General features: G+C 44.0%; 38 protein-coding genes and 1 pseudogene (1 of these 39 running past the window's edge). 23 read left to right on the plus strand and 16 right to left on the minus strand.

The features are described from left to right. Positions 1-239: 239 nt before the first annotated feature. Positions 240-2027 carry an alpha-glucosidase gene (locus BLR42_RS01045; RefSeq protein ID WP_091865875.1) on the plus strand — a complete coding sequence of 596 codons (1788 nt, stop codon included), beginning with the start codon at positions 240-242 and terminating at the stop codon, positions 2025-2027. A gap of 162 nt (positions 2028-2189) precedes the next feature. Next, positions 2190-3719 carry a diguanylate cyclase domain-containing protein gene (locus BLR42_RS01050; protein WP_170832584.1) on the plus strand — a complete coding sequence of 510 codons (1530 nt, stop codon included), beginning with the start codon at positions 2190-2192 and terminating at the stop codon, positions 3717-3719. On the opposite strand, the gene BLR42_RS01055 is transcribed toward BLR42_RS01050, so the two are convergent. Both BLR42_RS01055 and BLR42_RS01060 read right to left on the minus strand, forming a co-directional pair. Then, positions 3693-4877, minus strand: a complete 1185-nt coding sequence (locus BLR42_RS01055) for a substrate-binding domain-containing protein (protein WP_091865879.1) — start codon at positions 4875-4877, stop codon at positions 3693-3695. The two genes, BLR42_RS01050 and BLR42_RS01055, sit on opposite strands and share 27 nt — an antisense overlap. A 199-nt stretch (positions 4878-5076) precedes the next feature. Then, a complete protein-coding gene (locus BLR42_RS01060) occupies positions 5077-7302 on the minus strand; it encodes a leucine-rich repeat domain-containing protein (protein WP_091865881.1) in 2226 nt (741 codons plus the stop codon). Between the two features lie 244 nt (positions 7303-7546). On the opposite strand from BLR42_RS01060, the gene cysS reads away from it, so the two are divergent. Together cysS and BLR42_RS01070 are read left to right on the plus strand one after the other, a co-directional pair. Beyond that, a complete protein-coding gene (gene cysS, locus BLR42_RS01065) occupies positions 7547-9031 on the plus strand; it encodes a cysteine--tRNA ligase (protein WP_091865883.1) in 1485 nt (494 codons plus the stop codon). Between the two features lie 500 nt (positions 9032-9531). Then, positions 9532-11031: a TolB-like translocation protein gene (locus tag BLR42_RS01070; RefSeq protein ID WP_091865885.1), complete on the plus strand. Its 1500-nt coding sequence runs from the start codon at positions 9532-9534 to the stop codon at positions 11029-11031. Positions 11032-11044: 13 nt separating this feature from the next. Here BLR42_RS01070 and BLR42_RS01075 read toward each other — a convergent pair whose 3' ends face one another. The 4 genes from BLR42_RS01075 to BLR42_RS01090 form a co-directional block, all read right to left on the minus strand. Beyond that, positions 11045-14449: a ligand-binding sensor domain-containing protein gene (locus BLR42_RS01075; RefSeq protein ID WP_091865887.1), complete on the minus strand. Its 3405-nt coding sequence runs from the start codon at positions 14447-14449 to the stop codon at positions 11045-11047. A gap of 245 nt (positions 14450-14694) precedes the next feature. Next, the gene (locus BLR42_RS01080; protein ID WP_091865889.1) at positions 14695-16557 is read right to left on the minus strand and encodes a CotH kinase family protein; all 1863 of its coding nucleotides are present in this window, start codon (positions 16555-16557) and stop codon (positions 14695-14697) included. A gap of 13 nt (positions 16558-16570) precedes the next feature. Further along, on the minus strand, positions 16571-17242 hold the full coding sequence (locus BLR42_RS01085; RefSeq protein ID WP_091865891.1) for a DUF4956 domain-containing protein: 672 nt from the start codon (positions 17240-17242) through the stop codon (positions 16571-16573). A 64-nt stretch (positions 17243-17306) separates the two neighbouring features. Continuing rightward, positions 17307-18002: a polyphosphate polymerase domain-containing protein gene (locus tag BLR42_RS01090; protein ID WP_091865893.1), complete on the minus strand. Its 696-nt coding sequence runs from the start codon at positions 18000-18002 to the stop codon at positions 17307-17309. A gap of 243 nt (positions 18003-18245) precedes the next feature. Between BLR42_RS01090 and BLR42_RS01095 the strand changes: the two genes are divergently transcribed. Next, complete coding sequence (locus tag BLR42_RS01095; protein WP_170832585.1) at positions 18246-20504, plus strand: glycoside hydrolase family 3 protein; 2259 nt, start codon at positions 18246-18248, stop codon at positions 20502-20504. Positions 20505-20560: 56 nt separating this feature from the next. Continuing rightward, positions 20561-21955, plus strand: coding sequence for a hypothetical protein (locus BLR42_RS01100; RefSeq protein WP_091865897.1), 1395 nt, complete (start codon positions 20561-20563; stop codon positions 21953-21955). A gap of 36 nt (positions 21956-21991) precedes the next feature. Here the strand turns inward: BLR42_RS01100 and BLR42_RS01105 are convergent, their stop codons facing one another. Further along, a complete protein-coding gene (locus BLR42_RS01105; protein WP_022761544.1) occupies positions 21992-22654 on the minus strand; it encodes a methionine ABC transporter permease in 663 nt (220 codons plus the stop codon). After that, complete coding sequence (locus BLR42_RS01110) at positions 22654-23625, minus strand: methionine ABC transporter ATP-binding protein (RefSeq protein ID WP_091865899.1); 972 nt, start codon at positions 23623-23625, stop codon at positions 22654-22656. The genes BLR42_RS01105 and BLR42_RS01110 overlap by 1 nt, the downstream gene beginning before the upstream one ends. Before the next feature lie 123 nt (positions 23626-23748). Between BLR42_RS01110 and BLR42_RS01115 the strand changes: the two genes are divergently transcribed. The 8 genes from BLR42_RS01115 (at position 23749) to BLR42_RS01150 (ending at position 31548) form a co-directional block, all read left to right on the plus strand. Further along, entirely contained in the window at positions 23749-24270 is a 522-nt protein-coding gene (locus BLR42_RS01115) for a CinA family protein (RefSeq protein WP_242879152.1), read from the plus strand. Between the two features lie 95 nt (positions 24271-24365). Continuing rightward, positions 24366-24971, plus strand: coding sequence for a hypothetical protein (locus BLR42_RS01120; protein ID WP_091865903.1), 606 nt, complete (start codon positions 24366-24368; stop codon positions 24969-24971). A 176-nt stretch (positions 24972-25147) separates the two neighbouring features. Further along, entirely contained in the window at positions 25148-26119 is a 972-nt protein-coding gene (locus BLR42_RS01125) for a MetQ/NlpA family ABC transporter substrate-binding protein (protein ID WP_091865905.1), read from the plus strand. A gap of 262 nt (positions 26120-26381) precedes the next feature. Then, a complete protein-coding gene (locus tag BLR42_RS01130; protein WP_091865907.1) occupies positions 26382-27056 on the plus strand; it encodes a sensor histidine kinase in 675 nt (224 codons plus the stop codon). Further along, positions 26974-29046: an ATP-binding protein gene (locus BLR42_RS01135; RefSeq protein ID WP_091865909.1), complete on the plus strand. Its 2073-nt coding sequence runs from the start codon at positions 26974-26976 to the stop codon at positions 29044-29046. Before BLR42_RS01130 ends, BLR42_RS01135 begins: the two co-directional genes overlap by 83 nt. Positions 29047-29183: 137 nt before the next feature. After that, entirely contained in the window at positions 29184-30032 is an 849-nt protein-coding gene (locus BLR42_RS01140; RefSeq protein WP_091865912.1) for a transporter substrate-binding domain-containing protein, read from the plus strand. 79 nt (positions 30033-30111) lie between these two features. Further along, positions 30112-30768 carry an amino acid ABC transporter permease gene (locus BLR42_RS01145; RefSeq protein WP_022761552.1) on the plus strand — a complete coding sequence of 219 codons (657 nt, stop codon included), beginning with the start codon at positions 30112-30114 and terminating at the stop codon, positions 30766-30768. Positions 30769-30789: 21 nt separating this feature from the next. Next, the gene (locus BLR42_RS01150; RefSeq protein WP_091865914.1) at positions 30790-31548 is read left to right on the plus strand and encodes an amino acid ABC transporter ATP-binding protein; all 759 of its coding nucleotides are present in this window, start codon (positions 30790-30792) and stop codon (positions 31546-31548) included. Positions 31549-31641: 93 nt separating this feature from the next. Here the strand turns inward: BLR42_RS01150 and BLR42_RS01155 are convergent, their stop codons facing one another. From BLR42_RS01155 to BLR42_RS01170, 4 genes are all read right to left on the minus strand, one after another. Then, on the minus strand, positions 31642-32820 hold the full coding sequence (locus tag BLR42_RS01155; protein ID WP_091865916.1) for a PAS domain-containing sensor histidine kinase: 1179 nt from the start codon (positions 32818-32820) through the stop codon (positions 31642-31644). Between the two features lie 89 nt (positions 32821-32909). Further along, positions 32910-34967, minus strand: a complete 2058-nt coding sequence (locus BLR42_RS01160; protein WP_091865918.1) for a TaqI-like C-terminal specificity domain-containing protein — start codon at positions 34965-34967, stop codon at positions 32910-32912. Next, positions 34967-37633 carry a YfhO family protein gene (locus tag BLR42_RS01165; RefSeq protein ID WP_091865921.1) on the minus strand — a complete coding sequence of 889 codons (2667 nt, stop codon included), beginning with the start codon at positions 37631-37633 and terminating at the stop codon, positions 34967-34969. The genes BLR42_RS01160 and BLR42_RS01165 overlap by 1 nt, the downstream gene beginning before the upstream one ends. 15 nt (positions 37634-37648) lie before the next feature. Beyond that, complete coding sequence (locus BLR42_RS01170; protein WP_091865923.1) at positions 37649-40534, minus strand: transglycosylase domain-containing protein; 2886 nt, start codon at positions 40532-40534, stop codon at positions 37649-37651. A gap of 129 nt (positions 40535-40663) precedes the next feature. Between BLR42_RS01170 and BLR42_RS01175 the strand changes: the two genes are divergently transcribed. Both BLR42_RS01175 and BLR42_RS01180 read left to right on the plus strand, forming a co-directional pair. Beyond that, positions 40664-41296, plus strand: a complete 633-nt coding sequence (locus BLR42_RS01175) for a YigZ family protein (protein ID WP_170832586.1) — start codon at positions 40664-40666, stop codon at positions 41294-41296. A gap of 143 nt (positions 41297-41439) precedes the next feature. Continuing rightward, a complete protein-coding gene (locus BLR42_RS01180; protein WP_091865927.1) occupies positions 41440-42567 on the plus strand; it encodes an aldo/keto reductase in 1128 nt (375 codons plus the stop codon). 43 nt (positions 42568-42610) lie between these two features. Here the strand turns inward: BLR42_RS01180 and typA are convergent, their stop codons facing one another. Then, positions 42611-44452 carry a translational GTPase TypA gene (typA, locus tag BLR42_RS01185; RefSeq protein ID WP_022761560.1) on the minus strand — a complete coding sequence of 614 codons (1842 nt, stop codon included), beginning with the start codon at positions 44450-44452 and terminating at the stop codon, positions 42611-42613. Positions 44453-44617: 165 nt separating this feature from the next. Between typA and BLR42_RS01190 the strand changes: the two genes are divergently transcribed. From BLR42_RS01190 to ybaK, 3 genes are read left to right on the plus strand one after another with little or no spacing between them, the layout of a single operon-like run. Further along, positions 44618-45094 carry a hypothetical protein gene (locus BLR42_RS01190; protein WP_091865929.1) on the plus strand — a complete coding sequence of 159 codons (477 nt, stop codon included), beginning with the start codon at positions 44618-44620 and terminating at the stop codon, positions 45092-45094. 32 nt (positions 45095-45126) lie between these two features. Next, positions 45127-47421, plus strand: a complete 2295-nt coding sequence (locus BLR42_RS01195) for a response regulator (RefSeq protein WP_091865932.1) — start codon at positions 45127-45129, stop codon at positions 47419-47421. Between the two features lie 9 nt (positions 47422-47430). Then, a complete protein-coding gene (ybaK, locus tag BLR42_RS01200) occupies positions 47431-47904 on the plus strand; it encodes a Cys-tRNA(Pro) deacylase (protein ID WP_091865934.1) in 474 nt (157 codons plus the stop codon). Between the two features lie 26 nt (positions 47905-47930). Here the strand turns inward: ybaK and BLR42_RS01205 are convergent, their stop codons facing one another. Beyond that, on the minus strand, positions 47931-49118 hold the full coding sequence (locus BLR42_RS01205) for a response regulator (RefSeq protein WP_170832587.1): 1188 nt from the start codon (positions 49116-49118) through the stop codon (positions 47931-47933). 128 nt (positions 49119-49246) lie between these two features. Here BLR42_RS01205 and BLR42_RS01210 point away from each other — a divergent pair, with 128 nt between their 5' ends. Together BLR42_RS01210 and BLR42_RS01215 are read left to right on the plus strand one after the other, a co-directional pair. Then, positions 49247-52996, plus strand: coding sequence for a chemotaxis protein CheB (locus tag BLR42_RS01210; protein WP_091865939.1), 3750 nt, complete (start codon positions 49247-49249; stop codon positions 52994-52996). Positions 52997-53040: 44 nt separating this feature from the next. Further along, positions 53041-53391: a hypothetical protein gene (locus BLR42_RS01215; protein ID WP_091865941.1), complete on the plus strand. Its 351-nt coding sequence runs from the start codon at positions 53041-53043 to the stop codon at positions 53389-53391. Between the two features lie 247 nt (positions 53392-53638). On the opposite strand, the pseudogene BLR42_RS24050 reads toward BLR42_RS01215, so the two are convergent. Together BLR42_RS24050 and BLR42_RS01225 are read right to left on the minus strand one after the other, a co-directional pair. Further along, positions 53639-54885, minus strand: a pseudogene (locus BLR42_RS24050) (dicarboxylate/amino acid:cation symporter). Between the two features lie 9 nt (positions 54886-54894). Further along, complete coding sequence (locus BLR42_RS01225) at positions 54895-55611, minus strand: lysophospholipid acyltransferase family protein (RefSeq protein WP_091865943.1); 717 nt, start codon at positions 55609-55611, stop codon at positions 54895-54897. Positions 55612-55864: 253 nt separating this feature from the next. Between BLR42_RS01225 and BLR42_RS01230 the strand changes: the two genes are divergently transcribed. Together BLR42_RS01230 and BLR42_RS01235 are read left to right on the plus strand one after the other, a co-directional pair. Next, entirely contained in the window at positions 55865-57031 is a 1167-nt protein-coding gene (locus tag BLR42_RS01230; protein WP_207648501.1) for a carbohydrate-binding protein, read from the plus strand. Between the two features lie 252 nt (positions 57032-57283). Further along, on the plus strand, positions 57284-57671 hold the 5' portion of the coding sequence (locus BLR42_RS01235) for a threonine aldolase family protein (RefSeq protein WP_091865947.1). The gene runs 707 nt beyond the window's last position; the window shows 388 of its 1095 coding nt (coding positions 1-388); the start codon lies at positions 57284-57286; its stop codon lies off the right edge, out of view.

Below are 57671 nucleotides of genomic sequence, written 5' to 3' on the forward strand. Positions count from 1 at the left end.
AAATAATCATACTGAAACTTAATAGCGAATCAGCGTGCTGATTAAGTACGCTGATTTGTCATGTCCAAAAGTATTTAGACCGTGAATAGTAACAATAATAGACAGCAATTCTCAATTTGATTCAGCTCCAATTGAATGGGAACTCCCAAGGGAATATACTATATTTATAGGATTATGGCACTAATAAATGAAAAGGTGTTACTGTGGAAAAGCCTGTTAAAAATTCACCGAGGTGCATTATGTCAGACACAAATACAAGAGAAAAAGACTGGTACAAGCGGATGGCGTTTTACCAGATATGGGTTAGGAGCTTTGCGGACGGAAACGGAGACGGAATAGGTGATCTCTATGGCGTCTACGATAAGCTCGAATATGTAAAATCGCTCGGAGTAGACGGCATCTGGTTTTCACCGCTTTATCCATCTCCGAATGCGGACTTTGGCTACGATATCTCGGATTATAAGGACATTCATCCCGATTACGGAACGCTGGAGCAGTTCAAGAAGGTGCTGGATAAAGCCCACAAACTGGGGCTTAAGATAATCATGGACCTTGTAGTAAACCACACCTCAGACGAGCATCCCTGGTTCAAAGAGAGCAGGAAGGGGAAGGACAACCCCTACAGCGACTATTACATCTGGCGGGATAAGCCCAACAACTGGGACAGCCTATTTGAGGGAAAAGCGTGGGAGTACGACGAAGAAAGAGGCCAGTACTATCTCCATATTTTTGCAAAGAAACAGCCCGACCTCAACATGGATAACCCCAAGGTAAGAGAAGAAGTTAAGTCCATCATGCGCTTCTGGCTTGATATGGGAGTTGACGGCTTCAGGGAGGATGTCATCAATTTCATTTCCAAGAAGGAAGGACTTCCGAACGGATTGCCGTTTCTGCCTGCCGTAAACGGAATGCCCTACTACAAGGACGGACCGCATATCCATGAATATCTCGGAGAATTCAGAAAGGTCTGTCAGGAGTATGACTGCTTCCAGATCGGCGAAGGACCGATGACTACGGTGAATTCTGCGCTTAAATACCTGACGGGAGAGAATAAGTCCCTTGACATGATGATCTCCTTTGATCACATGATGGCAGACTGCGTCTATACGGAGTACATTCACAGGCCGTTTTCACTTGTAAAACTGAAGAAGGCCTTTACCAAGTGGCAGACGGCGCTTGCGGGAAAAGCGTGGAACAGCCTGTATCTTGAAAATCACGATCATCCCAGGATTGTCAGCCGCTATGGAAGTGAACACTATCACAGGGAGAGCGGGACGATGCTTGCAGCATGCTACCTGTTTTTGCAGGGGACACCTTTCATCTACCAGGGGCAGGAGATTGGAATGACCAACATACGCCTTCACTCGATCGACCAGTATGTGGACATCTCCAGCAAGACCAACTACCACACCTATCACACCAAGGATGATGAGAAAAAGCGTATGCGAAGGATTCACATCTCCAGCAGGGATTCCGCGAGAACTCCCGTACAGTGGGATGACTCAAAGTACGCAGGCTTTTCTAAGGCGAAGCCGTGGTTTTATGTGAATCCGAACTATAAAAAGATCAACGTGAAAGCGCAGGAGAAGGATGAGTTCAGTATCCTCAATTTTTACAGAAAATGCCTGTCTCTCAGAAAGAGCTCCAAGGCGCTTCTCTACGGCGATTATAAGGAATATTATCCGAAGGATGGCAACATCTATATGTATGAGAGGAGCCTCGGGTCAGTGAGTTATCTGATAATCTGCTCTTTTTCAAGACTACCTGTGAAGGTCAGCATTCCTGAAAAATTCATAGGCAAGAAGGGGCAGCTGATGCTCTGTAATTACCCGGACAGAAAGCAGTACATGGGCAGCGAGAGTGTGGGCGAGAAGCTGAAGGAAGAGTTCAGGAACCTTAAGGAAACCGGCGGGGATTCCGAGGCTATAGGCGACATGATGCGAAAAGAACTCAGCACCTATGCGGTTCACCATGGCATGTACAGGCCTTATGAGGTGAGAATTTACCGCTTCCGAAATAGATTATAAAAATTTTAGGATTGCTAAATTGTTGCCCCTATTTTATAGCGGTAAAATTAAAGCATGAAACGCATAAAATCATGCTTACTAATTACATATTGTATTCTCATGGCGCTCTTTTCCTTCGCACAAAAGGTCAATGCGAAGGATAGTTTAGAGCGCCAATTTCGTGTGCTTTTCATTTCGTCTTATGGCTTTTCAAATGCTGCGGTTCCCGAGCAGCTAAAGGGCTTCGAAGCGGGAATTGACGGCATAAATGTGGATATCTGCTATGAGTTTATGGATGCAGACAAGTATTACGGCGGAATGGATATCCAGAACTTCGATAAATACTTGAAATATAAGATTTATTCGGTGAGATCCTATGATCTGATTGTGGCTTCGGATGATTCTGCACTGCGATATGTCATTAACAACAGAAACGAGCTGTTCCCTGATACCCCGCTTGTTTTCATGGGTGTGAGCAACAAGACAGAAGCGATGACCGCTGCTGCGATGAAAAATGCGACGGGTATTACGGAGATCCCTGACTTTGAGGGTAACTATGCCCTTATGAAGAAACTGTTCCCCGGTAGGGAGCACCTTAATGTCGTTGTGGATGCGACAATAGCCGGGCAGGGTGATTATGTCGAGTACATGAAGTTCAAGGATGAAAATCCCGACATAAAAAGCACGGTGATCAATACCTCGTATTATACCGCCAATGGACTAAAAGAGCTTTTGGGGTCTCTCGGCGATGACGATATCATTCTTTTCCTTGATTTTGCAAGGGACGGAGACGGGAATTCCTACTCTCTTGCGAATGCGTCCGACTTTATGTCGACCTATGCGCCGGATGTGCCTATCATGAGGCTTGCTTCTTCTGACATAGAACACGGAGTTCTGGGAGGAATTTCCTACTCATTCTACGATGCCGGTTGGATTGCGGGAGATGCTGCAAAGAGAATTATTCTCGGGGAAAATGCGGACGATATGCCGCTTATGACTTCCACGGTCACTACTCCTTACTTTGAACAGGGAAGCATGGATCATTTCGGTATTAAGTATTCAATGCTGCCCGATGGTTCGCAGGTTTTGAATGAACACAAAAATCTTGCGAAGTTTTACCGCGAAAATACTATGCTCAGTAACCTTGTTATAGTTATTGTTCTGTTGATGATTGCTATTATTTTCATCCTGAATATAACCAATGCCAAGAGAAAAAGGCTGATGCGTACGGACTTCCTTACCCAGATGCCAAACAGAATGAAGCTTATAGAAGATATGAACCAGACGATTGGGCTGCAGATGCCCTATGGTCTGATTATGCTTGACGTCGATCATTTTAAGGATATAAATGACACCTACGGACATAAGGTCGGAGATGAGATTATTGCCGGAGTGGGTGAGAGACTGAAAAAACTCTCGAAAAATCAGCTGCATTTTGCAAGGCTTGGAGGAGATGAATTTTCCGGACTTTTCACATCACCTTCCAATGAAAAAGCCAAGAAGATATGCGAGAGCATAATAAAGAGTACAAAGGCTCCGTTCAAGACTTCTGCGGGAGAATTGAAGCTCACCGTCAGTATCGGATGCGCAATGTACCCTCTTGATGTGGAAGATCCAAACAAGGTCATGGAGAGCGCTGACAGCGCACTGTACGTGACCAAGGAAAATGGGCGAAATGGTTATACTTTATTTGACAGCATAGATAAGACCTGATGCATTGCGGGCGTAGTAGCCGGTGTCAAACAGCTCTTTTTCGATATTATCAATTGTTATGGTGTACGGCTGAAGGAGATAGGAATTGACTACCTTAATGCCGTTGTTATAATCCTTCGTATTATAGGCACATTCAAAATCCCACGAGGAATTATCTATAAGGTCATAGTCCGGAGTTTCTCCGGATAAAAGAGCTGTTCCAAGCGATACGGTCACAATGGATTCCTGTTGAAGCGCCTTGTATACGGTCATACTCTGGGTTCCCTCGAAAATATTGTAAATATTCGCGATGTCGCCATCCTGTCCTGTCACAAGGACTGTGTTTGTACCGGGGTAGTCGGATTCGAGAGCGCGAACTGCGCCGAGGGCGGTGGAGTCGTTGGCACAAAGAACCGCGTCAAGTCTTGTTCCGGGCGGGTAGTAGGAATTAAGAATAATCTGAAGGCGCTGCTGCGCAATATCCGTGGACCACTGCGCTGTGGAAGTCTCATAAAAACCGGTCTGGGTGGACAGAACCTTAAGCTTCCCGGAATCGATATAGGGCTGCAGGTTATCCATTGCTCCCTGATAGAAAAAGCGGGCATTATTATCAACGGGATCACCCGTTACAAATTCTATGTTTTTCTCGGCGCCTTCCTCTTCAAGACCAAGCTTGTCTATAATGAAATCTGCCTGAAGTACCCCGACTTTATAATTGTCAAAGGATACATAATAATCAACGGAATCGGTGTTCATGAGGAGTCTGTCATAGGCGATTATTTTGACATTCGCCTGTTTGGCTTCGTCCAGAATGGAAGTCAGCGCTGCGCCGTCAACTGCCGCGATGACAAGAAGATCTGCGCCATCCTCTATCATCTCCCTAAGGTCATTTATCTGGGTATCAATGAGATTGTTTGCATATTTAAGCTCAACATCGCAGCCGGCTTTCTTAAATTCATCTTTCAGGAAAAGTCCGTCGCGATTCCATCTCTCTAGGAGATTATCGGGCATGGAAATACCAACCACCGTGCGCCCGTCATCCGAGTGGGCGTCAATGATTGTAGGCTCTGCCTCTGTCTGCGCAGTGTCCCCTGAAACGGCCTTGGTCGGGACGCATCCTGCAAGAGACAACGATGCCAATGAAGTTATAAGAAAAGCTGATAGCAATCTCTTAATCATAGTAATTTACTCTCTGCAAGCAGATTAATGATTACTACATAATTATATCATTTGGCGGGTATGATAAAGATTTTGCAGATGGGAAAATGATATTAAAATTTTATAAAGGAGAATGGTCTCTTGGTAATAAAAAGAATCCCGGGGGATATATATAATTCCCCTGAGATTCTTTTTGATTGAGTTTATTACGAATGAAAAATTACTTTATCTTGATACTCTTTGCTAAGCCCTTTTTGACGAAAAGTTTTGAATATGTCTTCTTCAGTTTCTTTGGAACCTTAACGGTTACGCGGCTTCCGACTCCCTTGAAGGCTTTCTTTGCAACCGAAGAATTTGTGAGCTTGCTTGATTTTGCGTTTATTGTCTTGAGGTTCTTTGCACCTTTGAAGGCATTTGCTCTGATGAATTCTATATTATTGCCAAAGGCTATGGTTGTAAGTTTACTGCAGCCATTAAATGCCTTTGATGCAATACCGGTTACGTTGTAAGTTACGCCGTCCAGAGTTATTGTCTTAGGTACTGTGATTTTCTTAACCTTCTTGTTAGTCGTCCGCTTATAATCGACGGTAGGATTTTCCTTAGCGGCGGAGGTTACGACAAATTCCGCTTGCTGACTTTCATCAGTAAGTGCTGTGCCCTCAGGTTTCGGATCGGGAGTAGCATTTTCAACTTTTGCAGCCTCATTGGATACTTCGTTGGATGATGCTTTAGATTCGTCTTCTCCTGATGATGGTACAGGTGTTTTCTCTTCTTTACCGGGAGTTTCATCCTCCTCTGTGGGTTTTATTTCAGGCTTCGGCTTAGGTTTTTCCGGATCAGGCTTTACCGGATCAGGCTTTACCGGATCAGGTTTCTCTGGGTCAGGTTTTTCCGGATCAGGTTTTTCCGGAACGGTTCCTTTAGGGATTATTACTGAACTGTGATCGGTTATCAGTTTCTCACCGGCATCATCTTCAAACCAGTTATGGCATTCGGAACAGATATAATATTCTATATTTCCATCAGCAGTTTCTGTTGCAGGATTTGCCGGAACTCTTGTCAAAGTATGATGCTTAAGAGGAATGTCCCTGGTATATGTATGACCACATCTGCAGGTGACGGTTTCCTTTCCCTTTTGCGTGCAGGTTGATTCTTTTGTTACTTCGGTTTTTGAAACAGTATGTTCGTTTGATACCCAAGTTATTTTGTTTTCCTCTGCATAATCAAAAGCTTTGGAGCTGCATGCGCCTGTAATCTTGAAGCCCGTGATTACTTCGTATACCATCGTTCCACCTGAGGCATAAGATATATATCCTATGCTATGTTTTCCAAATGTAGTAACATTTGCCGGGATGGTCATGCTTGTTAATTTATACATACCTGTTCCGGAAGAGCATTCGAAGCAACGAGGTCCAATTTCTTTTAAGCCTGTTCCCAGTTTCACTTCAGACAATTCGGAACAGTATGAAAATGCGCCTTCACCAATTTTGCTTACACTATCAGGTATGGTAATGCTACTTATTTTTGTTCCATAAAATGCATGATTAGAAATATTTGTAACACCGTTTCCTATTATAATTGTTTTGATTTCGGATCTCATTGTATACCAGGGAACTTTGTTGTAATTGTAGTAAGTTCCCATGGCTCCGTTTCCGGATATGGTAAGAGTTGACTTCTCCGCGTTATACACCCATCTGCAGCTTCCTGTTGTACCGCTTTCACAATCGACCTCACTGCCGTTTATGGTATAGCTGGTTGCACCATCACTGTCCCTGGAGACACCGGATTCTCCATACGCAAATACTTTGAAATAGTAATTGCTGTTTTCATCATATACTAATGGTTTATCCTGAAAATATGGACTGGTTTTGCCGGTATCAATAGTTGTAACAGTTGGGTCAAATATACGTGCTCGCCACACATAATTACCGGTTTTTTCATCACAGACAGCAACAAAATAATCGTCTGCTCCCCGAACTTCATCCCAACTGAGAATACGTTTATTCCATTTAAGATTCTTCGGGGTTTCGAGTTTGGGAATTGCCGATTTATAAGAATATTTAACCGTGTTCGCATAGTTAAGCGAATTTCCGTTACGCATAGCTGTTACGGTAACAGTATATGTTTTTTCAGTGATGGAGGTGTTGTTCTGATCAAAGTACTTGCGTAAATCGAAAGACACACCGTTTGCTTTCCAGGTTGCGCATCCATTAAAAGAATACTTTTCAGATGTTTTCATATTTATATAAAAACCCAATTCCGAAAAAGTAATCCGATATGCATCAGCATCCTTAACAAACTCCCAGGAAAATACTCCATCAGAAGTATAAGTAAATGCAGGAAGAGAAGAGGCAGCATGCACCGTTTCTCCATGCATAAATGGGAATCCAAGCAGAATAGCAAGGGTTAGAATACTAATAGACAGTTTCTTTCTTAAATACCTCATAAAAATACCCCCTAGAATAGAACAAAAGCTTATCGCTTACATAATTATTATATGTGATATTTTGTATAGATTTTTTACGGAATATGAAGAATGTAATGCATAATTCGTACTTGACAACGTGACATAGCTATGATTGCAATAATTCGGAATGGAATGCGATTACTAATTGTGCTAAAATCGTAAGTAGTTTTTTCCAAGATATATGGGAAGAGTAGTGAAAAGAGCAATTTGAGGAGTAAGAAAAATGCCACACAGTTTTAGTTTTTATAACACGCTTTCAAGAAAAATCGATGATTTTGTGCCGAGGGAAGAGGGCAAGGTTTCAATGTATACCTGCGGCCCCACCGTTTACCATTTCGCACATATCGGAAATATCCGTACATATATAATGCAGGATGCGCTCATCAAGGCGCTTGAATATTGCGGCTACGATGTGAAAAGAGTTATGAATATCACTGATGTCGGCCACCTTTCATCAGATGCCGATACAGGTGAGGATAAGATGCTTGCAGGTGCAAAGCGCGAGCACAAGACAGTTATGGAAATCGCTGATTTTTATACCAAGGCTTTCTTCAAGGACTTTGATGCTGTGGGCAATAAGAGACCTGACGTTATTGAGCCTGCTACAAACTGCATTCCTGAGTTCATACACATGGTTGAGACACTTCTCGAGAAGGGCTATGCCTATGTCGCAGGTGGTAATGTATATTTTGATACCAGCAAGCTTGAGGACTACTACGTGTTCTCATCTGCTATAGAAAAAGAGGAGCTTCAGGTTGGTGTCCGCGACGATGTTGAAGAGGATACCGCTAAGAAGAATAAGACAGATTTCGTGCTTTGGTTCACAAAGTCTAAGTTTGAGGATCAGGCACTTAAGTGGGACAGCCCGTGGGGCGTTGGATATCCCGGTTGGCACATCGAGTGCTCATGCATTTCCATGAAGCATCTTGGTGAGTACATCGACATCCACTGCGGCGGTGTTGATAACATTTTCCCTCACCACACCAATGAGATTGCGCAGTCTGAGAGCTATCTCGGACATGAGTGGTGCAAATACTGGTTCCACTCCAATCACCTTAATGACAGAGCGGGAAAAATGAGTAAGTCAAAGGGTGCGGTTCTCACCGTTTCCGTACTTCAGGAGAAGGGCTACGATCCGCTTGTTTACAGATTCTTCTGCCTGCAGTCACACTACAGAAAGCCTCTTGAGTTTTCATTTGATGTTCTTGATAACACAGTGACAGCTTATAACAACCTGGTTAAAAAGGTTGAGGGACTGATTGCTTCAGATGATGCTCTTAAGGCAGCAGATAAGAATTTGGAGAGCTTCCTTAATACTGTAAGAAGCAGTGCTGACGTTGATAAGGCTGTACTTAAGGAATTTGAGGACAAGTTTGCTGATGCGATTTCAAACGACCTCAACACTTCCATGGCAGTAACACTTCTCTATGATGTATTTAAGGCTGATACCAATGCATCAACCAAGCTTGCTATCATCGACAGCTTCGATAAGGTTCTCTCGCTCGACCTTATCGGACACGCACTTGCAGATGATTCTGCAGACATTGATCCCGAGCTTGAAGCTTACATCAAGGATGCGATCGAGCGCAGGGCAGCAGCCAAGAAGGCTAAGGACTTCGCAACAGCTGATGCTATCCGCGATGAACTCCTCACCAAGGGTGTTGAGATTAAGGATACACGCGAAGGCGTGAAGTGGACACTTGTCTAAATATATGGATTGTAAATTGAAAGGTCTTGAGAGCGGCGCTCTCAAGACCTTTTTCTGAAGGGTGTTTGTTGGGAGATTAGGTGGGGAGTTTATTAGGCTAGGTTCATTAGGCCGGCAAAAGTAAATAATTGCCGCTTTTGGGCATTTTGGTATACATTTTGGGCACTTTTCAGTGGCTTTCGGCAAGCATTTGTAAATGAGAAGCCGTTTTCAGCAATTTGGTATCCATTATTTTTCAAATCATGGGTACCAAAGTTAAGAAAATGCTCTCTTATTTACAAATGCCTTCCATAATAGCTAAAAATCCGCCCTAAATGGGTACCAAAATGCTTAAAACGCGCGCTCATTTACTGGGATGAATTGAAGCGATATTTTTCTTTGCATTTGCTTTATCGAAATTGATAGTTCTGATAACCGGCTGATAAAATATGCTTATGAGAAGAATAACTGCTAAAATAAAATCATGTAATCTGAAAAAATAGTCGAGGGGGAATAAGCTTATGAAGAAAATCACCAGAATAGTAGCAGCGGTAATGGCCGGATGTCTCATGCTGTCGTCACCTTCCGGGGTATATGCGGCAAAAAATGCAAAAGAGTTCAACACAAACATAAACCATAAGGTGTATGCGAGCGGTAGCTACATCAACTGGGAAGGGGTGTCCAACGCCTCCGAATTTACGGATGAAAACGGGGATTACTGCTTCGCATATTGCAAAGGAAAGACCGTAACTGTAGTAAGGAATAAAAACGGAAAAGTAAAATCGAAGATAAAAATTAAGATGCAGTACCCGATTTTCGGAGCTGTCTCCTGCGATCAGGAAGGGAATCTATACGTGGTCAGCGGCAGGAAGAATAACTCATCCGATCAGACAAAGAATACGGTTTTTATCACAAAATATTCTAAAAACGGGCAGTTCCTCGCAGCTGTCGGTGATAATGGCAGCGGCTGTTTTCAGAAATACTCTGAAAGGTATGGCTATAGTAGTTCCACCAGAGATACAGATTCCAATACGAAGATCCCGTTTGAAGCCGGGAACTGTGATGTGGCGATAAACGGAAATTATCTTGCGGTCAATTACGGAAGAGGAATGTATAACGGACATCAGAGTAACACCGCGCTGATAATCAATAGAAATACCATGCAGCTGGTGCAGCTTGACAGGTACTATAATTCGCATTCTTTTGCGCAAAGGGCGATTCCGTATCAGGATGGCTTTATCCTTGCAAGCGAGGGAGATGCCTACAACAGATCATTTTCGGTTGGATTCACAACACCCTCTGAGACAGTGCTTCCTCCTGATGAAAAAGCGGCAGAAGAAAGTGCCTGGTCAAATTATGATGCATATGCTCCCGCATATAAGGATGCAGATAAAGCTGCCCGTGAATATACTACATCGGGATATTCCAGTGTGAGAAATTACGATATATTTCATTTCTGGATAAAAAAGAATTCCGCCTATAACATGTATGTTGTCAACAACAATTATGCCCATATGGGAGGCGTTGCCGTAGCTGATAACAATCATGTCGCACTCGTCGGAACTTCGGTGAAAAACCTGGATAAGAAGGCGGCAAAGCAGAAAGAATGTCTTTTCATACAGATATTTGATCCTACCCAGAGCCTTAAGTCAGAAAGTGCTTTTACGATGAAGACCACAAGGTCCGGAAAATCAGGTATAGCCGGGACACAGGACGTAACTGATTATGGCATTAAGTGGCTTACGAACGGATCATTTACCGTAAGTAACCCGCAGGTAACAGCTGATGCCAAGGGACGCTTTGTGATCCTGTTTGAAAAATATGTTGGCGGAAGTTACAAAGGCGTATATTACATGGTCATAAATAGTGATGGAAAAGTGGCAAAGAAGGCTAAGCTCTTTTCGGCAGCTGCCTACCTCAACCCCTGCGAGACGCCCAAGACTTGCGGCAATTATATCTACTGGACATCCAACAGAGGAGGTTCTTCAAATCTGCATACGTACAGACTTAAAGTAAAATAGTAGGCGATGTTTTTTACATCGCCTCTAATTCGTAACTGACAGAGAAGCCTTCGTGGCCCGGTGCGTCGTCCCAGGTCTTGACTACACGATCAATCGGAACGAGCTGGTCTTCACCCTCGATGTTTGTTAAAAGGGCTACTGCCTGGTTTTTACCTGTGGGAGCAACTACGTCGTTAGAACGAAGTGTCCCTGACAGAATACTGAAAAACTGATCCATTATCTCATCGGACAACTCTTTTCCTTCTTCAGCATTTAACGTGAACTGCACAATCGTTACCTTAGCGTTCGTACGGCGGGACAGGCGGTCGAAGGTGCGATAGATTGCCTGTAGCTTGTTAAAGTCAACCTTGAAAGCACCCTTGCCTTCATTTCTTTCGCCCAGAATTTTCCTGGTTCCGGCGATGCCCTTGGCGATGCTGTCTTCCTCGGTGGTGAGCTTGGGATTGGACTTGCGATACATAGCATAGCCATGTTTGCCGTTTTGTTTTACATTGTATAGAGCCTTGTCTGCAAGTCCGAAGAGCTCCTCGAAATCGGTACCTTCATTGGGAGCACAAACCGCACCGATAGAAGCTCCGAGAGGAATAGTCATATCTTCGCCCATGAATTCCTTGGCCGATTTTACTATCTCTTCGTTGATGTGCTCAGCTTTAGAAGCTACTACACTCTCGTCGTTGGTTCCCATGATATAAGCAATGAATTCATCACCGCCCATTCTGCCTGCAATATCGGTTTCTCGGATGCAGGAGCGAATGATGTCTGCAAACCTGATCAGAATCTTATCACCCATATCATGACCGTAAAGATCATTTACCAACTTAAAGCTGTCAAGGTCGATCATCATGAGAATTCCCTGTTTAGTCTTACATAGTTCGGTGAGCTCACGCTTGGAAGCTGCTTTGTTGAGGAGTCCGGTCATAGGATCGGTTGTTGCTTCAAGCTTCCAGGTTCTGGCATTTTTGATAGCCTGGATAATTCTGCGGATAACCCATCCGATAAACGCAACAAGCAGAACTCCCAGAATGAAAAGGATTACCTTAAAGTAGGTTCTTTCGTAGAGCTGGGAATCTTTTACTACATCATATACTTCATCTCTTATGATGCTTCTGTCACCTGAATCCAGAACCTGCACGTGGAGCTTATAATTTCCGTAAGGCAGATTGGTGTAAACAAGACTGCTCATCTCATTCTGCAGACAGGTAATACCTTCATCCTTGGCACCCTCCAAGAATATCTTCAGAAGAGGGTTGGAAAGTGTGAAGTTAAGGACAGCTACATCAAATTCAATACGTCCCTGGATAGCCGGGATTCTGTAGGTTCCACTTTCTTCATGTATAATTTCATCGTCCGCGAGAACTCTTGATACGCGGATTTCGTAATCATTATCAAAGGAATTGTAGTCAGTCAGGGATATTTTCCTTACGCCGTCGGTACAGCAAAGATAGAGGTCATCTCCTTTGACCGCATTTTTTGCATTGGCTGTAAGCGTTGTGTAGAAACCGCGGCTTCTGTTGAGCAGTGTATAACTGTAGTTTTCATTTTTGAGAAGCGCATCCTCATCTACTACGAAAATACCGGCACTGGAAGTGACCCATGCCTCACCGGTTTTTGAGATATATACGTCATAGTTGTTGCTGTAAGGAAAAGCGTTCAACTTGGTGACAGCTCTTCCGGTATAGTAGTAGAGAGAATTACTTGTTACGAGGATGTATCCGCCCTTGCAGGGAACGACCTTCAGGACGACAAGGGAACCAAGGCCGTCATCTTCGTCTATGGTATCAATAATCTTTCCATCTTCTATAATATATACGCCATTTCCGTCAGAGCCCGCGATGATTTTTCCATCATCAGCCTGAACCATGGAGAGGATCTGAGTTCCGAGTCCATCGTCTTCGGAGATGGTTTTCACAACTTTTCCATTATCAATGTAGTTAAGGCCTGTACTGCTGGCTGCAAGAATCTGTCCGTCTGCAAGTTCAAGGGTGGAGCGGAAGCGGCTGCCGACTATATTTTCGGTGTTCTCATTATATGCTTTGAAGCTTCCGTCTTTTCCAAGCACCATGAGACCATCCTGACCATAGGTGCTGGCCCAGATATTGCCCGCACTATCAAGCATCAGGTGACGAACCCTGACTCCTTCAAATTTCCTCTCGTTCATGTAGGAAATCTGCTCATCGGTGTCAAGGTCAATTGCGATAAGGCCATTATCCATGCCGACATAGAGGAAGTTATTCTTGATGAGAAGGCTGTTAACAACGCTTTCATCAACCTTTGCCCGTGCGAAGATATTCACAAAGGGATTAAGGGAATAGCGCTCTACGCCCTGCTTGTTGGAGGCGAACCACATATTGTCCTGATAATCTATGAAAACATCACTGACTGAGCTGTTGAAACCATCAGCAGACATATCGGTAATCTTATCGTTGTTGCCGATAAATCCGAGACCATTTTCGCAGCAGAAGAAATACCCGTCATTTTCCGGGGAATAAAGAAGCTTGTTAAAGTAAGAAATTCCGTTTGTGTGGATTTGCTTCAAGGTTTTGAGGGAACCATTTTCACTGAGAAGGAACTTCAGGGCGTAGTCTGAGCTTGTTCCCACGAGAACTATGCCCTTATCGTTCATAGCTGCAGCAGCATAGTAAACGTTATTTTCATTCTCCATGGATCTCATAGCGAGAAGCTTTCCGTTTTTGATGAAAAACAGCTCGCCGCCGTTGGTGACACCGACGATGATATCGCCTGAAACACTAAGAGTGCGCACGCTGTATATCTGGTCGCCAAGGAACTCTTTTATTTTCCCGTCAGGTGAAATAATGCAGAGCTGACTGGTGGTGCCGACATAGATGTTTCCCGACTTGTCTTCGCAGATGGCACGGATTGCATTGGAAGGAAGACCTTCAGCAGTTGTATAGAAGGTGATATTGCCGCTTTCCGGCTCATAACAGGCAATTCCGCTATCGTTCGTACCAATCCAGAGATGATTCTTACTGTCGACAAACATCTGCATTACATTGTTGATGCGCTCATCAAGCTGGATTTTCTCAAATCTGTAGCCGTCATATCTGTACATACCGGAATAGGTACCGGCCCAGATATAGCCGTCACTTGTCTGGGCAACAGCATTGATCTCAGCGGATTCAAGACCATCCTCCGTATCGTAGCCGATTGCCGCGTAGTCTGAGGAGAAGTTTGGCAAAGATGCCTTTGGCGCTTCTGTATTGCTGTCGGAGGAAGACTGGGTGTCTCCTTTTGCGGATGCAACCAGCATGTTTGTGCATTTATCCACTTCTAATAAGTTTGTGCCTTTAGCAGCAATGGTTAATGAATATGAAGACACTGTTAGTAAGGCCCCGGCCATGCATATCGCCAGTGCTACTCTTGTAGAAATGCGTGATTTTTGCTTATTAACTCTCTTCATTCATATCCCTCATAAGAAAGCCAATTATTCTATACGGAATAGCAATTAGGCATAATTTGGTAGATTATAAATTCCTACATACACAATTAGTTTATCGTATTGCCAGTGAGGGAGGGTTAAACGGGGATAAAAAGAGTATTAATTTTGTATAACTCATTATTGGGGGATTATTTGGGAATCAAATATTTGATAGAGAATAAAAAAGAGTCCCAACTGCCTAAAATCTCAGTTGGAACTCTTTATATTTATCTTCTGGTCCTATATTTCAGAGCTATAAATATTGCAACAAGTAATGATACACCGCATGCTGCGAGATATATCAGATTAGTGGGTGAGATGGTTGCTGCTGACATTCCTGAGAAGTCAGGAGGACCACCATTAGAGTCTCCACCGGGGAATCCTGAAGAGTTGTCTCCGCCCGGGAATCCGGAAGAACTGTCACTACCAGATCCGCCATTAGAATTGTTACCCGGTCCACCGCCCGGGCCACCTCCCATTCCTCCGCCCATGGAACCCAGGTCGGAGAGTGTGATGGAGGATGCGTCTATCAGTGCATCAGGATTGGATTCCTGTTCGGAATCTGTGGAACCGATAGTTCCGTCAAGCTGTCCCTGGATGCTCTGGCTGCGAAGCTCTACAAAGCTTCTTAAGGTCTCAATACCCTTGTCAAATTCCTCTGTAGTGCAGAACTTGGTAGGATCCTTATCGACATAGTCGCGAATCATCTCGTAGGTTGTATCAATAAGATCTGTCATGTAACCGCTGGTGTAGAACTGCTCGATGAAATCAGCAAAGTATTCATGATACATCTCAAGATATTCATCGCAGGAGGTTATCCATGTGAACATAGGTCTGTCATTACTTCCTTCAGTAACGGAGAGAGGTGTATCGATAGGATCATTCACTGCTCCGCTTGCATCGGAAGCCTGGAAGGTTCCGTAGGCAAGGTTATAATCCCAGGGAATCATTGACAGAATACCGTCTTCCTCGTAGAGGTAGTAGTTGTGGATCATTGAACCTGTGTAGCTGTCGCCGTTAACCACAAAGTTATGAACTATCATGTATCTTAAAACCTTGTCTATATCTACAGCTTCAGCGATTTCTTCAGCATCCTGATTCTCGATTCCTTCATTCAGAGACTTAAGTGAATTAATAAGTCTCTTCTTATCGGACTTCTTAATAGTAGTCTTGGCACTATTGAAAATGGTGGAGTAGCTGTCAGTATCATCATCAATATACTGGAGCTTGGCATCAGAGCTTCCCATTCCGGAGCCGCCAAAACCACCGGGTCCACTTGAACCACCGGGCCCACCTGAACCACCGGGACCAAAACTGTGATCTCCATCAGAGGATTCACCGGATTCACCTGAACCTCCAGACTCATCCGAATCCTTATTCTCAAACGGATTCGGAATTCCCATCTTGTCAAAGTCCATGTTCTTCATATCGAAGTCGCCGCCGTTTCCGCGGCCACCGCCCATGGTCATGGTGTCGGGCTTGTAAAGCTCGCCGTAGTTTGTGCCGTTATTTCTCTCAAGGAAAGAATCTTCAACAGCCTCTACCGCAAGGTACAGACCCCAGTCTTCACCGTTTACCGTGATGTAGGTGTAGCTTACAAGAGGAGCATCAACGCCGAATTCTCCCATGAGTTTGTAGGCCAGATAATCCTTCATCATGGTGTAATCCTGGATCAGATTATTCAGGCAAAGCTTATCAAGACCGTAGTAGTTATTGCTTGATTCATAAGCATCAAATTCTATTTTAAAACTGTATCTTTCACTATTTAACTGTGAAACAGTTGAAAGGGAAGTGTTTCCCTTACATCTGATGCCGACATTTTTCATGGTTTCACCGTCAATCACAACGTCGGCAGCCGAGTACTCCTCAGATGCTGCATTAGCAATCAGACTTTCCCAGTCGTCTTCATCTATCTGAATATCTATTGTATGAACATAGCTGTCATCAAAGATTTTGTCAGTATAATCCATCGTAATCGAATCATCTGCGGCAATTCCGATGGAGGTACCGTTCATAAAAAATACTGTCACAAGAATCGCTAGGATAGTGATAAAGATACAGACTCTGTCTATATTCTTGTGTGTTGACATTGCTGGCTCCTTTTTATCCCATGTACTCGCCGTTGTAGCTTACAAGTACTGCGCTGTTGATGCCTTCCATATCTGCAAGTGCATTGATGAAATCTGTATTATCTTCTTTAAGTCTTACTTCGAGGTTCAGCTCAAGGTTTCCCTTCTGAGCACTCTTACTTTTAACAACCATACGATTTACAGTTCCCTTGATAAAATCGCAGGCTCTCTGCTCTGCCTCGTGACCTGTGCAGTTAAGCACGATTATGTAGGGCATAAGATGTGATTTTCTGTTTGCGAATACGAGAAGAATGAGACCGATGATCACACTTCCAAAAACTGCGAGCGGGATAAAACCGGCTGCAAGGACGATACCTACCGCAATTGACCAGAACAGGAATGCGATGTCCAGGGGCTCTTTGATCGCTGCTCTGAAACGAACGATGGAAAGGGCACCGACCATACCAAGTGAAAGAACTACGTTACTGGTTACTGCCAGGATAACGAGTGTGGTGATCATCGTAAGTGCTACAAGTGTTACGCCAAAACTGGAGGAGTACATTACTCCCTGATAAGTCTTTTTGTAAATCAGAAAAATGAAAAGTCCTATCGCAAAAGCGAGCACCATGGCAAGTGCCATATCCAGGATGCTGATGCTGCTTACATTTTCCAGAAAGCTTGATTTAAAGATGTCATTGAAAGTCATTTTTTTAATTCTCCTTTTTTATGTCTGTTTTCTTATTTTTGAAAAACTGTTTAATGATTGTTGTTTAATACTCACCATATCCATGTTCTATCATGGGGATTCTGCAGGCTTCATATTTTGAGAACGCTCCCCCTCTTGCGTGTGGAAGCTGGACTACGTCCCTTATTATTTCTGGTAAAAATTCGTCCCATTTTACTTCCATGATGCAGATGCCCTTTGCTGCGGGAATCGTGATGCAATCGGTATCAAGAAAATCGGTGTTCCTTAATCCTGTCCGGATATCGTAATCAAGTGTAACCCTGACATTTCCGGGACCGTAGATAAAGGGCTCTCTTGTGTAATCAACGATTGTTTTGGGCTGAAGTCTTTCGGAAACCATTTTTGAGTAAAGCTCTTTTATCAAGGCATCTTCCGACTTCTCCATCCATCCGATGTCGCCGGTTACAATAGCTCTTGCCTGATCCTCTGTGAGGTTTGCGGAAATCTTTGTTCCGAGACCGCCTACCTTGCACTTTTTTTCAAGGTGGATCACTGACTTGTTGCCGTTGTAGTATCTTATTCGGAATTTCTGCCTTCTGCTGACGCCCGCCTGCTTTTCAAGCAGTGCCTTGTCATTCGGGGTGTCAAAATACAAGCTTCTTATAAGATACTTTCCGTCTATAGCATGTTCGTCCGCTCTGGCGACTGCCCGGAGTCTTTGACGAATCGTGATCATATCCGCGGTGGTGATTTCGTGTTTTAATTCATGTCTGTACTTCACGGTGCCTCTCCCTTCTGTTTTAATCACTTTCGCAATTATATTCCGCTAACCTAAATCAAACCTAAAAGAAATTTAAGTTACAAATTTATTAGGATATATCTGAGGCTACGACGAGTACTTTAGAAGATTTTTTATAATGATTTTATGTAGAATTCATATATTTTTTAGCGAATTCTTTTATATGTTGAAACCTGCGTTGTTATAATTAGAAAGGTGGAAAACAGCAAAAAGGGGAGTACAAATATGATTAATTATAGTATTAAGGAAAATCAAAACGGACCAACTATCGGATACGTCAAGGCCGGCGTAATCGAGAAGGATGGTCTTTTTTTCAAGGATTCGGAAGGTACAGGTGAACTCCTTCCTTACGAGGATTGGAGACTATCACCTGAGGAGAGGGCGAAGGATCTGGCATCAAGGCTTTCAGTTGAAGAGATAGCGGGCCTTATGATGTACAGCGCGCACCAGATAGTGCCTGCAGAGGCAGGAGGGTGGTTCGGAGCTACCTATAACGGCGGAAAAGCCTTTGAAGAGAGCGGCGCAGCGCCTTCTGATCTGACAGACCAGCAGAGGAAGTTTTTGACAGAGGATCACGTGAGATATGTTCTTGCGATGATGCTGAAAAACGGCGAGATTGCAGCTAACTGGAACAACGAGATGCAGGCGCTCTGCGAGGAGATGCCACATGCAATTCCGGTTAATATAAGTACGGATCCAAGACACGGTGCCGGAAGTGCCTCCGCAGAATTTAAAACCGAAGCGAAGGACACCAGCAAATGGCCGTTGGGGCTTGGACTTGCCGCAACCTTTTCACCGGAGCTTGTAAAAAGGTTTGCCAGAGTCGCAGCCAATGAGTATCGCGCTCTCGGAATTACAACGGAGCTCGGACCGCAGATAGATCTTGGAACAGAGCCCAGATGGATGAGAGTCCCGGATACTTGGGGACCTTGCTCCAAGCTTGCCACGGATTATGCGAAGGCATATTGCGAGGGACTTCAGACCGATCCTGATGCTGTAAGCGGTGATGGTAAGACCAAAGGCGGCTGGGGCAACAAGAGCGTGGCAGCCATGGTTAAGCATTGGCCGGGTGGCGGTCCCTGCGAGTCCGGAAGAGATGCCCATTATGGCTTTGGAAAATTCGCAGTATATCCGGGTAACAATTTTGAGGAACACTTAAGACCGTTCCTTGAGGGTGCGTTCAAGCTTGACGGCGGCACCAAGGAAGCTTCTTCCGTGATGCCATATTACACAGTGAGCTATGGAGTGGATCCCTCCGGCAAGAATGTCGGAAACAGCTACAGCAAATATATAATCGGAGATCTGCTTCGAGATAAATACGGCTACAAGGGAATTGTCTGCACGGACTGGGGAATCACAGCAGATCCCGATCTGGAGCTGGATTCCTTCGGCTCAAGATGCTACGGAACAGAGGACCTTAGCGAAGCCGAGAGACATCTTCAGATAATTGAAAACGGTGTCGATCAGTTCGGAGGCAATAATAACATAGCTCCGATTCTTGAGGCATATCGCATAGGTTGCGAGCGCCACGGCGAGGAGGCTATGAGAAAACGCTTTGAGGAGAGTGCGCAGAGACTTCTTGTTAACAGCTTCAGGTGCGGACTATTTGAGAACCCTTATCTTGATGCGAATAAGAGCAAGGAAATCCTCGGCTGCGACGAGTATGTGGAAGAGGGCTTCAAGGCGCAGCTTCAGAGCATTGCTATGGTGAAGAATAATGGTGCACTTCCTATAGAAAGTGGCGCTGCTTCCGGTTCTGCTCTGGCAGGTGCGGCTAAGAAGAAGGTTTACATACCCGATCGCCATATCGATGAGCACAAGGGCTTTATGCGTTTTATGGAAAAAGCGCTGGATATACCGGGAGCAAAGCCGGAAGATGTGGAGCCTTTTTATGAAGTAACGAAGGATACGGCAGAGGCAGACTTTGCAATCTGCTTTATTGAGAGCCCCATAAGTGACGGCTACACAAAGGAGACGGGCTACAGACCTGTGACACTGCAGTACAGGGAGTATACTGCAACTGCTTCCAGAGCAGAGAGTATCGGTCAGGGTGACTTCAGGGAAAAAGAGAATCCTAATCGTTCCTACCTTGGAAAATCAAATAAGGCAGCCAACGAGAGCGATCTTAATGCGGTAATCGAAACCAAAAAGAAGATGGGTGATAAGCCCGTAATCGTGGTCATCCGCATGAACAATCCCTGCATGGTTTCCGAGTTTGAGGAGTATGCTGATGCGATTCTTGTAAACTTCGGAGTGGAGACTAAGGCTGCGCTCACTGTTATAAGTGGTGGCTACGAGCCTACCGCAATGCTTCCCGTGCAGATTCCGAAGAATATGGAGACAGTGGAGAAGCACTGTGAGGACAAGCCTTTTGACTATGAACCTTACAAGGATTCTCTTGGGAATGTGTATGACTTCGGCTTCGGTCTTAACTGGAGCGGAGTAATTAAGGATGAACGTTATAATAAGTATGTGAAAGGATGAATGGTCTGAAAAGATGAATTGCCCCAAAGGGTAAGTTTTCCGAAAGGAGGGGGATTATGTTTAAGCTAAGGAAGTACTTCACGGTGATTTTTTTACCGGTATTGTTTCTGTCGTTCATGATGCAGGACAGTGCGTCAGCTGCGACTCCGAAGCAGACGACGGCGACGGTGAACAGACCGGTGCTGACTAAAACGTCAACAGCATCAAAGGGTGTTTCCGATGAAGATTTTATCGGCATTTGGAAGTATGACGATGTTTCGGTCTATATCACCATTGAAAAAGATAAGACCTGGAGTGCAACTAACGTCTACCGCATGAAAGTTGATGGCGGAACCTACGAGATTGATGGAGACAAAATCACCCTCACTTTTGATTCAGACGGAGCAAAAGACAGCTATACGCTTAATAAGAGTGGGAAGCTTGTCGATGTCGGCGGATCGGAGCTCACTAAAGTAGATGAGATGGTACTGCTCCCGGCTCCCGAGGATAAGCTGACGCAGATGACCAGTTTTCCGGACAAATTCGACAGTGTTGATATCTACTATCCTGAACACATGCTTACATCACCAAGAAAAGACATATCCCACGCCCTGAATTTTTATCCTGAACATGGAAAAGGCACAGTGGATTATTACAGCAGCATAGTTGTCATGTTCCAGCCTCTTACCGAGGAGTTCGACAGGGATCTCAAGTATGGCTCAGCCATTGGAAAAAAGGTCATGGGCTATATGCTGGAAGATTTCATCAAGCTTTACTATGAGAAAAAGCTTGTAAAATACATAGGCTCGGATTTTAAGGACTGCGGTAATTACTACAGCATAAAAGGATACCTTTGGCTTGACGGTACTGTCTTTAAGCAGGAACTTGACTATCCGGTGCGCGGTGTTATCGAACTTCGCTATTTTGGCCCTGCAGGATATGCGCTTGCTTCCATAGCAATCGCAACAGAGAAACGTGTTGAGAATTATGCGCAGATAGCAGAGAAAATGCTTGATAGCTGTACCTATAAGAACGACTGGACTACTTCTCCCAAGGCAGTCCCTCCGCAGCCCGCAAAAGCGAAAAGCTCAAAGAAGAGTTCAAGTAAGAGCAGTAAGAAGAGCTCCGGTAAGAGCTCAAAAAATTCAGGTGGAAGCGATCCCGGAGATTATGGCACCGCATATTATTGGACCGATTCCGATGGAGATGTCTGGTACTGGAACGGCTATGAGAATCAGTTTATAAGCTATGGCTCAGACGGCTATGTAGACGATGACGGTTCCTACTATGAATCGAATGACGCTTATGAGGAGCCCACTTACTACTATGATGACTACGATGCGTATACCGAATGGAACAGCTCCAGCTATGATGATTACGATAGCGACTATGGTGACTACAGTGACTACAGCGAAGACTACTATGGCGGTGATGACTATGGCGGCTACGACTACGGCTACACCGACTGGTAAAAAACAGGCCCGTGGGGAATCCCACGGGCCGTCCTATTATGACATTTTTTTATACATGTAGTTGCCGAGCATCTGGATTGCTTGCACGAATGCTATAAGGATAATCGAGCAGACGATCAGGTAGTCGGTCTTGTACTGCTGGTAACCGTAACGGATTGCGATGTCACCGATACCGCCGCCGCCGACTGTGCCGGCCATTGCGGAATAACCGATAAGTGAGATTACCAGAAGAACCACACCGTTGAGCATTCTCGGAATTGATTCCTTTACATAAACCCTCATCAGAATCTGGAAGTTCGAAGCTCCGAATGACCTTGCAGCCTCGATGACTCCGGGATTTGTTTCGCGAAGACTTGTCTCAAATACCCTTGCAATGTAAGGAATCGCGGATACCGTAAGAGGCACGATGGAAGCTGTGGTTCCGATCGATTTTCCCACACACATTCTGGTGAAAGGAATGAGAATAACCAGAAGAATGATGAACGGAAAACTTCTGAATACATTTACGATAAAACTCAAAACCTCATAAACAATCTTGTTGGGCTTAAGGCCGTCCGGCGCTGTAAGCGTTAAGATGATTGCGGGGATGAACCCGATTATTACTGAAAAAAGCGTTGACCAGAACACCATGTAAAGCGTCTGCTTGAATGCATTTAAAATGATACCGGTCATTCCGCTGTTTGATAAAATTCCGGACATTATTTGATTACCTCCCATGTAACATCTTTTTTATCAAGAAAAGCACAGACACTGTCCAGATCTTCTTCCTGAATATTGAGGACAAGACTTCCGTAAACATCCTCTCTGAAATCCTCGAGCTTAGCCCAGCAGATATTGAAATCGCGGTGAAGCTCCTGTGACATCATTGTAACGATGGGACGCTGATTGCCTTCTCCGTAGAAAAAGAGCTTAATGTTGAGACCTGTTGTAGGAAGCTTGTCGCTCTCTTCGCGAAGGAAATCTCTGATCTCACGCTCTTTTGGCCAAACGAAGAGCTTCTCGGGCTGACCTACTGAGAGCACCTGACCATTACTTAAAAATGCAACCTTTTTACAAATCTGCTTAACTACTTCCATCTGGTGAGTTACCACGATAATTGTGATGCCCATCTCCTGATTGATCTTCTGAAGAAGAGCAAGTATGCCCTTTGTGATCTCGGGATCGAGCGCACTTGTGGCCTCATCGCAGAGAAGGAATTCAGGATCAAGCGCCAGAGCTCTTGCAATAGCTACGCGCTGCTTCTGGCCGCCTGAGAGTTCACGCGGCTTTGCATGAACCTTCTCCTCAAGTCCGACGAGCTTTATGAGCTTCAAAATCTTTTCCTTCGCCTCGGGAGTATTCGTATTCATGCCCCAGAATTTCATGGGAAGAGCCACGTTCTGATATACATCAAGTCTCTCGAGAAGATTGAAGCTCTGGAAAATCATGCCCATTCTCTTCTGAAGAAGACGCAGAGACTTTTTATCTCTAATATTAACTTCCTGTCCGTCCACGGTTATGATACCCGAATCATAGGACTCGAGTCCGTTGATGCAGCGAAGAAGCGTCGATTTGCCAGCGCCGCTCTGACCGATGATACCGAAAATCTCGTGATCCTCGATCTCCATTGATATTCCTTTAAGAACTTCCGTGTTTTTAAAGGACTTTTTTACATCTTCGATTTTTATCATTTGAAAAACATCCTTAATTAATCATTATTGTGTTGGAACACACTACTGTATTTTACAATAAGCTGTTTGATGATGGAAGTGTTTCATTTTATAATTGAAATAGCAATTTTGTAGGCTTCGGGGATGAAAGAACTAATTATGCAGACCAAAGAAAAACAGATCAGACAAAAATATGAAAAAATAACAAAGACGCTAATAGAGAAGCACCTGACAATCACTACCATGGAGAGTTGTACGGCGGGGATGGTGGCGTCTCTTTTAACAGATACAGAAGGCTCGTCGGCGGTGCTGAGAGGGGCGTTTATCACCTACAGCAATGAAGCCAAGATAATGCAGGGAGTGCCGGCAGAAATAATTGAAAAGTACGGAGTGTACTCCGAAGAAACAGCGAGGGCTATGGCGGCAGCATGCAGAAAAGCCTACGGAGCTGACTTCGGGATAGGTGTGACCGGTACTATGGGAAATGCCGATCCGGAGAACAACGACAGCGTTCCGGGAGAAGTTTATTTTGCAATTGCAAGCGAAAAAGGACCGGAGTCATTTAGCAGGACTCTTGATCCTGAAGCGACAAGAAATGCATATAAGCTTGTTGTGTGTGACATGATAGCGGATGAACTTATAAGAGAGTTATGGCAAACACTTTAGATTTTGGAATCTTCATTCAAAATCTAATCTGTGATATCATCTATTTATAGATTTAAAAATTACCTTTTCTTATTTCGAAAGGAGCTTTTTTTCTTATGAGTGTGTCACTAATATTTGAAATCATCGGTTATGTGGGATCAGCTCTGGTGCTGCTTTCATTCATGATGGTATCTGTCTACAAGCTTAGGATTGTAAACATGATGGGAAGTCTTGTATGTGTGATTTATGGACTTTTGATTCATGCATATCCTACGGTTGTCATGAATCTGGCGCTTGTCGCAATCAATATCTACTATCTTGGCAAGATGAGAAGCACTGATAAAAACTATGATCTTGTCAGGGTATCGGGCGATGAAGGCCTTACAAAGTATACGATAGATCTTTATAAGGAAGACATCGCGAAGTGCTTCCCCGGGATTTCCATGGATTTCAAGGATGTAAACTGCGGTTTTGTGGTTTGCCACAAAGGAACTCCTGCCGGAATTCTGCTTGGAAACCTCAAGGATCACATACTTGATATAAAGCTTGACTATTCCATTCCGGAATACCGCGACTTCTCTATCGGCGAATTTTTGATGTCCAATCTCATACACGAGGGCATTGATAAACTGGTCTACAACGGCTCGGATGAGCATCACAAGGCCTATCTTAGGAAAACCGGTTTCGTGGAGAAAAAGGGACATTACGAGAGAACACTGTAAAAAAATTGGGTCGGACTTCTTATACGGAGTCCGACCTTTTTATAGCTTCCGATTACTATTTCTTATCGGAAAATGGGTTGATTTTATAACGGTCAGGGATTAAAGTTAATAATCATATCTGACATATAAAAACCCGCTTTAATTATAGGGGCGGATTTAAGAGGAGGACAAAAGTTATGAAAAAGAAGTTTTTGACAAGTATTTTACTTTCTACAGTGCTTACATTTGGCGCTATTACAGGTTGCGCAGGCTCATCTGCCGGTGACGCAGCCGGAACTGCAGAGAGTACAGAAACCGCCACAGAAGCTGAGAGCACAGAAACAGCTACTGAAGCTGAGAGCACAGAAGAGAGTGCAGATGCCACAGCAGCTCCTGCAGACGGCGACAATAAGATTGTAGTTGGTGCTACACCCGTTCCTCACGCAGAGATCCTTGATAACATTCTTAAGGATGTTCTTGCAAAGGATGGCTGGGAGCTCGAGACAGTTGTATTTAACGACTACGTACTTCCCAATACTTCACTTGAAGAGGGTGAGCTTGATGCCAACTACTTCCAGACACTTGGCTACATGAATCAGCAGAACGAGGATGCAGGCCTTCACCTTGCAGCAGTAGCAGGTGTTCACATCGAGCCCATGGGTATCTACTCCGAGAAGTACACAGCTCTTGCTGATATTCCGGACGGCGGTTCAATCGGTATCCCGAACGATCCCGACAACGGTGAGCGTGCTATCGATCTTCTTGTTCAGAAGGGTCTTCTTACATCAAAGGGCGGCTTTGGTACAGACGACAACTACACAGAGGACGCACTTACAAAGGATGCTGAGGCAAATCCGCACGGCTATGTGATTACACCTCTTGAGGCAGCATCACTTCCGCTTTCACTTCCTGATCTTGATGCGGCAGCAATCAACGGAAACTATGCTCTTGAGGCAGGCCTTCCGGATTCACATCCCGCTCTTGATATCGAGGAGTTTGACGATGAGACAACAGTAAAGAGAACCAACTTCCTTGTAGTTAAGCAGGGCAACGAGGATTCTGCCAAGATCCAGGCTCTTGTAAAGGCACTTCAGTCCGACGAGGTTAAGGCATACATCGACGAGACCTATAAGGGCGCGGTTATCTCTTCATTCATTGATGGACAGTAATTAAAAAACATATAAACGATTTAAGCCAATATTAGAAATCACTCCTACCTTAAAAACGCTAAAAGTAGTGCGAAAAAGCATTACTTTTAGTGTTTTTTTATTTTGGTTTAATATATTTTTTCATAAAAAACAGTTAAGATATAAAAGGAGAATACTACAAACCGCTGATTGAAGGGGGCTTTCATGCAAAAAAACAAGTTATTCACCGATGATCTTACGGCAATAATACCTTCAGAGGAAAAGATGTCTGCAATGGAATGGCTTGCAGAGCAGATGCCCGGATGATTATGACAGCATTCAGTCATCCATAGATAACCAGATAGCCATGAACTCAAACTCAAGACACATGGACTATGTGGTATACAGAATAATCAGAAAAGACGGAACCATACGCTGGGTTGATGATTACGGTCACTTTGCGACTCTCCCGGGCTATGGTGATGTTTATTATGTTTTCATAGGTGATATCACAGAGACCAAGCTCGCCAAAGAAGAGACTGAGAGAGCCAATACCCTTGCAATTGCTCTTGAAGAAGCTGAACAGGCGAATGTAGCAAAGAGCGCATTTTTATCAAATATGAGTCATGAGATCCGCACTCCCATTACGGCCATTCTCGGCATGAACGAGATGATACAAAGAGAGGCGGAGGATTCAGCCATACTGGATTATTCCGAAAACATCAGGAAGGCCGGGGTTAGCCTTCTTGGTATCATCAGTGATATTCTGGACTTTTCCAAGATAGAGACCGGCAAAATGGAATTGCAGTGCGAAAAGTATGCGCCGGATGCACTTATCAGAGATCTTTACAATCTTATCAGATTCAGAGCGGAGGCCAAGGGACTGACTCTGCATTTTGAAATCGATTCAGAAATTCCCAAAGAACTTTATAGGAGACGAAATCCGCATAAAGCAGATAATAACGAATATTCTCACTAACGCCGTGAAGTATACGGAAGAGGGAAGCGTCAATTTTGCGATGAAGCTGAAGGAGAAGAGTTCGGACTTCGTCACCATGGAGATATCCGTAACCGATACCGGAATCGGAATCAAAAAAGAGGATATAGACAAGCTCTTTGAGCCCTTTGACAGACTTGATCCAAAAAAGACGAGAAGCATAGAAGGCTCGGGACTTGGACTTTCAATCACCAGGCAGCTCCTTTCGCTTATGGACAGTGAGCTCAAGGTGGAGAGCACTTATGAAAAGGGTTCAAAGTTTTATTTCACTCTGACTCAGAAAATTGGAGATGACACACCTATAGGTGATATAACGGAGGAATTCCTGCTTCACGATAACTCCGGACAGGCGCATGGACAGACTTCGTTTATCGCTCCGGGCATGAGGCTTCTTGTCGTGGATGATACGCCGATGAACCTCCAGATTATTGCGGGACTTTTGAAGCGTACCAGAATGCATATAGATGTGGCAAGCAGCGGCGCAGAGTGCATAGAAAAATTCGGCGCTGAGCACTACGACATGGTCTTTTTGGACTACCGTATGCCGCATATGAACGGGATAGAGACACTAACAGAGATAAAGAAAAAATACCCTGAAAAGTATGAAAAGACGCCCATAATCTCACTTACCGCCAGTGCGGTTTCGGGGGACAAGGAAAAAATGCTCTCTGCCGGTTTTACCGATTATCTGACGAAGCCGGTGAATATCGACGAGATGGAGCGCATGATGTGCAAATATCTGCCTGACGATTCTGTCTTCATGATAGGTGATGAGGAAAATGATGAGACGTCGAAGCTTCCGAAAATCGCTTTCGACTATCCTGAGCTTGATCCTGCAAAAGGCATCGAGTACTGCGGCGATGCAGAAGATTACATCTACGCCCTTGAAACCTATGAGATGTCCGTTGATGCCAAGGCGGAGCAGATAGAAAACAACCTGAAAGATAATGATATGGATGCCTACGTTCTTAATGTGCATTCACTTAAGAGTACTTCCTCTGCCATAGGTGCTGTGAGCATGTTTGAAAAAGCGAAGGCGCTGGAAATGGCGGGAAAGGATAAGGATTTTGCAACAATTCAGAGGGACACTCCTTTCCTTCTGAAAGAGTACAAAGAGCTTAAGGCCATCATCCACAGGATAATACAGAATTATGAGACAAATGATGAGACTGCAGCAAAACCTCTGGATGTTGTTGAAGAAGCCAGAAGCCAAATGCTGGCAAAAGCTCTGGAAGAAGCGGAGCATGCCAATATGGCGAAGACGGCCTTTTTATCCAATATGAGCCATGAGATAAGAACGCCTATGAATGCCATTATTGGACTTGATAACATCGCGCTCAAAAATCCGGATATCGACAGCGAGACAAGAGATATACTGGTGAAGATTGGTGCCAGCGCAAAGCACCTGCTATCACTTATAAATGACATCCTTGATATAAGCAGAGTTGAGTCGGGGAAAGCCAAACTTAAGAATGAGGAATTTTCATTCGGAAATATGCTTGAGCAGATAAATACCATGACTGAGTCCCAGTGTAAGGATAAAGGTCTTGTGTTTGATTGTCTGGTAAAAGGCCACATGGACGACTTTTACGTCGGCGATGAGATGAAGATGAAACAGGTGGTCATAAATGTCCTCGGTAATGCCGTGAAATACACACCGGCTCCGGGAAAGGTGACTTTCACTGTTGAAGAGACAGAGCGCACGGACGAGAGAGCTGTTGTCAGATTTGTCATAAAGGATACCGGCGTTGGAATGGATGCTGATTATATTCCGAAGATCTTTGAGCCCTTCTCACAGGAAAAAGAGGGAACAAGCAACCAGTACGGCAGTACCGGGCTGGGAATGGCCATCACCAAGAATATAGTTGATATGATGTGTGGTCAGATCGAAGTGCAGTCTGAAAAGGGGAAAGGCTCTGAATTTACCATAACCATACCTCTCGGAAGTTTTTTATCGAATATATCCCTATAAAAATACTATAAGGTATTTTGCCCGCTGTTGGTATTAAAGTTTAATAAACAACTAATTAAATCTAAACTTGTTTGCATAATCCAATTTAGTATGATAAAGTGGTAAAGAATGAAAAATTTAGAGGAGGGCATTGTTTTATGAAAAAGAAGATAATAGCAGGATTACTTATAACAGCAATGACATTTTCGCTTACAGCATGCGGCGGAGCAAAGACAGACGGCGCCGAAGGCACAGCAGCGACTGATACAACAGAAGAGACAACAGAGGCGAAGGATGAGGACTCCGATGTTGACTATGTAAAAGGAAAAGGAAAGCTTATCGTAGGAATCACAGACTTTGCTCCTATGGATTACAAGGATGACAGCGGCAACTGGATCGGTTTTGATGCTGACCTTGCAAAGAAGGTTGCCGAGTCCCTCGGAGTTGAAGCTGAGTTTGTAGAGATCGACTGGGATAACAAGATTCTTGAGCTTGACAACAAGTCAATTGATGTAGTATGGAACGGAATGACACTTACAAACGAAGTTACAAACGCAATGGAGTGCACCAAGCCTTATCTTAACAATGCACAGGTTGTGGTTGTTCCGTCAGATATTGCGGATGAGGTGAAAAGTGCAGAGGATGCTGCTTCCTACAGCTTTGCGGTTGAGGCAGGTTCAGCAGGTGAGCAGGCAGCTACCGATAACGGCTATGATTTTGTATCCGTTACATCTCAGGCTGATGCTGTAATGGAAGTTCAGGCAGGTACTTCTGGTGCATGTATTATCGACCTTCTCATGGCAGGCGCTATGATTGGTGAGGGTACAAGCTATCCCGATCTTTCACACACAGTAGAACTTACAACAGAAGAGTATGGTATTGGATGCCGCAAGGGATCCGATCTTGCTGCTTACATCGATGATCAGCTTGGGGCTATGTATGCTGACGGAAGCATGATGGAGATTGCAAAGCAGTACGGTGTTCAGGATGCCGTAATTGCAAGATAATCCTGATTTTAAAAAATAGCGAAATCTATGCCCCGCTTAATGGCGGGGCATTTGAAACTATGGAAAGAGGAATCTATTTATGTTTTGGACCGTTACCTTATCACTGCTTGAGGGGTTCCTGGCAACAATTAAATTATTTGCTTTAACACTTGTTTTTTCACTGCCCCTGGGGCTTCTCATATGCTTTGGCTCAATGAATAAGCTGCCTCTGATAAGGGTGCCTATAAGGTTTCTGATCTGGGTTGTACGCGGAACACCGCTGATGCTGCAGCTTCTTATCATCTACTACGGACCGGGAATTTTCCTTAGATTAAACGTATGGGGAACTTCAACCTCCGGAAGATTTATGGCAGCACTTATAGCATTTGTGATTAACTACGCCTGCTATTTTTCTGAGATATACAGAGGCGGAATTCAGTCAATTCCGGTAGGACAGTATGAGGCGGCGCAGGTTCTCGGTATGACGAGATGGCAGACCTTCAAAAAAGTCATTCTCCTGCAGCTCATCAAACGAATCGTTCCGCCGATTTCAAACGAAGTTATAACCCTTGTTAAGGATACTTCTCTTGCGAGAGTTATTGCGGTTTATGAGATCATCTGGAACGGACAGGCCTTCATAAAGAGCAGCGGAATCATCTGGCCTTTGTTCTACACAGGCGCATTTTATCTGCTCTTTAGCGGACTTTTGACACTGCTGTTTAGATACATCGAGAAGAAGCTGAGCTATTTTAGGTAAAGACGAGAAGGTACACGGAAAATGCCAATACTTGAAGTTAAAGATATAAAGAAAAAATTTGATAATAGCGAGATTCTTAAGGGAATCTCATTCGACATGGAAGAGGGACAGGCGATATCAATTATCGGATCCTCGGGAAGCGGAAAGACAACGCTGCTTCGCTGCCTGAATTTCCTGGAGAGAGCTGACGAAGGAACTATAACCGTAAGAGGAGAGAAGCTTTTTGATGCATCGCTTCCCATGGAAAGCGCGGATGCTCTTCGTGAAAAGAGACTCCATTTCGGTATGGTTTTCCAGCAGTTCAATCTCTTCCCGCAGTACACGGCACTAGAGAATGTGACACTTGCACCGGGACTCTTGAGCGGCGGTCAGGATAATGATGCGATCATAAAAAGAGGTAAAGAGCTTCTTGATCAGATGGGACTTTCCGACAGAATGGATAATTACCCGCACCAGCTTTCCGGAGGACAGCAGCAGAGAGTTGCCATAGCCCGTGCTCTTGCGTTAAAACCTGATATCCTCTGCTTCGACGAGCCTACTTCAGCGCTTGATCCCGAGCTTACGGGCGAGGTCCTAAGAGTAATAAGAGAGCTTGCAAACAAGAATACCACCATGATCATAGTTACTCATGAGATGGCATTTGCAAGAGACGTAGCGGACGAGGTTATTTTCATGGACGGCGGAGTGATCCTGGAGAAGGGACCTGCGAAGGAAGTGATCAATAATCCGAAGGAGGAACGTACAAGACAGTTTCTTTCAAGTGTTCAGTCCGGATCTTAATTTAACATGTGTGGATAATAAAACGGATAGCAAAGAGCTTGCTATCCGTTGTTTTTTCGTGATTTATATTGTGGGCTTTAAGTTAACCCGCTGTCAGTTTTCCGGCGGTACTGCGTCGAGCTCTATTGTGGCTGTGAAGGTGCTTCCGAGTCCCTCTTCGCTTTCTGCGGTAATATCACCCTTCATGAGACATGCAAGGCGCTTTGCGACGGAAAGTCCAAGGCCTGTTCCTGTACCATACTTGCTGGGATTTCTCTTTTCCTGAGAGAAGGTTCTGAAAAGACTTGGCATAAAAGCACTGCCGATGCCGCAGCCTTCATCCTTTACCACAAATCTAATTCTGTAAAAATCGCCGTGCTTTTTGGAAGAAATATATATCTCGACAGTGTCTCCGCGTTCGCTGAACTTTACGGCGTTATTGGTTAAGTTAATCACCATCTGCTGAGCGCGTCCGAGATCGCAGATGACCTGCGGGTTCGCTCTGTATTCTCTGTGCACGATGACTGTCACATTTTTTTCTTTTGCGAAGGCTTTGGTGACATTCTCAACGCCGTCCACAATATCATCAAGGGATGCTCTTTTCGGGTCGAGGTTTAAGTTACCGCCGTCGATTTTATCAATATCGAGAATATCGCTCATAAGTCTGGAGAGATAGTGGCTTGAAGTGTAGATCTTTCTCATATCACTTCGAAGGACGTCGACATCCTCCTGATTCATTCCAAGATAGGACAGAGCGGAGATGGCGTTCATGGGATTTTTGATTTCGTTGCTCATGCGGGATAGGAATTCCGACATGCGTCTGTTGGCACGCTTTTCATTATCGAGAAGCTTGTCGTTTAATTTATTAAGCTGTTCGATTTTCCTAATGTGTTCCTGCTCCTCGGTGACATCCATAAAGGAGCCTACAAATCCGATAATAACACCTTCATCATAGATGGGTGTTTTGGTAGCAATGATCTCTCTTACTTCGCCTTTGACAATACACAGGCCATGAACATTGTGAGTACTCTCGCCGTGAAGGACCAGGATCTCATCCTGCATGAAAGGTTCGGGATCCGGATGCCAGCCCATATCCTCGTCGGTTTTACCGATAACTTCATCAGCTGATTTAAAACCATAAAAATTGAGAAATGCCTGATTAACTCCAACAAATCTGCGATGGGTATCCTTCCAGAAGATACAGTCCTGGGTTGTGTTTATGATTTTGTCGAACAACTGGTCCGCATGTTCGTTAAGTGAAATTGTCTTTAACTTTTCAATATTATCACTCATCTAAATCCTCTTGAAAAAAGAAATACAAGAAATCTCCTTACGCAAAACGTGCAAGTGTATATCAATTATAACACGAAATTCCGTAAATGCTATAGGGGAAGGAACAAGTTCTCGTTTTTAAGTTCATCTTTTATGAACGAGATATCACTGTCCGATAAATTGAACAGCTTAAAACACTTATCATCGAGCTCTTTGTAAAGTGCTGTCAGCTTGCTTTTTTGTTCCTCCTCGGTGGTGGGCTTTAGGGTCTCGGGATTCCGGCAAAGCTCTAAAATACTGTCAATTATTGCAGTTATATCGCTTTGAGTATCGGCGTCGGCATCCGGGATCGGGATCTGTTCGATGTGCGATCTTAGAATTTTTACCGAACGGAATTTTTTGATGAAATAATATTCGGAGGCGCTGCAGTTTAAAATCGCCATAATATATTTCATGCTGAGATTTTCAATGTTCGGAATTACGATATTACAGCTGTTAAGAGACAGGGTTTGTTTGTCATCATATGCAAAAACAAGTCGTCCTCCGATGAAACGATAGAGCAGCTTCTCAGGTGCGCGGTACATGGAAAGAGGCGCTACCTGCTGGCATTTATCGGGATCGAAGTTTATGTAGCACTTAGGTATTTTGAAGGCATATTTGAAAATATCGATGCCTTTAAGTATGACTTCGTTGTTTGCGGTTTTTCGTGATTTAAGCATTTCCTTGTTGGCACCTGTTACGATTCCAAGTGCAAACCCGGCATTTCCTTCGAGTCTTTTTGCATCCGGCAGAGTCTCCAAATGGTTAAGGATCCGGTACTCATTGTCGGGCATGAGGAAGTCGAAGGCGTCTCCTGTCAGCTTCCGCTTAGTAGTGATTTTAAAGGAGGAATCCTTTTCATATACGACAGGATTTTTTGAAAGAAAGCTGTCGGCGGATTTTTGCACCTGCATTATCACGGAAGGACACTGGACATGATCAAATACATCACCCAGATATTCAAGGTGCGTTAGCGTGGTCATCTTCAGCAGAAGCTCACGAATTATGTGATGAGTTTTGACAAGAAGAACCGACTCCGGAAGGACGTAGGAGAGTGTACCGCCGTTTTTAAGAAGACCGAGAGCCTGCTCGGTAAAAAGATCAAAGGAATCGGGTGACTTTGCCTTGCCGCATTCGAAGGTATCCTTGAGGTAAGTCCTTTCATCCGCAGTGAAAGAAGAACCCCAGGGAGGATTGCCAAGGATGATGTCGAAGGTTTTATCGTTTTTATTCTCGTGAAGGAAATCCCTGACTAATAGATGCTCTTTCCAAAAATCGATGTCGGGGATTCTGTACTTGAGTGCCAGGTTAATCCTTGCAAGAAGAATACTGGTCTCATCGAGATCATAGCCGTAGAGATTCCCGGCAGGGATACCCGGAGGAAGACATAATAAAAAGTTGCCGGTTCCGCAGCCCGGATCAAGGATCTGTTTATCCTGACCTTCTGAGAGGATTGATGCCTCAAACAGGTGTCCGAGGAGTCTTTGTACGATGGTTCCGGGAGTGTAATAGGCTCCCTCGCTTTTCCTTGCGCGAAGGTGCTTTAAAGATATGTATATCAGACCAAGAGTATCCTCGCCGGGAACGTACTCGAAGCTCCCGGTAAGAGAGAGGATATCCTCAGGTAGGGATGCGTCGTCTTCGGATGGATGAAGCTCTGTGATAAGGTGTGAGTATTTTTCCTGTTCTTCATCCGGAATTCTTTTGGCGATAAGTCTCTTTGCGCAGCCCGCAAGGATGGCTTTCAGCATGGAATCTGTGAGTTCAAAAGGTTTGGTCTGCTCTGAAGATCCTGCTGTTTCTTTAGGTTCTGTAGTAAGAGCACTGCAGCTTTCAAAGTCGGCAATGTCTGAAATAAGTTTGTTAACCAGCGGGAGATTGGGAGAAGTCGCAGGAATATAAGAGCTGTACAGGAGCTTACCCGATACGTAGGTCTTGTTCCGGCGGCTCTTTAAGGATTTGATCTTTCCGTTTTCAAGATCGGCTTTGAGGGAGCTGACGTACTCCTCAGAAAAGAGATACGAGCGTCCCTTTTTTCCTTCAGGCTTAATCTTACCGAGCTTTATCCAGTTTCTCCCTGTGGCGGGAGTGATAGACAGTTCTGCACAAAGGTCAGATAGTGTAAGCATTAGCGCTCCTTTCGGCTTAATATTATAAGTCCTATTAACCCAATCAGGCTTAGGATAAATCCTGCCATGAGACCCGGGGTGTGGTAAACCAGTTTGATGTCGTGGTGGCCCTCGGTCATTTCAAGAACACTGAACATTGTGTCGGCTGTGAGGAGCTCTGCCTTTTTGCCGTCAACGTAGGCGGTCCATCCCTTGGAATAAGGAACTGATAAGAAGAGAATCTCACTGTCGCCGCAGTCAATGCTTCCTGTAATAGTATTCGTTGCAAAGGAGATGGGATTTTTGTGAAGATCCACATTCGTAAGTGTATGTGCTTTAAGCTCTGTGAGGCGGTCATGCATGGTTGCAAGCGATCTGCAATACACGCTCATCTCATCGAATTTATAGGTGCCTTTTTCATTAAAATTGATCCTGATATAGGTCTTTGCCTCGTTGGCATTTCCGAGATTCACAAGGAAATCGTGCCAGCCTGAGTAGTACCAGGAGCGCTCTGTCTTGTAATCGATATTTTTGCTGATACAGGTGCCGTCAGCGAGCTCTGTGGAGATGATGATGCTGGGCACGTCATTTTTACACTTGATTCGAAGGTTCTTCAGATACAAAAGAGTTTCGCAGCCGGGGTTACCGTTAAAGGTGAGAAGAACGGAGGAACCTGCTTTTGCCTTGAAACCGCCGTTTACTTCCTTTACATCGCCCTCAAGAGTTATGTCATAAGGAATAGACTCAGAGGTGAAAACCGGCTCAGCTTCCGGATATTTGGATGCGATATCATCTTTTAGAACGGCTCCGTAAAGGAGTGCTTCTTCGCGCTGAACAGGAGTCATGGCGCTCAGGGCAGACTCTGATATGGCGCTGCTATAAGTAAAACCGAGAGGCATGGCATCAGGGTTTTCATAGATTCCAAAGTTATACTTTTCATAGGACGGTACATATCCGCAGGGTACGAAGGCCTGTTGCTCAGGGGTGTTATATCTGAGGGAGTAGTATCGAACTCCGGCAATCGAATTAAGGACTGCTCTGTCGTCCAGGGCAAAGTATGCAAAGCTCTGCTGGTCGTTTATAGCCATGAGCTTGAAGTACTCGGATACGCTCTTATCGGCAAGGCTCCAGAAGAACTGTGTTGAGGATATGCCATCGAGCATAGCAGCGTTCCAGACAAGGTCTCGGCCTGAATAGCGGTAAAAATCATTCGAGGCATCGAGGCCTGAAGCTGCTGCATTTTCTTCGACAACCTGAACTTCGGTGCTCTGAAGCTGGGCATACATTTCCTCGGGAGTGCAGATATCCATGTAATCTCTTATCATGTTGCCCTCGTCGGGTGAGTACGCCATTCGGCCATTTTTCATGATAAATCCAAGTGTTATCATAAGGACCATAATGCTTACGATAGAAGCGACAAAAGCGGGTTTACGATCTTTTCCTTTTCCCATGAAAGCAGCTGCTTTATTTCCTGTGAAGTCCGTAAATTCAGCAGTTATAAAACCTGCGAAAAGGGCACAGGCAAAAGCCCATCTGTTTACGGCATAGGAGAAGGCTGCAAAGACATATCCGCAAAACGGCAGGCACAGGAAGATGGTAAGAAGTATCATGTAAACCAGTTCCTGGTAGATAGCTGCTTTTGTTCCGGATTCTGCAGAGTCTTTCCTGGTTACCAGATAATACACAGCGCGGATAATAACGAATACAGCAGCTATTACAAATACCGGTGTAAAGCCAAGCTGAGTGTCGTTTGATCCGTGATAGACGAAGCTGTAAACATTTTTCCCAAGCTCCTTGTAATATGCGGCGTCATAGAAGAGCGGGATTGTGATGCCGGAAGCTGCTCTCGGATTATTCGGAAAAGCAACGAGAACGGGCAGCAGTATGAACATGCTCATCAGGGTGCCGATAATTCCGTAGGCAAAGAATGTGCCGATGGTACGAAGCATAGCACCGGGTTCGTGTTTTCCAATGTATGAAAAAAGCAGCCTTACGATTACATAGATTATTGTAAGGAGCACGATTATATAGAAAAAGTAGAAATTGTTGGTACCTGCGAGAAAGACGGCAATAGCGAAAAATGCCGGCTTTTTCTCTTTTAAGATACGCTCCGCACCGAGAAGAACCAGCGGGAGATAGATCAAAGGGTTCGCAAAGAAAGGATGCCACAGGCCGAGGTACATGAAATATGAACCGAAGCTGTAGGTGAACATTCCTGCAAGAAGTGCCGGCGCGGACATATCTTTTCGCATATATTTCGCATACAGTGAAAAGGTGATACCTGCAAGGTACGCGCGAAGAATCATAACTACCTGGAAATAGATATGAATATATTCTGTTTTTACAAAAACGGAAAACAAATTAAGAAGATCGCCAAGGGCATAGTATTGAAGCGTAGGATACATGTCGCTTCCGTACCCTATTCCGAAGGCGAAGGTCTGAAGGCTTAAGGAGTGATCCTTAAATATGTGATAAAAAACTCCGCGGAGCCACTTTGAATAGTAAGCCGCAGCCTTAAGATGCTGCCGCCAGGTATCACCCTCGCAGATGAGGCTCTTGCCGTTTGAATAGAAGTATCCATAGACAAGAGCTGACATGGCAGCAAATATGGCTGTGTAGGTAAGATAGAAAACTAATGTCTTCCATCCGGATTTTTTTGAAGCATTCTGATCATTATGTATATCCATTACTCGGGAATCCCCTTATTCATCGTCCTCTTCTTCATCGTCGTCATTGTCCTCTTCGGGAGTGGCGGCGGGAGCTGCCTCGGGAGCAGGTGCGGCTTCGGCAGCAGGCTGAACATTCTCTGCGGGAGCAGGAGTTTCAGCGGGAGCAGGTGTTTCAGCAGGAGCAGGAGTTTCTGCCGGTGTCTCTGCAGGTGCGGCATTCGGATCAGTAGTATTAAGGGAATCCGGACTTGCAGGTGTAGCATTTGCATTGCCCACGGCAGGACCTGTGTAGATGATACCCTGCTGGATAAGGCTTGTCTCCTGAGCTAGAATTTCCTGTATATTAGGCTGAGCCATAAATTCAGGTGTGTGGTGACAGGTTACGGAAGGCGTTACAACCGTATTTCCTGCTTCGTCAACACTGGTAGTGTAGTTGCCTGAACCGCTGCCGGCGGGTGACTGTGCCTGAAGTGCTGCAGGCTCCGGAGGAATAAGCTCAAATACACCTGATATCTTGAAAGGACACTGCTCTGTAGCGGGATGCTGATCACTCTGACACAGAATTCCTGAATAGTGAACGTTACAGCTATCAGAGGGAGCAGTACCTTCTTCAAAGTACTCGGTCATAAGTGTGCCATCACAGAGTCCTGCAATAGGCGATTTTCCTGATCTTGAGCAAACCGTGGCTGTGACAACGGAAGCGGGTTTCTCGAAGGTGGTGGAGGGCAGGTTCTCATGTATCTTGGACATTACGGCTCTCCACATGTCCTTCGCAAGATGCTGCTCTGCCTTGGTGGTCAGATCTACGTTGTTGTCATAGCCTGCCCAGGTAGTTGCAGTGTAATAGGTTGTGTAGCCTGCAAACCAAACGTCGTTCTCATCTGAGGTAGTACCTGTCTTACCTGCAATGGCGGTTGTTCCGAAGTTAACAGCGGTACCTGTACCCTTGGTTACAACGTCCTGCATTGCACTTGTAAGAAGATAAGCTGTGGACTCCTTGAGGATTCTTGTGGAATCGGAGTTCGTATTATCAAGAAGGGTATTACCTTCGTGGTCAACAACCTTGGTATAAAGCTTGGGCTTGATGTAAACGCCGCCATTTGCGATAGCCGCATAAGCTGCGTTAAGCTCCATGTTGGTGACACCGTGTGTCAGACCGCCGAGAGCTGTAGGAAGCTGAACATCTGTGAAAATCTTACCGTTAATTTCTTCGTTTTCAGCCAAAGTAGTGAAGCCGAAATTTTTCAGATAATCAAAAGCAAGCTGAGGAGTTATGACGGTCATTGTCTTAACTGCGATGATGTTCATTGACTGCTCGATAGCGGTTCTTATAGAGGTAAGACCTCTGTAGGACTCGCCGTACCAGTTGTTAACGGGACGGCCGTCGGGATAATTGAACGGAGCATCGTTAAATACGGTAGCTAGGGTAAGGCCTGCGCTGTCCAGAGCAGGTGCATAGGTTGAGAGCACCTTGAAGGTTGAACCGGGCTGGCGAACAGTGTCTGTCGCACGGTTAAGTGTTCTGGAAGCGGTCTTGTTTCCGCGGCCTCCGACCATGGCTACCACATAGCCTGTGGTGTGATCCTCGATTGTGAGAGATACCTGAGGCTGAGGTGTTAGATTCTTGCGCTCACCGTCGATGGTATCATTTGGTCCGACAACAGCAGCCTTGTAGGTTTCAATTGCCGCATCTGCTTCTTCCTCTGAGTTAAACAGCATGTTGAAGCCTTTGTTCTCCTGCTGGAAATATGACTTCATCATCTCTGTGCTGTAGTTGGTAGGATTACCCTCAGAATCAATTGTAGTAAGTGCATAATCGAGAAGGTATTTAGTGCCTTCAGGATAATTGGATTCATCCATATAAACTGAGTCACAGATCGACTGAATAGCGGGATCCTGAGTTGAATAGATCTTAAGACCGCCGCTGTACAGAAGTGTATAAGCCTGAGTCTCGTTATAGCCTGCATCGATGAGGTCGTCGATAAGCTGGTTTGTAAGGGCATCGACGAAGTAGGAGTTGATGGTGTTATCAGCAGTTTCCTTGTCAGCAACCTGAATTCTGGCATAGACATCGTCATTCATTGCTTCATCAAACTCTATCTGAGAGATGTAGCCCTGTTTTAGCATTTTTTTCAGTACTGTCTCACGGCGCTCAGCGTTCTTGTCCGGATGTGTAATGGGATTAAAACGGCTGGGGTTCTGTGTGATACCTGCGATAACGGCGCATTCTGACAGAGTCAGATTTGTAACTGACTTGTTAAAATAGCGAAGTGAAGCTGCCTGCACACCGAGAGTGTTAGAGCCCAGGTTGATGGTGTTCATATAGTTAAGGAGGATATCCTCCTTGCTCATGGTCTTTTCAAGCTGAATTGCGAGATACTGCTCCTGAACCTTACGCTTTATCTTGGCAATGTCGGAGTTCTCACTGGTCCATCCGGTAAATACGTTGTTCTTAAGAAGCTGCTGGGTTATGGTACTTGCACCCTGAGAGAGATCATGGCTGGTTATACCTATATAAGCAGCTCTGAAGATACCCTGAATATCAATACCGTTGTGCTGGTAAAAACGCTCATCCTCTATGGCTACGAAAGCGTGGGCAAGATTTTCGGGAATCATGTCCATCGTAACCGGGATTCTGTTTGAATCGGTCGAAACCAGCTTTGCAGTCTGGTTACCTTCCGTATCGTATACGAAGGTTGAATATCCTGTGGGAGTTACGTTTATTTTGCCAATCTCCGGCGCAGTATCAATAATACCTCTGAACACACCGATACCCGCGCATACTCCGATAACAGCAATACCGATGCATACTATAATTATAAGTTCAAATGATATAAGAGAGATTTTCTTCCCCCATTTGGTAGTACCTGAGACTATAGAGTGTTGCTGATCCCTGATACCTTTTCTTCCAAAATTCATAAATTCCTCCAGTAGTGGTATGATATACAGAGCAATTCGTATATCATTTTTTAGTAATATTAATAAGTAGTATTATTCAAACTACTATTATATCAAATATGGCAAATAATGGATAGTCTGGGGGAATACATGGGAAAAACGGACAGTTATAAAGTGATATTAGAGCAGGGATGCGGTGAAATAGTTGAAAAGAAATCCCGCTTCATTGCTAATGCCTTGCCGGTGGAGAGCGTGCAGGAGGCTGAGGAGCAGATAGCTGCTTTTCAGAAAAAGTTCTGGGATGCCAGACACAACTGCTATGCCTTTGTTATCGGTTCTGATTTTGGGGTGGCAAGGTGCAGTGATAACGGTGAACCCTCGGGTACTGCGGGAAAACCGATTCTTGAAGTCATAAAAGGAGCCGGAGTAACTAATGTCCTGATAATAGTAACAAGATATTTCGGAGGAGTTCTTCTTGGAACCGGGGGACTTGTACGCGCCTACACTCAGGCTGCCCAGGCAGGCCTCGCCGCAGCAAAAGTGGGAGAGATGGTCTATGGCAAGAGATTTCACCTAACCGCCGATTACACACTGGTGAACGGCATTCAATATTACCTCAGACAGGAGGAGATTCCTCTTGAAAATGAGACCTACACCGACAAGGTGGAGTATGACATCACTGTTCGCATGGAAGACGCAGATCGCATCATAGACGGACTTACTCAGAAAACTGAAGGCAGACTTGGCATCGAGGAGACCGGAGAGGGTTATTATCCATTTTGAATTTGATTTGTAAAGTCTGAAAAAGTCACAATAATCGATAATAATTATTTTACATAATGCCCTATATATTGTGCACAATCAATATGATAAAATTTAAATCTGAGTATTTAAGAATTATTATCATTTTGTTTGGAGGACACACAATGGACAATTCATTCCCTGAAATAAAAACATTTTTCGGATTTGGATGCATGAGACTTCCAATGAAGGGTACGGAAGTTGATATCGAGCAGTTCAAGGATATGGCGGATTATTTCATAAATAGCGGCTTTAATTACTTTGACACTGCGCATGGCTATATTGATGGTAAATCTGAAAAGGCTATCAAAACCGCTGTTTCCGACAGATATCCGAGAGAAAAATTCCTTTTGACTGATAAACTGACTGAGCCCTATTTCAGCAAGGAAGAGGATATTCGGCCATTTTTCCAGAGTCAGCTCGATGCTTGCGGCGTGGATTATTTTGACTTCTATCTGATGCATGCCCAGAATGCAAAGAATTTCGAGCATTTCAAGAAGTGCAAGGCATACGAGACTGCCTTCAAGCTCAAGGAAGAGGGTAAGATAAGGCACGTAGGGCTCTCTTTCCACGACAGTGCAGAGGTACTGGATAAGATACTCACAACTTATCCCGAGGTAGAGATCGTTCAGATTCAGTTCAATTATCTTGATTATGAGGATCCTGCCGTTCAGAGCCACAAATGTCTTGATGTGTGCAGAAAGCACGGCAAGCCGGTTATCGTGATGGAGCCCGTAAAGGGAGGGAATCTTGTGAATCTCCCTGCAGATGCACAGAAGGTATTTGATGAACTGGGAGCCGGATTATCAAATGCAAGCTATGCCATTAGATTCGCTGCGAGTCAGGACGGAATACGAATAGTCCTCTCCGGAATGAGCGATTTTGCACAGATGAAGGACAACATATCTTTCATGAAGGACTTTAAGCCTCTGGATGAGGCGGAAATGGGTGCAATAGCCAAGGTTACAGCTATCTACAAGGACCTTGATGCAATTCCCTGCACCTCATGTCACTACTGCGTAGAACAGAATCACTGTCCGATGAATATTATGATCCCGGAGATTTTCTCCTGCATGAACACCAGGAAAATTTTCAATGACTGGAATCAGAAGATGTACTACGCAAATGTGCTAACTTCCGACGGAAAAGGAAAGGCCAGCGATTGCATCGAGTGCGGAGGTTGTGAAACCGCATGTCCTCAACATTTGGAAATTCGCTCCTTGCTAAAAGACGTTGCGAAGGAACTTGAGTAAACGAAAACGGGGCCGCCCGGTATTGGGCGACCCCGACATTTTTTTATTTCTTATTCTTGGCAGCGAAGCCAGCTCTCTTTCTGAGTGTAGGATCAAGGATCTTTTTACGGATTCTAAGAGTTGTAGGTGTTACCTCAAGGAGCTCATCTGTGTCGATGAAGTCGATGCACTGCTCGAGAGACATGATACGCGGAGGTACAAGTCTGAGTGCTTCATCAGCAGATGATGTTCTTGTATTGGTGAGGTGCTTGGTCTTACATACGTTAACCTCGATGTCCTCACTTTTTCCTGAAGTACCGATAACCATTCCTGAGTAAACCTTATCGCCGGGGCTGATGAAGAGCTGTCCGCGCTCCTGAGCGTTGAACAGACCGTAAGTTACAGCCTCGCCTGTCTCGAAGGAGATAAGTGAACCCTGCTTACGATAGGAGATATCTCCCTTGTAAGGTGCGTAGCCGTCGAAGATGGTGTTCATGATACCGTTACCCTTGGTATCTGTCATGAACTCACCTCTGTAACCGATAAGTCCTCTTGAAGGGATGAGGAACTCAAGGCGTGTATAACCGCCGTTTGCAAGTCCCATGTTGATCATCTCACCTTTTCTCTCACCGAGCTTCTGGATAACGCTACCGGAAAACTCCTCCGGAACGTCGATGTAGCACTTCTCCATGGGCTCAAGTCTCTTTCCGTTCTCGTCTTCCTTGTAGATAACCTCAGCCTTACTTACTGCAAACTCATAGCCCTCACGGCGCATTGTCTCGATAAGAACTGAGAGGTGAAGCTCACCACGTCCTGAAACCTTGAAGGTCTCTGTTGTTTCGGTGTCCTCAACACGAAGAGATACGTCTGTGTTGAGCTCTCTGTAAAGACGGTCACGGATGTGACGTGAAGTTACATATTTACCTTCCTGACCTGCAAGAGGTGAATCGTTGACGATGAAGTTCATAGAGATTGTGGGCTCTGAAATCTTCTGGAAAGGAATAGCATTAGGTGCATCTGTTGCGCAGAGTGTATCACCAATCTTAAGATCCTCGATACCGGAAATAGCAACGATGGAACCGATGCCTGCTTCCTGAACCTCAACCTTACCAAGACCCTGGAATTCATAGAGCTTGCTGATCTTAGTCTTGTAGGATTTATCAGGCTCGTGATGATTTACTACGAGAACTTCCTGATTTACCTTAACTGAACCGTTATCAATTTTTCCTACACCGATACGACCTACATACTCGTTGTAGTCGATTGTGCTGATGAGCATCTGTGTGCCTGCATCGGGATCGCCGACAGGAGCAGGAATGTAGTTAATGATGGTGTCAAGAAGGGGCTTAAGGTCGCTTCCGGGCTCATCAAGTGACATGGATGAAGTTCCGGCCTTTGCTGATGCAAATACGAAAGGACAGTCAAGCTGCTTATCATCTGCGCCAAGGTCAAGAAGAAGCTCTAAAACCTCATCGATAACTTCATTGGGACGAGCTTCGGGTCTGTCGATCTTGTTGATGCATACGATTACAGGGAGTTTAAGCTCCATCGCTTTTCCAAGAACGAACTTGGTCTGGGGCATTGCACCCTCAAAAGCATCAACGACAAGGATAACGCCGTTAACCATCTTGAGAACTCGCTCAACCTCTCCGCCGAAATCTGCGTGGCCGGGAGTGTCGATGATGTTGATCTTTATATCTTTATAAGAAATAGCTGTGTTCTTGGACATGATGGTGATTCCGCGCTCACGCTCGATATCGCCTGAATCCATAACACGCTCTACGACGTCCTGGCCCTCACGAAATACGCCGCTCTGTCTGAGCAGCCCGTCAACCAGTGTGGTTTTACCGTGATCGACATGGGCTATGATTGCTACGTTTCTGACATCGTTTCTTGTCTGTTTCATTTTTACCTCCGTATGAAAGGAAATAACTAGTTTAATTAATTTCAAAACTCACATAGTATATCATGCACTATACCATGTTGCAATGAGCAGAATGATTAAAAAAATCTAAACAGCGCAATCTTTATTTAATTTTCCGCTTTAACGTTTTAAAATAGAGGTATGAGTATGGACAGCTATGACAAGAACCTGCAGCGCTTTGAACAAGCCCAGGGTGCAAAGATCGATCCCCATGGAATTAAGACAGGGGTAAGAGTTTGCAAAAATTGTGGAAGAAAGCTTCTTCATGGTGTGGAGGGGAATCTCTGCCCCTTGTGTGCTGAGCAGGAGCTCTTTTGTGATGTCCGCGACTATATCCGTGCGAATGATGTGAGGGATTATGAGGTGGCGCAGCACTTTAATATCCCTCTCAGTAAAGTAAAGAATTGGATTAAACAGGGTCGCATTCAGTACAAGGACGACCCTTCAATGAAACAGGTGCTCATGGGAAACTATTGCCAGGTTTGCGGAAGCCCCACAAACTTCGGTACAATCTGTCCCAAATGTATGAAAGAGAGGAAAAAGTCCCAGCAGATCGGTGTTGCTATCGGTCAGCCCAAGCCTGAAGGCAGCAATAAGATGAGATTTATGGAGGATGATAAATAGATTCATTGTGACAACACAGGGGGCGTCACTATATGTATTATTCCAGTTTAGCTTCGTTATCTTTAGTAATATGTTTTATTATAAACAACAAACTGTTTAGAACAGGATATAGCAGGGAATTACCGAAAGCAAAGCTTGAATACAGGCACTTTCTTCACAGCCTTATTCTGTTTATGGTAACAGATATCGCCTGGGGATTATTGTATGAGATGCATATTATCCCGTTGGTTTATCTGGATACTATCGCATATTTCGCATCGCAAGCTCTTGCCGTCTTATTTTGGACAAGATTTGTTGTGGCCTATCTGGATAGGAACAGCTTTACTGACAGGATTCTTCTTGATGTTGGGAAAGTCACGTTTATCTTTGTTGTTTCATGTCTTGTGATTAACATTTTTACCCCTATAGTATTTTCATTTGACGAAAATGGCATCTTCTTACCACTGCCTATACGATATCTTTTTTTGATTATACAGGATGTTTTTTTTACAGTAGTTGCATTATACACTTTCAGGGCATACATTAAGGAGGCAAAAAACAAGAGACATCAATATCGGACAATTGCAGTATCAGGGGCAGTTATGGCTGTTTTTATGACATTTCAAACCTTTAATCCGCTTCTGCCTTTTTGTGTGACTGGCTTCTTGATTTCAACCTGTCTCATTCATGCATTTGTTGCAGAGGAAGAGGCAGCTGAAAAGGCTATTCTTCTGGATGGGGCTTTAAAAGAGGCTGAAAAAGCGAATGCTGCCAAGACAGTTTTCCTGACAAATATGAGTCATGAAATTCGTACCCCGATCAATGTAATAATGGGAATGAATGAAATTATACGGCAAAGCTCCAATGATGATAAAATCCTGTCCTGTACAGACAATATTCGGAAGTCCGGGACAAGTCTTCTTTCCATAATACGCGATATTTTAGACTTTACCAAGATAGAGACAGGTAGGATGGAGCTTGTCTGCGAAGAGTATTATTTGCCGGATGTTATCGGAGATATTTATAATCTTATTCGTTTTAGGGCTGAGGAAAAGGGACTTGAACTTCGCTTTGAAATAGATGCTAAGATGCCCGTAAGGATGAAGGGTGATGCGCTGAGAATTAAGCAGGTGATCACTAATCTTTTGACAAATGCTGTTAAATATACGGAAAAAGGAAGCGTAACCTTTAAGGCAACGGTGCTTGAGAAAAAAGAGAACATTGCTGCCATAAGAGTATCTGTGATTGACACAGGAATTGGAATTAAGGACGAGGATAAGGAAAAACTGTTAGCGCCTTTTGAACGGCTCGATACAAATCGCACACGTACTATAGCGGGTACAGGTGTAGGACTTTCTATAACCTCGGCCCTTCTTCGGATGATGGGATCACAGCTTAGCGTGGACAGTATCTATAATGCAGGGTCGAATTTTCATTTTGATGTTTCGCAGGAAATTGTGGAGAACACTCCTATTGGTGAAAACTGGATGGATGCTCTTACTTCTTATAAATATACTGATAAGGCAGAGCGTAGAAACTTTACATCACCGGATAGTCACATTCTGATTGTTGATGATACAGCTTTGAACCTGCAGGTAATTTGTGGGATCCTAGAGCCGACCGGAATTCAGATAGATACTGCGGAGAGCGGCGCGGAAGGAATCGATAAATTTGCGGCTGGTTCATATGACCTTGTTCTGCTTGATTATTTGATGCCACACATGAATGGCATCGAAACGCTTGCCAAAATAAAGGAAGAATATCCAGAGAAGGCTGCCACAACACCTATTATTTCCATTACGGCAAACGCTGTTGCAGGAGACCGTGAGCGTATGCTTGAAGCAGGTTTTACCAACTATCTGTCTAAGCCGGTGGTAATTGGTGAACTTATGGATATGCTCATTCAGTATCTTCCTGATGAGAAGGTTCATTTGGCAGCAGAGGCACCGACGGAAGAGATCAAAGAAGCAAACGAAGCTGATGAACTGGAAGGAATTCCGGCAAAGCTTCTGGATATTCCTTGGATCGATGTAAAGCAGGGCGTTGAGTATTGCGGCACTGCCGAGACATATATGATGGCGCTTTCAATGTTTACGGATCATATTGATGAAAAGGCTGATCTGCTTGAGGACTGTCTTACAAATGATGATCTCGAAATGTTTATCGTGACTGTTCATGCCCTTAAGGGGAGCTCACTTACGCTTGGCATGGCAGATTTTTCAGCAAAATCGAAGGAACTTGAATTTGCGGGGAAGAGAAACGATATTGAATTTATTAAGGAGAAGATTGCTGATTACCTGGATGAATTCCGCGGGTTAAAACCTGTGCTTCAGGAGTGCAGTCAGTAGGAGAATGGTATGAAAAAAGAAGAAAAGACAAATGTTATGCGTGTGCTTGACGGAAAGAAGATAGCTTACGAGAGCCACGCTTATAATCCGGATGCGACGATGTCCGGCGAAGAGATAGCAGGCCTTCTCGCCGAGGATCCCGAGAAGGTCTTTAAAACGCTTGTTACGCAGGCAAAGAGCGGAGCCTACTATGTTTTCGTGGTTCCCGTTAAGGAAGAACTTGACCTCAAAAAGGCAGCTAAGGCAGCAGGCGAGAAGGCAGTCAGTATGATCAAGCAAAAAGAACTCCTTCCGCTTACCGGTTATGTGCACGGCGGCTGCTCACCTATAGGAATGAAGAAACAGTTCCCTACATTCATCCACGAGACTGCAATGCAGTATGAGCGGGTATTTGTCAGCGCTGGCAAGGTGGGATACCAGATAGAGCTAAGCCCGTCGGACCTTACCAGCGTTGTGAGGTGCACGGCGGCGGATATTGTATAAGTTTTATGAGAAAACACCCCCGTTATTTATATATACTCTGCAACTGTGTTGTACAGCCTTCCGGAGTCGACCGGTTTTACAAGGTGTGAATTCATTCCGGCCTTGAGACTCTGCTCGTAATTTTCATGGAAAGCATTTACGGTCATGGCTATGATCGGAATCTTTCTGGATGTAGGAATGGTTGTGTTCTCCCTTATCTGCTTGGCTACAGATAGGCCGTCTATATCAGGCATTACAATATCAAGAAGAATCAGGTCGAATTTGCCATGCTCTGCTCTGTAGGTAAGAAGCGCTTCTCTGCCATCGCGTACGGTAATAACCTCTGCGCCTTTTGCTCTAAGAAGCTTATCGATTATCTCAAGATTGATCTCATCGTCGTCAGCTACGAGAATTCTCTTCTGTGAAAAGTCGAATTTGCGGTTAACCTTAGCTGAATACTCGCCAACCGATACAATAGGAAATTTGATGGAGAGCTGTACACTTGATCCCTCCTCAGGATTTGAGGTGGCTTCGACAACATCTGTTCCCATTTCATGTGCATAGAATCTGATAATAGTGATAGTTGGATCCATGGATTCAAGACTGGAATACATATCATATTCAATTGCAGCAAACTCATCTTTTAAAGCCTGCAGCTTGCCGCTCATAATAGTAGTATCTTTGCCGTAAACCTTAAAACTGATGTCAATATTATTGTTGACACAGCCATTACTTTGGACATCCAGATGTACCACATTCTTTCGGGGCATCATCTCAGTAATTACTCTGATCATCTTGCGAAGAATTTGAAAAAGAATTGTATAATCTGCGTTGATATAACAGTTTTCCAGTTCCTTCTTTTCAATAATAAGCTCTATTCCGGTGGGATCAAGAAGATTAGCCATATCATCTTTTAACGATTTTAGAAAATCATCCAAATTAACAAGCTCAGGATGTAGGCTGATGTTTTTCATTGCGATCTGACGCATTGCCATAACATCATCCATGGATTCGTTCATTAAATGGCTTGCATGGTTTATCTTATCAAGATAATGTTTTATTGCTACGTCATTGTTACCGGTTTCAAGTGCTATCTTGGAAAATTCGATTATAGAATACAGAGGACCCCTGACATTTCTGCTCATCTGCTCAAGAAAGGTGTCGCTAAAATACAGCTTATGCTTCACCTCAATAAGCTTGTCGACAAGCCTATTATTATTATTTGTGTCGTTCATTACATTCCCCTCTAGAAAATATTGCGAAATATTGAGATAATAATACCATATATTCATACAGAAATTCTATTAAATAACAATTAATTATAATCTAAAGTTAATATGCAAAACATAGGGAGGTGGTCTATATGTATAATCCTCAGGACATGTCTGTAAATATTCAGCCGCACTGCGTAGTAGGAATAGGGGCGTCAGCGGGAGGACTTGAAGCGCTTCAGCAATTCCTCACATTTCTTCCATCCAATACAGGCATGGCTTTTGTCATAATCCAGCATCTTGCTCCAAATCATAAGAGCATGCTTGCTGATATTCTTGCGAAATATAATTCCATGCCGATAACAGAAATCGAGGATGGAATGAAGGTTGAGAGAAATCACATCTACATGATTCCGCCCAAATATAACGTGGAAATCCACAACAACACACTGAACCTCAAGGAGCAGAACTCTCAGGAAATAAGTCACCCTATAGACATCTTCTTCCGTTCGCTTGCGAACGCCTATGAAAATCGTTCCGTTGCTGTAATCCTTTCGGGAACAGGTTCCGACGGTACAAACGGTATCAGAGCCATCAAGGAACAGAACGGTATGATCATCGTTCAGAGTCCCGAGTCTGCAAAATTCGATGGAATGCCGCGAAATGCCATAAGCACCGGATTTGTTGATCTTATGTTAAAGCCGGATTCCATAGCACGCGAGCTTGCACATATCGCCAAGTCTGTGATAGATGCTGAGACACAGCTCGGTGTTACTGATGACGACCTTCTTTCCAAAGTATTTTCAATATTAAAAAACGTAACCAACATAAACTATGCATACTATAAACAGACCACCATCCTGCGTAGAATTGAAAGAAGGCTTGTTGTAACTCATAACAGAAACCTTCGTGAGTATGTCAGTTACATGACTAATAACCCTGAGGAAGCAAAGCTGCTTGCTAAAGAGGTGCTCATCGGTGTTACCTCATTTTTCCGTGATCCCGATTACTTCGAAGTGTTAAAGGAAAATGTTGTCAAGAAGCTGATCACAAGCTCTCATCCTGACGACGAGCTGCGCATCTGGGTTGCGGGCTGTTCAACCGGTGAAGAAGCCTACTCCATTGCTATTCTTTTTGCGGAAGCCATGGAAGAGCTATCCATTCACAGGGGAGTAAAAATATTTGCAACAGACTTAGATCCCGATTCCATAAGCACTGCTGTGCGCGGAGTTTACGGAAATAACATAATAGAGGAAGTGTCTGTCGCAAGACTTTCCAAATTTTTCACACGAAAAGGAAATAAATATGTCATTCATCATGACATAAGAAAAATGATCATCTTCGCTCAGCACAATGTATTCCAGGATCCGCCGTTCGGAAAACTGGATTTGATATGCTGCCGAAATGTACTTATATATTTCCAAGCGGTGCTTCAGCGCAATCTTTTTGCCATTTTTCACATGGCTCTATCCAACAGAGGATATCTGTTCCTTGGCCGCTCGGAATCAGTCATTGACTATGCAGATGTATTCCGTGTTGTATGCGCCGATGAAAAGATTTTCATACACTATGCGGAAGGCAATGCACCGGCACATGAGCAGTTTGCTTATTCCATGAGCAATATCGAACCTCCTATCGAGCCTATCAATGTCTCGGGCGGCGAGGATGATGATTCCGCGAGTTACAAGGCACATGAGCTTGATACCTCTGTGCTTGAATCTCTCATGCCCGCAACGGTTCTTGTTAATGAAAAGAACGAGCTGGTAAGAAGCTATGGTAACTGTTCAAGACTCATTTCGCTTCCTACCGGCCAGGTTACATTGGACATTTTCCAGCTTATCAGGACAGATATGAAAATTGCGCTTTCCACCGCGCTTAAGGAAGCAAGGCTTACAAACGAACGCAAGGCATACTCGGATGTTCCTGTTGATATCGATGGGAAATCAGAATTTGTTTCGATTGTTGCGCAGCCTATTTGTGACAATCACGGTGAAAAGACAGATTTTACTGCGGTTTCGTTTATACGAGGACGTGAACTGACAAATGTTGACATGCAGAAATACCAGGTTGATTTTGCTGCATCCCAGCGTATATCAGACCTTGAGCAGGAACTAAAAGCAACCAAGCATTCACTTCGACAGACAGTTACGGAACTTGAGTCAACAAATGCCGAACTTCAGGCTGCAAATGAGGAACTTCTTACAGCCAACGAGGAACTTCAGTCAAGTAACGAGGAACTTCAGTCTGTCAACGAGGAACTTTATACCGTTAATTCCGAATATCAGTCCAAGGTTACAGAGCTTGCGGTTACCAATAATGATATGGCTAATTTCCTTTCTTCCACCCTTGTCGGAATTCTCATGGTGGATAAGGATTTAAATATTAGAAAATATACGGAATATATCTCGTCGGAATTCAGTGTTGCCGATCAGGATGTGGGAAGATCTCTCAGGTACATAAGCTTTAACTTTGCCACAATTGATCTTCTTGCTCAGTGCAATCAGGTTCTTAAGACAATGGAACCCGTAGAGCAGCGATGTGCTTCTGTTGCAGGAAAAACTTATCTTATTCGCATAGCGCCATATCATGAAATTAATGGAACAGAAGAGTCCGGTGCTGTAATCAGTGATAGAAAGCGTGCGCTCAAGGGTTTGGTACTTACTTTTGTTGATACAACAAAACAAATTGATGATCAGGAACAGATTGATGAAATGGGCAAAGCTCTTCGTGCGGCGGTAAGATCAAGCCGGGAAAAGGAGACTTTCCTTTCGCAGATGTCTCACGATATGAGAACTCCTCTTACTGCGATTTTCGGACTTACCGAGCTCTCACTTCAGGAGGAATCCTTAACGCCTGCACTAAAGGATAATCTTGATAAGATTATGACTTCAAGCAAATATCTGCTTACACTTATCGAGGAAATATTGGAAACAAGCAAGATTAACGCAGGGAAAGTGGTTTCCATAAGCTCAGCTGTTCGCGAGGAAAACCTTATAACTTCAATTTCAACTATTACGGCAGAGCAGGCACGTGAAGCCGGCCTTGATTTTGACTATAAGATAAACGGTTCAAAGGATCGTTATGTCCTTATGGATACAAAGCATGTTGAACGATCTATCCTGAATCTTTTGTCGAATAGTATTAAGTTCACTCCAAAAGGAGGTCGGATAATCTTTACGACTGATATAATGTATACCGATACTTCTTCCATTCATACTTACACTATAAGAGATACTGGTATTGGTATAAGTGAAGAATTCCAGCAGAGGATGTTCCTGCCTTTTGAACAGGACCGAGATTCAGACGATCCCTACCAGGAAGGTACCGGACTTGGGCTGTACATATGTAAAAACCTTGTAGAACTCATGGGAGGAACAATATCCTGCATAAGCCATGTTGGAGTAGGAACAGAGTTCACTATTGTTCTAACTTATCCTATCGCTACCGATGAGCAGATAAGCCTTCATACTCAGCAGTCAGAAAAGTATGAGGATCAGATTCTTTACGGTAAAACTATCCTTCTGGCAGAGGATAACACAATAAATGCGGAAGTTATAATTAAGCTGTTAAAAACAAAGGGAATTCATACAGAAGTTGCAAGAGATGGACAGGAAGTTGTGGATATGCTAAAAACTCGTGATCCTTATCATTATCAGGCAATCCTTATGGATCTTATGATGCCTGTAAAGAGTGGTATCGAGGCAGCTAAGGAAATACGCGCACTGGGTACTCCGGATGCAGCTACTATTCCCATTTTCGCACTTACAGCAGATATGGCTAACGATGTAGAAGGCAGATGTGCAGAAGCAGGTATGGATATTATTTTGGAAAAACCGATTGATCAAAACAAGTTATTTGCAAGTTTGGCAAAGGCTATCCAGAAGCAGCTGGATGAGAGCTGATGCAGTGATAAGACAAAATATATTTTGATTTGCGGAGATATATTATGGACAGTAAGAAAATTGTAGCTCTTAGGGAATGGGGGGCAGATACAGAATCAGCGATTAAAAGAATGGTTGGTGATGAAAAATTTTACCTTAATCTAGTGGATTCTTTCTTATCAAACAATGACTGGAGAGATCTGTGTTTAAAGATTGAAAAGAAACAATACAAGGATGCCTTTGTAATATCACATCGAATCAAAGGCTCCTGCGCAGATCTCTCATTAACGCCACTTTTTACGGCTATGTGCGAACTGACCGATGACCTTCGAAATGATGAAATCCGTCCCACACTTGAGACTAACCTTAAAATTGCAGGAAAACTCCGGGACAGATTGATTGAAACTTTAAACTGACAGCATTGATTAGTGAGGCCTTTTCTATATTGTTGAAAATTTAGTTGCAGGTATTGTATTATTTATGTTACTGTCTGCGGGCTGTCAGCTTCCGGCACAAAACAGCAGGAGACTATTTCTTTAAATACACAAAGGATGGTGCAGTTAAACCTGCTGCTTAATATTAGATAAAATAAAACCGGGCTTCAATGTGAACTGATCACAAGATTGAAGCCCGGAAATTTTTTTATTTATTTAAGAACCCTTGTCAGGATGCTTTCTTAGCAGCTTTTTTTCGTTCCAGATTAGAAACGATAAGTGCGCAGGAAGCATCACCTGTGATGTTAACAACTGTTCTTCCCATGTCGAAGATTCGGTCTACGCCGGCAACAAGTGCGATTCCGTCAAGAGGAAGACCAACAGAGGCGAGCACCATGGCGAGCATTACCATTCCGGCACCGGGTACACCGGCGGTTCCGATGGAAGCAAGAGTTGCGGTAAGCACGATGGTTACCATCTGGGAAGGCGTCAAATGGATGCCATAGCAGGCAGCTATGAAGATTGCACACACACCCTGATAGATAGCGGTTCCATCCATGTTGATTGTGGCACCAAGGGGAAGCACGAAGGAAGTAACTTCTTTGTCGGCTCCCATCTTCTCGCAGCCCTTCATATTGATCGGAAGTGTTCCGACTGAGGAAGAACTTGAGAAGGCAAAAATCATGGCGGGAAGTTGGCCTTTCAGGAATGCAAGAGGACTCATGCCCCCATGACTTTAACCGCAAAGGAATAAACAATCAGCATATGCATAAAATAACATATGTATGCTGTAAGTAGCACCATCGCGAGTGATCCGATGATCGCTGCTCCGTTGGTGGCAACTACGGGACAGATCAGGCAGAATACACCGATGGGTGAGAGCTTTAAGATCATTTCCATACACTTCATGAAAATTGCATTAAAGGAATTGATGCCTTTTACGGCGGGAGCAGCTTCATCACCTACCAGGATTATTGCAAAGCCTATAAGCAGAGCCATAACGATTACCTGGAGCATGGTAGCTTCAGATAAAGGGGCTACAAAGTTGGATGGGAAAATATTTACAACGGTGTCCATAAAAGGAACGCCTTCTGAAGCTTCATAGCTAAGCTCAGAGGTCTCGAGGATCGGGAAAAAGCCCTTGAAAAGATTACCGCCAACGAGACCTATTACAATAGCTACAGCCGTTGTGCACAGGTAATAACAGACGGTTTTTATTCCGATAGAGCCAACCTTTCGGATATCACTCATTGAGATAATGCCGGCCATTATTGAAAACAGTACTATCGGAACAACTATGAATTTCAACAGATTAAGAAAAATGGTTCCGATCGGTTTAATGTAGCTGTCCGCAAAATCAGCGTGACTTTGAAGAAGCAAGCCTGCGATTATACCGAGAACAAGAGCAATAAAAATCTGAGTTGCGAGTGGCAGTTTTTCCTGGTTTCCATAAAAATAATCCCCCTTTTTCTTTATGGTGTCGGTTTACTGTTTACAGATTTCATTTATTTTGTTTTCTATTTTTTTCTTTACTGTTTCTGCTATTTCCTTCGTTTTTAAATCCTTATAATTCTCATAATAAAGCGGCTTCAGGAAATGCACCTGTGTCTCTACCGGCTTGTAACCGCCTTCGCCAAAGGGTTTGTATGAATCAATCAGTGCGACCGGAACAATCGGAACCTGTGACCACAAGGCTGCTTTGAAAGCTCCGGGCATAAATGATTGCAGGTGGTTTTTATTGTCTGTGTAGCCGCCCTCCGGGAATATGATGAATCTTTTGCCGTTTTTAACTTGCTCTGCCAGTTCTTTTATGGCAGCAATCTGTTGCCTGTTATCTTCTCTGTTTATACGAATTCCGCCAAGAACATCGACAAATTCGTGAGTGAGTTCCACCTTTGCGGTTGTGCTGTCAATTACGATTGAACAAGGCACATCGTGAGAATAGATTATTCCGAGGGCATCAAACTTTCCCTGGTGATTGGGAGTGATGATATATCCGCCCTCTGAGGGGAGGTTTTCCAAACCATAACACTTGGTAGTGATGCGGGAATTTTGCATAACCCGTCTGACCATATTTCGTGCGACGCCGTATCTGTATTCTTCGGAATACTTATCAGGATTTATCATCATGATCCTGATTTTTACAATGTAATAAATGATTAGTGGAAACGATATAAAAATGCAAAAGTAAAATCTGAACATGCAATCTCCCCAAAGTATAGATGATATATATAAAATTATAACATATAAACTGCGGATGAAACTTAGTTAAATAATTCATAAAATCGATAATTTAGAAACTGTACAATGATATAATTTTTCTATGAAACGTTTACCCGATTTGATTGGATTGACGGAGGTAATTCTTATGAGGAAAAAGTTTTTTTAAGCGGCTCTTACTGTAGCATTGACGCTGGGTTTATGCATTACAGGTGCTATTCCTGTAGGTAAGATAGTGGGAACACTTGTTGTTAATGCAGCAAACATAACGTTAAAGGCGAGAGATTACGATGGTGACTACTCGGTTACAAACGGAGTTGGTCTTACCTACGATTCTGATAAAACAGCGAAGCTTGGGACAATTGCGAACGGAGATAAGGCAAAATTTAAGAATGTAAGTTTCGGAAATGTGGATCCTATCAAGGCCATCTCCTTTAAGTATTCTAAGCCAAACTCTGACAGTGTCAGGGTTACCATGTACCTTGATAAAGAGGGAGAAAATAAGATCGGTGAATGGTCACTTAGCCATAAAACAAGCAGTTTTAGTGATCCCTATAAGGAAAAGTTCTTCAGCGGAATTGAGAAAGCATCTGTTGGAAGCGGAAAACATGATATTTATTTGAAATTTACCTGTGGCGGCACAGCGGAGGATGAAGTAAATATCTATAGCATTTCCTTCTTTAGTACCACAGAGGATGAAGATACCGAAGAAGATCTCAATACGGCAACCTGGGAAGATCAGTACAAAAATGATACAAACAAGAATAAGCCATATTATAGGGCGAATATTTATAAGAGAAGTTCATATGTTATTTTAAGCGATGCTTTAGACGCTTATTCAAACAAGACTATATTCGGAGATCCCTATGCAATAATGGGATATAAGTCACTTGTAAAGCAGGTTCCGGGAATAAGTTATAACTATGCGGACAACACCCTGACTCTTAACAATTTTGATTCTGAGAATAAATACCTGGATATCCGCAACATGGGAAAAGCCTTCAAGATTAAGCTTGTCGGAAAGAATAATCTAAAAGCTATTTATGTATCCGGAGCAAACTGGCCGACACCGCTTCATTTTACCGGTAGTGGTTCGGTTGTACTTAATGCCAGCAAGTCATATTTTGTGGGGCCGGGACTCAATACAGCTGTCCTGTATCTTGATGGCTGGCACAAGGAGTCGTTTATCATTGATAAGAAAGCCAAGGTAACGGCTTACGGATATAAAAAGAATTCACCTGTTGTTTTAAGCTATGGAGAGGGAAGGCCTGCTCTTAAGAAGGCTGTAAAGATTTCCTTTAGTAAGAAAGGAAGTAAGCTGGACGGAAAATTTGTAGACGGAAAAGGCGACAGAATTCGCAGCAGATACTATTATAATAAGAAGACTTTTAAGAAGAAATAAGAGTTTGTGGCACGCTTGATGTGTTGCTTGATTGACATTTGTAAATAAATTGGTGCTTTTCCCGCTTTAGTACCCATGATTTGAGAAAACATGGGTACCAAAGTGGGATTTTTTTGTGCTCATTTACAAATGCTTCATAAAACTGGCTGAAATAGTTTCAAAATAGGTACCAAATCCTTAAAAACAGCGGATTGTTTACTTTTTAATTTTGCTATAATATATAGAAAATTATGACCTGGGAGAAAGAAAAAAATGGATAACAGAATTTCATTTTCAAGTGATTATACAAAGGGTGCGCATCCTAAAATACTGGAGCGACTTACTCAGACTAACTTCGAGCAGAACGATGGCTATGGCACGGATGATTATTGCAAAAGCGCGGCAGAAAAAATAAAAAACGCATGCAATTGTCCGGAGGCAGATGTGTTCTTCCTTGTGGGTGGAACTCAAACCAACCAGACGATATTGGATATGCTGCTTAAGCCTTACGAGGGAGTTGTGGCGGCAGAGACAGGACATGTGGCTGTGCATGAGGCAGGAGCGATAGAGTTTTCGGGGCACAAGGTGCTGACGTTGCCGAGCATTAAAACAAATGCAAACAGAGATGATGCAACAGAAAGTGGCAGCACAGTGCATGATG

The organism is Butyrivibrio sp. INlla16 (genome assembly GCF_900104155.1).
Classification (GTDB): domain Bacteria; phylum Bacillota; class Clostridia; order Lachnospirales; family Lachnospiraceae; genus Butyrivibrio.

Bases quoted from the DNA above. Each gene is read 5' to 3' on its own strand.
- BLR42_RS01170 (WP_091865923.1), bottom strand. From the start codon at position 40,534: ATGAATTTTGGAAGAAAAGGTATCAGGGATCAGCAACACTCTATAGTC.
- BLR42_RS01085 (WP_091865891.1), bottom strand. From the start codon at position 17,242: ATGACTTTCAATGACATCTTTAAATCAAGCTTTCTGGAAAATGTAAGC.
- BLR42_RS01055 (WP_091865879.1), bottom strand. From the start codon at position 4,877: ATGATTAAGAGATTGCTATCAGCTTTTCTTATAACTTCATTGGCATCG.
- BLR42_RS01120 (WP_091865903.1), top strand. From the start codon at position 24,366: ATGAGTGTGTCACTAATATTTGAAATCATCGGTTATGTGGGATCAGCT.
- BLR42_RS01080 (WP_091865889.1), bottom strand. From the start codon at position 16,557: ATGTCAACACACAAGAATATAGACAGAGTCTGTATCTTTATCACTATC.
- BLR42_RS01195 (WP_091865932.1), top strand. From the start codon at position 45,127: ATGTATTATTCCAGTTTAGCTTCGTTATCTTTAGTAATATGTTTTATT.
- BLR42_RS01165 (WP_091865921.1), bottom strand. From the start codon at position 37,633: ATGGATATACATAATGATCAGAATGCTTCAAAAAAATCCGGATGGAAG.
- typA (WP_022761560.1), bottom strand. From the start codon at position 44,452: ATGAAACAGACAAGAAACGATGTCAGAAACGTAGCAATCATAGCCCAT.
- BLR42_RS01045 (WP_091865875.1), top strand. From the start codon at position 240: ATGTCAGACACAAATACAAGAGAAAAAGACTGGTACAAGCGGATGGCG.
- BLR42_RS01100 (WP_091865897.1), top strand. From the start codon at position 20,561: ATGTTTAAGCTAAGGAAGTACTTCACGGTGATTTTTTTACCGGTATTG.
- BLR42_RS01125 (WP_091865905.1), top strand. From the start codon at position 25,148: ATGAAAAAGAAGTTTTTGACAAGTATTTTACTTTCTACAGTGCTTACA.
- ybaK (WP_091865934.1), top strand. From the start codon at position 47,431: ATGAAAAAAGAAGAAAAGACAAATGTTATGCGTGTGCTTGACGGAAAG.
- BLR42_RS01145 (WP_022761552.1), top strand. From the start codon at position 30,112: ATGTTTTGGACCGTTACCTTATCACTGCTTGAGGGGTTCCTGGCAACA.
- BLR42_RS01095 (WP_170832585.1), top strand. From the start codon at position 18,246: ATGATTAATTATAGTATTAAGGAAAATCAAAACGGACCAACTATCGGA.
- BLR42_RS01075 (WP_091865887.1), bottom strand. From the start codon at position 14,449: ATGAAGAGAGTTAATAAGCAAAAATCACGCATTTCTACAAGAGTAGCA.
- BLR42_RS01180 (WP_091865927.1), top strand. From the start codon at position 41,440: ATGGACAATTCATTCCCTGAAATAAAAACATTTTTCGGATTTGGATGC.
- BLR42_RS01150 (WP_091865914.1), top strand. From the start codon at position 30,790: ATGCCAATACTTGAAGTTAAAGATATAAAGAAAAAATTTGATAATAGC.
- BLR42_RS01215 (WP_091865941.1), top strand. From the start codon at position 53,041: ATGGACAGTAAGAAAATTGTAGCTCTTAGGGAATGGGGGGCAGATACA.
- BLR42_RS01140 (WP_091865912.1), top strand. From the start codon at position 29,184: ATGAAAAAGAAGATAATAGCAGGATTACTTATAACAGCAATGACATTT.
- BLR42_RS01190 (WP_091865929.1), top strand. From the start codon at position 44,618: ATGGACAGCTATGACAAGAACCTGCAGCGCTTTGAACAAGCCCAGGGT.
- BLR42_RS01225 (WP_091865943.1), bottom strand. From the start codon at position 55,611: ATGTTCAGATTTTACTTTTGCATTTTTATATCGTTTCCACTAATCATT.
- BLR42_RS01060 (WP_091865881.1), bottom strand. From the start codon at position 7,302: ATGAGGTATTTAAGAAAGAAACTGTCTATTAGTATTCTAACCCTTGCT.
- BLR42_RS01070 (WP_091865885.1), top strand. From the start codon at position 9,532: ATGAAGAAAATCACCAGAATAGTAGCAGCGGTAATGGCCGGATGTCTC.
- BLR42_RS01160 (WP_091865918.1), bottom strand. From the start codon at position 34,967: ATGCTTACACTATCTGACCTTTGTGCAGAACTGTCTATCACTCCCGCC.
- BLR42_RS01210 (WP_091865939.1), top strand. From the start codon at position 49,247: ATGTATAATCCTCAGGACATGTCTGTAAATATTCAGCCGCACTGCGTA.
- BLR42_RS01110 (WP_091865899.1), bottom strand. From the start codon at position 23,625: ATGATAAAAATCGAAGATGTAAAAAAGTCCTTTAAAAACACGGAAGTT.
- BLR42_RS01205 (WP_170832587.1), bottom strand. From the start codon at position 49,118: ATGAACGACACAAATAATAATAATAGGCTTGTCGACAAGCTTATTGAG.
- BLR42_RS01175 (WP_170832586.1), top strand. From the start codon at position 40,664: ATGGGAAAAACGGACAGTTATAAAGTGATATTAGAGCAGGGATGCGGT.
- BLR42_RS01105 (WP_022761544.1), bottom strand. From the start codon at position 22,654: ATGTCCGGAATTTTATCAAACAGCGGAATGACCGGTATCATTTTAAAT.
- BLR42_RS01155 (WP_091865916.1), bottom strand. From the start codon at position 32,820: ATGAGTGATAATATTGAAAAGTTAAAGACAATTTCACTTAACGAACAT.
- cysS (WP_091865883.1), top strand. From the start codon at position 7,547: ATGCCACACAGTTTTAGTTTTTATAACACGCTTTCAAGAAAAATCGAT.
- BLR42_RS01115 (WP_242879152.1), top strand. From the start codon at position 23,749: ATGAAAGAACTAATTATGCAGACCAAAGAAAAACAGATCAGACAAAAA.